General features: G+C 73.4%; 37 protein-coding genes. 17 read left to right on the forward strand and 20 right to left on the reverse strand.

What is annotated here, in order from left to right; genetic code table 11:
- The first annotated feature begins 790 nt into the window (after positions 1-790).
- Positions 791-1,366 carry an FxLYD domain-containing protein gene (locus ACFV9Q_RS20760; RefSeq protein ID WP_377235965.1) on the forward strand — a complete coding sequence of 192 codons (576 nt, stop codon included), beginning with the start codon at positions 791-793 and terminating at the stop codon, positions 1,364-1,366.
- Positions 1,367-1,423: 57 nt separating this feature from the next.
- Here ACFV9Q_RS20760 and holA read toward each other — a convergent pair whose 3' ends face one another.
- The 6 genes from holA to ACFV9Q_RS20790 all read right to left on the reverse strand — a co-directional run bounded on the left by holA (position 1,424) and on the right by ACFV9Q_RS20790 (position 8,745).
- Complete coding sequence (gene holA / locus ACFV9Q_RS20765; RefSeq protein ID WP_377227911.1) at positions 1,424-2,431, reverse strand: DNA polymerase III subunit delta; 1,008 nt, start codon at positions 2,429-2,431, stop codon at positions 1,424-1,426.
- Positions 2,432-2,476: 45 nt separating this feature from the next.
- On the reverse strand, positions 2,477-3,316 hold the full coding sequence (locus ACFV9Q_RS20770; protein ID WP_377235966.1) for a neocarzinostatin apoprotein domain-containing protein: 840 nt from the start codon (positions 3,314-3,316) through the stop codon (positions 2,477-2,479).
- Entirely contained in the window at positions 3,316-4,005 is a 690-nt protein-coding gene (locus tag ACFV9Q_RS20775) for a hypothetical protein (RefSeq protein ID WP_377235967.1), read from the reverse strand. Before ACFV9Q_RS20775 ends, ACFV9Q_RS20770 begins: the two co-directional genes overlap by 1 nt.
- Before the next feature lie 10 nt (positions 4,006-4,015).
- Complete coding sequence (locus ACFV9Q_RS20780) at positions 4,016-4,810, reverse strand: hypothetical protein (protein WP_377235968.1); 795 nt, start codon at positions 4,808-4,810, stop codon at positions 4,016-4,018.
- A gap of 228 nt (positions 4,811-5,038) precedes the next feature.
- The gene (locus ACFV9Q_RS20785; RefSeq protein WP_377235969.1) at positions 5,039-7,699 is read right to left on the reverse strand and encodes a ComEC/Rec2 family competence protein; all 2,661 of its coding nucleotides are present in this window, start codon (positions 7,697-7,699) and stop codon (positions 5,039-5,041) included.
- Positions 7,696-8,745 (reverse strand): helix-hairpin-helix domain-containing protein, encoded by a 1,050-nt coding sequence (locus tag ACFV9Q_RS20790; RefSeq protein ID WP_377235970.1) that lies wholly within the window; start codon positions 8,743-8,745, stop codon positions 7,696-7,698. The genes ACFV9Q_RS20785 and ACFV9Q_RS20790 overlap by 4 nt, the downstream gene beginning before the upstream one ends.
- A gap of 260 nt (positions 8,746-9,005) precedes the next feature.
- Here ACFV9Q_RS20790 and ACFV9Q_RS20795 point away from each other — a divergent pair, with 260 nt between their 5' ends.
- The gene (locus ACFV9Q_RS20795) at positions 9,006-9,875 is read left to right on the forward strand and encodes an alpha/beta fold hydrolase (RefSeq protein ID WP_377235971.1); all 870 of its coding nucleotides are present in this window, start codon (positions 9,006-9,008) and stop codon (positions 9,873-9,875) included.
- Positions 9,876-9,887: 12 nt separating this feature from the next.
- On the opposite strand, the gene ACFV9Q_RS20800 is transcribed toward ACFV9Q_RS20795, so the two are convergent.
- Positions 9,888-10,769 (reverse strand): DegV family protein, encoded by an 882-nt coding sequence (locus ACFV9Q_RS20800; protein ID WP_377235972.1) that lies wholly within the window; start codon positions 10,767-10,769, stop codon positions 9,888-9,890.
- Between the two features lie 94 nt (positions 10,770-10,863).
- Between ACFV9Q_RS20800 and ACFV9Q_RS20805 the strand changes: the two genes are divergently transcribed.
- Both ACFV9Q_RS20805 and ACFV9Q_RS20810 read left to right on the forward strand, forming a co-directional pair.
- Positions 10,864-12,627 carry a helicase HerA-like domain-containing protein gene (locus ACFV9Q_RS20805; RefSeq protein ID WP_377235973.1) on the forward strand — a complete coding sequence of 588 codons (1,764 nt, stop codon included), beginning with the start codon at positions 10,864-10,866 and terminating at the stop codon, positions 12,625-12,627.
- A gap of 132 nt (positions 12,628-12,759) precedes the next feature.
- Entirely contained in the window at positions 12,760-13,629 is an 870-nt protein-coding gene (locus tag ACFV9Q_RS20810) for an endonuclease domain-containing protein (RefSeq protein WP_377235974.1), read from the forward strand.
- 63 nt (positions 13,630-13,692) lie between these two features.
- Here ACFV9Q_RS20810 and leuS read toward each other — a convergent pair whose 3' ends face one another.
- On the reverse strand, positions 13,693-16,650 hold the full coding sequence (gene leuS / locus ACFV9Q_RS20815; protein ID WP_377236082.1) for a leucine--tRNA ligase: 2,958 nt from the start codon (positions 16,648-16,650) through the stop codon (positions 13,693-13,695).
- A gap of 139 nt (positions 16,651-16,789) precedes the next feature.
- On the opposite strand from leuS, the gene ACFV9Q_RS20820 reads away from it, so the two are divergent.
- Positions 16,790-18,103, forward strand: a complete 1,314-nt coding sequence (locus ACFV9Q_RS20820; protein WP_377235975.1) for an alkaline phosphatase family protein — start codon at positions 16,790-16,792, stop codon at positions 18,101-18,103.
- Here ACFV9Q_RS20820 and ACFV9Q_RS20825 read toward each other — a convergent pair.
- From ACFV9Q_RS20825 to ACFV9Q_RS20845, 5 genes are all read right to left on the reverse strand, one after another.
- Complete coding sequence (locus ACFV9Q_RS20825; protein WP_377235976.1) at positions 18,100-19,092, reverse strand: LysR family transcriptional regulator; 993 nt, start codon at positions 19,090-19,092, stop codon at positions 18,100-18,102. The genes ACFV9Q_RS20820 and ACFV9Q_RS20825 overlap by 4 nt on opposite strands.
- 20 nt (positions 19,093-19,112) lie before the next feature.
- Positions 19,113-19,784 carry a vitamin K epoxide reductase family protein gene (locus ACFV9Q_RS20830; RefSeq protein WP_377235977.1) on the reverse strand — a complete coding sequence of 224 codons (672 nt, stop codon included), beginning with the start codon at positions 19,782-19,784 and terminating at the stop codon, positions 19,113-19,115.
- 46 nt (positions 19,785-19,830) lie between these two features.
- Positions 19,831-21,060, reverse strand: coding sequence for an MFS transporter (locus ACFV9Q_RS20835; protein WP_377235978.1), 1,230 nt, complete (start codon positions 21,058-21,060; stop codon positions 19,831-19,833).
- Between the two features lie 78 nt (positions 21,061-21,138).
- Positions 21,139-21,879, reverse strand: coding sequence for a metal-dependent transcriptional regulator (locus ACFV9Q_RS20840; protein WP_377235979.1), 741 nt, complete (start codon positions 21,877-21,879; stop codon positions 21,139-21,141).
- Between the two features lie 9 nt (positions 21,880-21,888).
- Positions 21,889-23,553, reverse strand: a complete 1,665-nt coding sequence (locus ACFV9Q_RS20845) for a metallophosphoesterase (protein ID WP_377235980.1) — start codon at positions 23,551-23,553, stop codon at positions 21,889-21,891.
- 15 nt (positions 23,554-23,568) lie between these two features.
- Between ACFV9Q_RS20845 and ACFV9Q_RS20850 the strand changes: the two genes are divergently transcribed.
- Positions 23,569-24,186 (forward strand): hypothetical protein, encoded by a 618-nt coding sequence (locus tag ACFV9Q_RS20850; protein WP_377235981.1) that lies wholly within the window; start codon positions 23,569-23,571, stop codon positions 24,184-24,186.
- Positions 24,187-24,208: 22 nt separating this feature from the next.
- Here ACFV9Q_RS20850 and ACFV9Q_RS20855 read toward each other — a convergent pair whose 3' ends face one another.
- Entirely contained in the window at positions 24,209-25,015 is an 807-nt protein-coding gene (locus ACFV9Q_RS20855; RefSeq protein ID WP_377227895.1) for a Ku protein, read from the reverse strand.
- Positions 25,016-25,083: 68 nt separating this feature from the next.
- A complete protein-coding gene (locus tag ACFV9Q_RS20860) occupies positions 25,084-25,404 on the reverse strand; it encodes a glutaredoxin family protein (RefSeq protein ID WP_377227894.1) in 321 nt (106 codons plus the stop codon).
- A gap of 148 nt (positions 25,405-25,552) precedes the next feature.
- Here ACFV9Q_RS20860 and ACFV9Q_RS20865 point away from each other — a divergent pair, with 148 nt between their 5' ends.
- Together ACFV9Q_RS20865 and ACFV9Q_RS20870 are read left to right on the forward strand one after the other, a co-directional pair.
- The gene (locus ACFV9Q_RS20865; RefSeq protein WP_377235982.1) at positions 25,553-28,141 is read left to right on the forward strand and encodes an ATP-dependent DNA ligase; all 2,589 of its coding nucleotides are present in this window, start codon (positions 25,553-25,555) and stop codon (positions 28,139-28,141) included.
- Between the two features lie 219 nt (positions 28,142-28,360).
- On the forward strand, positions 28,361-29,284 hold the full coding sequence (locus ACFV9Q_RS20870) for an NADP-dependent oxidoreductase (protein WP_377235983.1): 924 nt from the start codon (positions 28,361-28,363) through the stop codon (positions 29,282-29,284).
- Positions 29,285-29,369: 85 nt separating this feature from the next.
- Here ACFV9Q_RS20870 and ACFV9Q_RS20875 read toward each other — a convergent pair whose 3' ends face one another.
- From ACFV9Q_RS20875 to ACFV9Q_RS20890, 4 genes are all read right to left on the reverse strand, one after another.
- Entirely contained in the window at positions 29,370-29,897 is a 528-nt protein-coding gene (locus tag ACFV9Q_RS20875) for a GNAT family N-acetyltransferase (RefSeq protein ID WP_377235984.1), read from the reverse strand.
- Positions 29,894-30,349 (reverse strand): VOC family protein, encoded by a 456-nt coding sequence (locus ACFV9Q_RS20880; protein WP_377235985.1) that lies wholly within the window; start codon positions 30,347-30,349, stop codon positions 29,894-29,896. Before ACFV9Q_RS20880 ends, ACFV9Q_RS20875 begins: the two co-directional genes overlap by 4 nt.
- A 247-nt stretch (positions 30,350-30,596) precedes the next feature.
- Positions 30,597-31,478 (reverse strand): siderophore-interacting protein, encoded by an 882-nt coding sequence (locus ACFV9Q_RS20885; RefSeq protein ID WP_377235986.1) that lies wholly within the window; start codon positions 31,476-31,478, stop codon positions 30,597-30,599.
- A 19-nt stretch (positions 31,479-31,497) separates the two neighbouring features.
- A complete protein-coding gene (locus tag ACFV9Q_RS20890; RefSeq protein ID WP_377235987.1) occupies positions 31,498-32,886 on the reverse strand; it encodes a DHA2 family efflux MFS transporter permease subunit in 1,389 nt (462 codons plus the stop codon).
- A gap of 115 nt (positions 32,887-33,001) precedes the next feature.
- Between ACFV9Q_RS20890 and ACFV9Q_RS20895 the strand changes: the two genes are divergently transcribed.
- The 7 genes from ACFV9Q_RS20895 (at position 33,002) to ACFV9Q_RS20925 (ending at position 37,966) form a co-directional block, all read left to right on the forward strand.
- On the forward strand, positions 33,002-33,541 hold the full coding sequence (locus ACFV9Q_RS20895; RefSeq protein WP_377235988.1) for a GNAT family N-acetyltransferase: 540 nt from the start codon (positions 33,002-33,004) through the stop codon (positions 33,539-33,541).
- Between the two features lie 76 nt (positions 33,542-33,617).
- Positions 33,618-34,253, forward strand: a complete 636-nt coding sequence (locus ACFV9Q_RS20900; protein ID WP_285108475.1) for a GNAT family N-acetyltransferase — start codon at positions 33,618-33,620, stop codon at positions 34,251-34,253.
- Between the two features lie 59 nt (positions 34,254-34,312).
- Positions 34,313-35,518 carry an enhanced intracellular survival protein Eis gene (gene eis / locus ACFV9Q_RS20905; RefSeq protein ID WP_377235989.1) on the forward strand — a complete coding sequence of 402 codons (1,206 nt, stop codon included), beginning with the start codon at positions 34,313-34,315 and terminating at the stop codon, positions 35,516-35,518.
- A 148-nt stretch (positions 35,519-35,666) separates the two neighbouring features.
- Positions 35,667-35,885, forward strand: a complete 219-nt coding sequence (locus tag ACFV9Q_RS20910; RefSeq protein ID WP_377227885.1) for an SCO4848 family membrane protein — start codon at positions 35,667-35,669, stop codon at positions 35,883-35,885.
- 70 nt (positions 35,886-35,955) lie between these two features.
- Positions 35,956-36,579, forward strand: a complete 624-nt coding sequence (locus ACFV9Q_RS20915) for a TetR/AcrR family transcriptional regulator (RefSeq protein ID WP_377235990.1) — start codon at positions 35,956-35,958, stop codon at positions 36,577-36,579.
- Complete coding sequence (locus ACFV9Q_RS20920) at positions 36,576-37,229, forward strand: pyridoxal 5'-phosphate synthase (RefSeq protein WP_377235991.1); 654 nt, start codon at positions 36,576-36,578, stop codon at positions 37,227-37,229. The genes ACFV9Q_RS20915 and ACFV9Q_RS20920 overlap by 4 nt, the downstream gene beginning before the upstream one ends.
- A 47-nt stretch (positions 37,230-37,276) precedes the next feature.
- Positions 37,277-37,966, forward strand: coding sequence for a maleylpyruvate isomerase family mycothiol-dependent enzyme (locus ACFV9Q_RS20925; protein WP_377235992.1), 690 nt, complete (start codon positions 37,277-37,279; stop codon positions 37,964-37,966).
- Between the two features lie 67 nt (positions 37,967-38,033).
- On the opposite strand, the gene ACFV9Q_RS20930 is transcribed toward ACFV9Q_RS20925, so the two are convergent.
- Positions 38,034-38,993, reverse strand: a complete 960-nt coding sequence (locus ACFV9Q_RS20930; RefSeq protein WP_377235993.1) for an SDR family oxidoreductase — start codon at positions 38,991-38,993, stop codon at positions 38,034-38,036.
- Between the two features lie 226 nt (positions 38,994-39,219).
- Between ACFV9Q_RS20930 and ACFV9Q_RS20935 the strand changes: the two genes are divergently transcribed.
- Positions 39,220-40,059, forward strand: a complete 840-nt coding sequence (locus tag ACFV9Q_RS20935) for a helix-turn-helix transcriptional regulator (RefSeq protein ID WP_377235994.1) — start codon at positions 39,220-39,222, stop codon at positions 40,057-40,059.
- Positions 40,060-40,189: 130 nt separating this feature from the next.
- A complete protein-coding gene (gene mqo / locus ACFV9Q_RS20940) occupies positions 40,190-41,683 on the forward strand; it encodes a malate dehydrogenase (quinone) (RefSeq protein WP_377235995.1) in 1,494 nt (497 codons plus the stop codon).
- Positions 41,684-41,787 lie beyond the last annotated feature (104 nt).

Below are 41,787 nucleotides of genomic sequence, written 5' to 3' on the forward strand. Positions count from 1 at the left end.
CCGCTGACCCGCTGGCCCGGCGGGCCGCTGACCCGCCCACCCGCAAGGTGCGCTTCTACCCCGTCATTGGGCCCGAAACAGGGCTGATTTCGGGCCCAATGACGGGGTAGAAGCGCACTTCCGGGCGAGCGGCACCTTGCCGTGTGGCCGGAAACTGCCGACCTGACGCGGGTGCGGGCGCGGGTCTCGCCCGGCGCCCGCGAACCGGCGCTCCGCTCCGCCGCCCCGCACCGCCGATGTGCGCTTCTACCCAGGCGCCGGGTCCGAAGCAAGCCTTGTTCCGGACCAATTGACTGGGTAGAAGCGCACTCGTGCCGGCGCACCCGCCGTCGGGCACGGCGGGAGCGGCGGGAGCTGACGCGATGGGTTACGCCCGGCGGGTTGGGTACGGCGGGGTCGGGCGGGGCGAGGTCGAGATATTGCAGCACAAGGGGGCACCGACCGATGTCGTTTGACCTGCGCTGCAAATATGAAACTTGCCAATTCGTGCAATTTCATATAGCCAGCAAAAGGTGTGCATGGGCCGCTCAGTCGCTAATCTTGATGAACGCATCTTGTGCCGGATCAAAAACCGGACACGCCGTCGCAATTCTTTGCCCCGGACACATTATTCGTCCCGTCAGGGAGCCCTCGAATGTCTGAGCCTCCTGCGCCGCCCAGCACTCCACCGGGTCCTACACCCCCACCTGGGCCGCCGCCGCAACAACCCATCTCGCCACCGATGCAGCAAAAAGGAAATGCGTCGGCAATCACGGGATTTATCCTCGCACTCGTCGCAGCCTTGCTCTGCGTGATACCCATCATCAACAACTTCGCCGCCATTCTTGCGGTCCTTGCACTGATATTCGGGATTGTCGGTCTCGTCAGGACGCGCCGGGGGCGAAGCCACTACCGCGGACTGGCAATCTCCGCGATCATCATCTCCGTCGTCGCAACTGGTGGCGTCTTCGCTTCGCAGGCCTTCTACGTCAGCACCATCGATGCGGTCTCCGAAGGCGTTGATGAGGCCGGAGCCGAGCTCGATAGCAACCTGGACAAGATGGATGGCAGCGCCACCGAGGAGATCCTCAAGAACGACCTCACGGTCGACATCGGTTCGTTCGAGGCCAAGACCGACGATGTGGGCCTCGTCGAGACCAGCCTGCCGGTGAAGATAACAAACAAGGCAGACGAGGCGTACACCTATGACGTCTCGGTCGAGGCCGTCGACGCGTCCGGGGACCGCATCGAAGAGGACTGGGCCAGCACCAACTCTCTCAAGCCTGGTCAGTCGCAATCGTTCGAACTCTTCGTGCTCGCCTCCGAAGAGAACCTGAAGGAGTTGAAGTCCGCCAAGTTCCAGGTCTTCGAGGTTTCTCAATACTGAATCGGGCACGGTCGACTGACCTGGGTCCGCTGTCGACCACAAAGTCGCCCGGCGGGGTCAGGCGCGGCGGGAGCGGGCTATCGTCATGACCGCGCGTTCGACGGCGAACACCGTGTCCCGCGCCTCGCCCTTCACGTCGGCATCGGCCTGCGCGACGGCGGAGATCGCCGCCGCGAGGCCCTCCGGCGTCCAGGCGCGCAGGTCCTTGCGGGCGCGGTCGACCTGCCAGGGGGCCATGCCCAGGTCTCGCGCCGACAGCCCGCCGCCGCGCATCGAGGCGACCTTGGCCAGGTTGCGCAGGCGCAGCGCCAGGGCCGCGACGATCGGCACCGGGTCCAGGCCCGTGTCCAGGGCGTGCCGCAGCAGGGCGACGGCGCCACCGGCGTCGCCCGCCACCGCGGCGTCGGCCACGCGGAAGCCCGTGGCCTCGACCCGGCCGCCGTAGTACCGGTCCACCGTGGCGGCCGTGATGGTGCCCGTGGTGTCCGCGACGAGCTGTGCGCACGCCGCCGCGAGCTCGCGCAGGTCGCTGCCCAGCGCGTCGACGAGGGCGCGCACGCCCTCGGCGTCCGCCCGGCGGCGGGCCGCCTTGAACTCCCCCACCACGAACGACGCCTTCTCCGCGTCCTTCGTCACGGGCTCGCACACCATGACCGGCGCGCCGGAGCCCGTGATCGTGTCGAGCATCTTCTTGCCGCGCTGCCCGCCGCCGTGCACCACGACGACCGTGGTCTCCGCGTCGGGCGCGCCGACGTACGCGATGAGGTCGGCCATGAGGTCCTCGGTGCCCGACTCCGTCGAGCGGACCACCACGACCTTGGCCTCGCCGAACAGGGACGGGCTCGCCGCGACCATGAGCTGGCCCGTGCCGTACGTCGCCCCCTCCAGCTCCACCTTCTCGACGTCGGGATCACGCTCGCGCACGAGCCGCACCACGCCGTCCACCGCGCGCTCGGTCAGGAGCGGCTCGGCACCACGGACCAGCACGATGGGAGCCAGGGTCGGCTCGTCCCAGCTCCGGCCGGCGGGAGCGGTGGCGGTACGGCGTCTGGTTGCGGGAGGCACGGACACAGCCTGCCACGCGCCACCCACAGCGGCCGGTCCCGCGCCCTACTCCCAGACGAGGTCGGCCAGGGCGATCCGCCCGCCGTCGGTCCACGCGTTCGCGATCACGCAGGCGCCGGCCTCGGCGCAGTCGGCGACTCCCCCGTCGACGAGCTCGATCTCCCGCACCACAGGCAGCTGCGTGACCAGCGTGCCCGCGCGGTCGGCGATCACGCGCTTCCCGTCGTCGTACAGGCAGTTGTCTCCGTCCACCGCACCGTCGGCGGTGGTGGCGCACTGCACGATCCGGACGGTCGCGCCCGCCGCGTAGCCCTTGCCCGTCACCGTGACGCGGCCGTTGTCGGCGTCGAACTCGCGCTCGGACAGCGTGAGCGTGGGCGCGTCCGGCGGCTCCGAGCCGCCCGGCAGCGGTGCCGGGGCGGCGGCGAGCACCCGGTCCGACAGGTCGGCGACGGCCAGCGCGCACGGGTCGCCCGTGCAGTCCACCTCGGAGACCGAGCCGACGTTGACGAACGCCCGCGCCTGGCGGGTCGCGGTGATCCGGCCGCCCTCGTCGGCGACGACCTGCTCGCTGGTCGACATGTCGCACTCGTCGAGCGCGCTCGCCCCCGCCGTCGTCCCGCCGACGCACTGGACCAGGTACTGGTTGCCGCCCGCGAAGCCCGTGCCCCGCACGAGCCAGGCGCCGCCGGCAGCCCGCACGGTGATCTCCGGTTCGTCCGAGCCGTCCGCATCGCCCGACGGCGTCGGGCTCTCCTCCGTCGTCGCGCCCGCCCCGCGCGACGGCCCCGACGTTCCCGGCCCCGTCGGGGCCGCGGTGCAGCCGGCCAGCAGGAGCAGGGCAGCGGCGATGGCGGCCACCGCGGTGGCCTGCCGGGCGCGCATCAGGGGTACCCCATGTACACGTCGACGGCCATGGCCAGGCGCCAGCTCCAGGAGTCGCGGTCGCGCATCCAGTTCACCCCTCGTTGCCAGACGTGGAAGTCCTGCTCCAGGTAGCACGCGACGGCGTTGGTCTGGTTCAGCTCGCCCAGGTCCGTCCGGTACTGCCGGGTGTCGTTGGTGCCGGGGCTGCTCGCGCCGACGCGCTGCACGATCTTCGCCGCGCACTCCTTGCCGGCGCTCGACACGTACATGGCGTGCGTGCCGTACCGCGACGCCGGTTTGCCGGACTCGCAGGACGCGCTGATGGCGTTGGAGTGCAGCGGGATGTGCAGGTCCGCCCCCACCCGGTTCGAGCTGGCGATGTTCTTCCGCGTGAGCCCGTTGCCCCGGACCACCTTGTAGCCCCGCTCCAGGAGGCTGAGGTGGTCCGTGCTGCCTCCGTTGATGGTCGACATCGCGACCTTGTAGGAGTTGATGTTCTCGCTGAAGCCGTCGCAGCCCGTGTTGTCGTGGCACACGGTGTCCCCGCGGTCGTGGCACGCCTGCGACAGGTAGACCACCTTGCCGTTCCAGTTGTCCGGCACGTAGGTCACGTCCGCGGACGCCGTGGGTGCCGTCACAAGGAAGCCGGCGGCCCCCACGAGGACGACGGTGAGCACCGACACGAGCCGGCGAAGAGTCTTCCGCATCGCCACCCCCTCAGCCGAGATCGATCGGCAGGTCGGTCGACGCGCACATGTCGCCGCCGGTCGCGTACGCGAAGGCGAGACAGTCCCCGTCGAGCGTGAACTTCACCGAGTCGACGTCCCCGTTGCTGTACGCCGTGAACAGGAGCGCCTGCCAGACGTCGCCCGGGTAGACCCCGGCGTCCGACAGCGCCTGCTCGAACCCGGCGCCGACGTCGACCGTGGCGTGCCCCTTGCTGAGCCGCACCTTCGTGGCCGGCAGGTCCGCGCCCGGGAGGTAGGACGCCAGGACGTCGTCGACGGCGGTCCCCAGCGTGCGGGACGGACCGCCCTGCGTCGCGCGCGCCGCCCCCGCGGTGAGCTGGACGTCCTTGCCGGTGCCGCAGCCCAGGACCGGCGTCGTGGAGCCGTCCTCCGACCGGGGACCCTCCGGGACCTCCGGGCACGAGGCGTCCGGAGGCGTGTCGCCCGCCGCCTGCTGCTCGTCCAGCGCCGCGCGCTCCTCGCCGGACCGCGGCTCCGCGCCGCCCACGACGACGGTCCAGCCGTCCAGCACCTCGGCCGACTCGTCCAGCCACTGCGCGGCAGCCTCCGGGTCCTGCGCGGTGTCGACGCGGACCACCTGGTCGGTCTCGGAGACCTCGGTGACGACCGACTGTTCCAGCAGCTCCTCGCGGAGCTGGAGCTGTGCGCTCGCCTGGTCCCTTCCCACGGCGCTGAGCGCCGCCGCCGGGACGAGGAGAGCCACTGCCGCTGTGACCGCGATGATCCGGCGGTGCCGCCGGGCGGTTCGGGTTGATTCGACCACGTTGCCCCCTGGTACGTGCTGACGGAACTTCACCCGTCCTCCCCCCACGTTAGGGCCGTGTTCAGGATCCGCAACGTTTCGCGAAGTGTCGCGCTCTCGTGTACCAGTGCCCGTGTGGCCTGCGGCGGGACCGGGGCGAGTCGTACCGGCCGCCGCTCGCCGGCGGGCCTCGTGCCGCCGCGGGGTCGGGACGCAGGGCACTCGGCGGCCGCCCCGTTGTCCGACCGCTCAGCAACCGGCCAGCGACACCTCCCCTGCGCGCACGACCAGCGCGACGGTTCCGCACTCGTCGGTGCGCACCACTGCCGCGCCGACACCCGCGTACAGGTCGAGCGCCTCGTCGGTCGGGTGCCCGTACTCGTTGCCCCGACCGGACGAGACGAGGGCGACCGCCGGACGCACCCGCTCCGCGAGCGCGCGGGACTGCACCGCCGACCCGTGGTGCGCGACCTTCACGACGTCGAAGCGACCCGCCTGCGGGACCAGCGCCTCCTGTCCGGCGTCCTCCAGGTCGCCGAGCAGCAGCACGTCCAGCCCGGCCACGCGGGCGGCGAGCACGACGCTCGAGTCGTTGGCACCCGTGCCGGCGCCCGCCTGGAGCACCCGCCAGGCAAGGCTCCCGACGGCTCCCCGGTCGCCGGTCCCCGCGACCCGGACCGGTACACCCGCGGCGCCCAGCGCGGCCTCGGTCGCCACGGCGTTCGCGGCGGGCTCCGGTACCGGGGACACGAGTGCCGCGACCACCTCGCGCCCGGCGAGCACGGGACGGAGACCGCCCACGTGGTCGGCGTGGAAGTGGCTGAGCACGAGCAGGTCCACCCGGGTGATCCCGAGCTGGTCGAGGCAGCGGTCGGCGGCGGGCCCGTCCGGGCCGACGTCCACGACCACGGCCGACGACGGACCGGTGCGCAGGGCGAGCGCGTCCCCCTGCCCGACGTCGCAGGCCGCCACCTGCCAGTCCTGCGGCATCCCCGAGCGGGCCGCGAGGCGGGGTACTGCGAGGGCGACGACCAGCGCCGCCGCCGAGGCGGCCGCGAGGAGCAGGAGAAAGCGCGCGCGTGTGAGCGGCCGCCGGAGCGTCCGGGCTTCGCGCGGGGCACCCCGCCGCGTGCCGGGCAGGGCGCTGCGCGGGCCGGGAACCGGAGCGTCGGGCGGGGCGCCACGCAGAACCTCGCGCACGACCTCGCGCAGGCCGGAGCGGGCCGTCGCGCGCCACGACTCGGGCCAGCCGCGGTCCGGTCCCCGGCGCAGCAGGGCCCACAACGCCAGTCCCGTGAGCGCGGCCAGCAGGACCGCACCGACCGGGCCGCCCGGCCACGGGACGGTCGCGCCGGGAAGAGCGGCGCACCGGTGCGCGACCGCGGCGATCCACCAGGTGGCCCCGCTCGCCGCCCAGGCCACGCACCCGGCGACGACCGGGAGCCAGGGCGCGAGCACCGTGGCGACCAGCCCGAACACAGTGGCCGGGACCAGGGCCGGCCCCGCCAGCAGGTTCGCGAGCACCGAGACCGTGGACACCGACGGGTCGAGCAGCACCAGCACCGGGCCGCACGCGGCCTGCGCGGCGAGCGGCACGGCCAGGGCGAACGCCAGGGCCTCCCCCGTCCAGGGGGCCAGCCGCGCGGCCAGCGGCGCCGCGAGCAGCACGAGCCCCGCCGTCGCCGCGGCCGACAGCGCGAACCCGAAGGAGCGGGCCAGCCACGGGTCGACCACGAGCAGCCCGACCACCGACGCAGCGAGCGCCGGGACGGCCTGGGAGGGCCGGCCGAGCGCCACCCCGGTCAGGGCGAACGCCGCCATGACCGCTGCCCGCAGCACGGCGGGTTCGGGCCGGACGAGCAGCACGAAGGCGAGGGACGCGAGCGCGATGACGAGCACCCTGACCGGTCTCGGCAGCCGGGCGACGGAGCAGAGCAGGGTCAGGACGGTCACGACGACGGCGAAATGACCCCCCGACACCGCCGTGATGTGGGACAACCCGGTGGTGCGCATCTCCTCGGACAGGTCGTCCGGGAGCCGCGTCGTGTCCCCGATCGCGGCGCCGGGCACCAGCCCGCGGGCCTGCGGGGACAGCGGGTCGGTCACGTCGAGGAGCGCGGCGCGATGGGTGTCGAGCACGCGGAGGACGGACGGCGGCGCCCGGATCTCGGCGGTGCTCTCGGCGTTCAGGCGGGCGGCCTCGGCCGCGCCGGGGTCGGCGGGGCGCAGCCCGCCCGAGACAGTCACGGTCGCCCCGTACCGGGGCACGGCATCGGACAGCACCTGGACGTGGGCCCGCGCCGCCGACCCGACGCCGCGAGCGTCCACCGCGCGTGCGGCGAGCACCCAGCGGTGCTGCCCGGCGCCCGGGGCGAAGGCGAACGGCTCAGGCTGGGAGACCACGACGCCGACCAGGGTCGCCGTCACGCGCTGCTCGGCCAGCCCGGCGAGGGGCGCGCGGCCCGCGAGCTGGACGTGCGCGGAGGCGGTGACCCCGAGGACGCAGGCCGCCGCGAGAGCGGCGTGCGCGACGAGGGCGGTCGGGGTCGGAGGCCGAGCTGTCCGGGCTGGCGGGCCTGTCCGGGCGTCTCGGCCCGGCTGCGGATGCCCTCCCGGCAGGACGAACGAGGCTCGCCGGGCGTGCCCCGGCCGGACGTGCCCCGCCAACCAGCCGGTCACCGCAGGACCACCGGTCACCCCGCGTCCGCCGGTCACCGCCCGTCGGGAACGAGATACCGGGAGGCCATCACGACCCGCGTCGCGCATGAGCACGATCGCAAGGCACGCCGCGCCGACGACGGCCGCCGCCAGCCCCGCGAGCAGGCCGCTCCAGCGCTCCCCGGGACCGGTCAGCACCCAGGCGACGACCCAGACCGCGAGGGCGGCGGGCACCATGCGCAGGTCGGTCATGGCCCCACCCGCGCGCTGTCGCGGAGCTCGTCGAGGGTGGCCGGACCGATACCCGGCACGTCGTCCAGCTCGTCCACGCTCGCAAACGCTCCGTTGGTCTCGCGCCACTCGACGATCGCCTGCGCGATCGACGGTCCTACACCGGGGAGCGCCTCCAGCCCGGCAGCGTCCGCCGCGTTGATGTCGACGGCGCCGGCCGTACCGCCCGCGCTCCCGGCACCGCCACCACCACTGCCCGAGGCCGGCGCGGCCGCTCCCGGCACCGGCTCCCCCGGCTTAGGCACGTACAGCTGCTCACCGTCGACCACCGCGCGCGCCAGGTTGACGGCTGTCAGGTCGGCCTTACGGGTCACGCCGCCGGCGGCCTCGACGGCGTCGGCCACGCGGGCGCCGTCGGGCAGGGTGACCAGGCCCGGCCGGGCCACCTCGCCGACCACGTGCACCAGCAGGTCGCCGCCAGCCTCTCGCGGAAGGCCTTCCGCGGCGCCGGGCGCATCTGGCTCCCCAGATCCACCCGAGCCGCCTGGTTCCGACGACGGGCCGGACCCGCTCACGGCCTCGTTCCCGCCCGCCCCGGGGCTCGCAGACGCGCCGTCCGGCCCCTCGTCGGCGGCGACCGGGGCCAGGGCCTCGACGTCGCCGCCCCGCAGCGAGAGCGCGGCCCCGCCCAGCCCGAGCAGCAGCACGGTCACGACGGCCACCACCGCCGTCGTGCCGGTCAGGGCCCACCGGCGGGCGCCCTGCTCGGCCCGCGGGTCGGCGGGATGGCCGTGCGCCGCCGCGTAGGCGGCGGCCACGCCCGAGGTGGATCGTCGGGCACGCAGCCGCGCCACCAGGTCGTCGGTCTCGGTTCGGGCATCGTCCTCACCCGCCGGCGACGCTGCCGGGGCTGCGGCCCACGGATCGTCCGGGGGCCGCGCCGGCGACGGCACGGGTGACTCCGCGGTCGGCTCCTCGCCGGGCAAGGATCCGGGGCCGTCCGACCCGCGCACCGGGCCGAACGGCCAGGGGTCTGGGCGGCGCTGCTGCGCGGTCTCTGGCTGCATGTCCCAGGACGCTAGGCGCGCGGCGCACGCCTCGGACGGACAGCGAGGCCCGCCTGTGCACAGACGTCGAAAAGAGCCCCCTGTGGTCGGGCTCGTCCCCGCACGACGCCGTCCCGAGGGTCCGTCCGGCCGGCCGACGAGTTTCGTCCAGGCGCACCGATGAGTTCGCCACGGCGCCGTCGTCGGACCTGACGACCGCATGCGGACCCGAGCGGAACCCGCAGACCCGGGACACGCGGAACAGACCAGGAGCGAGCACCATGACCGACAAGAAGACCCACACCCTCGAGGTACCGGGCGCCGTGCTGACCTATGACGTGCGCGAGGCTGCGACCCCCACCGACGAGCCGCCGCTGCTGCTGTTCGGCCTGCCGATGGGCGCCCAGGGCTTCACCACGCTGGCCGGCCACTTCACCGACCGCACCGTGGTGACCTACGACCCGCGCGGCGTCGAGCGCAGCACGCGCTCAGGCTCCGACATGCCCGTGATGTCGAACCACGCCGACGACGTGCACCGGGTCATCGAGGCCGTCGGCGGTGGCCCGGTGGACCTCTTCGCCTCCAGCGGCGGCGCCGCCGTGGCCCTCGACCTCGCCGCGACCCACCCGGAGGACGTGCGGACCGTCGTCGCGCACGAGCCGCCGCTGCCCAGCGTGCTCCCGGACCGTGCGGCCGTGGTCGCGGCCATGACGGACATCCACGACACCTACCAGGCGAAGGGTTTCGGCGCGGGGATGGCCAAGTTCATCGCGCTGGTCATGGCCGCGGGTGAGCTCACCGCGGACTACGCCGCCCAGCCCGACCCGGACCCGGCAATGTTCGGCCTGCCCACCGAGGACGACGGCGCACGCGACGACCTGCTGCTGGGCGTCAACATGCTGACCCTCCCCCCGTACGAGCCGGCCTGGGCGACCCTGAAGGCCGGCACGCCCGACGTCCTGATCGCCGTCGGGGAGGACACGGGCGAGGAGCTGACGGGCCGGTCGTCCCGCGCGACGGCTGCGCTGCTCGACGCCGAGCCGGTCGTCTTCCCCGGGGGCCACGGCGGGTTCGGAGGCGGGGAGTACGGCCAGCCGGCCGACAAGCCGGTCGAGTTCGCGGCGAGGTTGCGGGAGGTCCTGTCCCGCTGAGCACCGCAGGCGTCAGTGCGCGTGGTCGCCCAGGTCCGCGACGACGACGGCGAGCGTGCCCGGGCCGACGTGCACGCCGAGGACCGCGCTCAGCGGTGTGACCTCGACGTCCGCCCGCGTGCGCGTGTGGAGGCGGCCGGCCAGGGCGAGCGCCCGGTCGTGCGCGCCGAAGTGGTGGACGGCGACGACGGGGCGCTCCGCCTCGGCGACGAACGCGGCGGCCTGCTCCAGCAGCCGTTCGGCGCCGGCCGCGCGCGTGCGCACCCGCTGGGCCAGCTCGATCGCGCCGTCGGACAGCCGCAGGATGGGCTTGACGCCGAGGACGGTGCCCAGAGCGGCCGCCGGGCCGGACAGGCGGCCGCCACGCCGCAGGTGCTCCAGCGTGTCGACCACGAACACGGCGTGGGCCGTCGCGGCGACCTCCATGGCCCGCGCGGCGACGTGGGTGGCGTCGGCCCCGGCGGCGGCGCACTCGGCCGCGGCGCGGGCCGCGAAGCCGAGGCCCGCGGCCGCCGTCCGCGAGTCCACCGCACGCACCTGCAGGGGCGACCGCGCGGCCGCGGTGCCCGCCGAGCCGACGGTGCCCGACAGCGCACCCGACAGGTGCACCGAGACGACCGACCGGACGCCCTGCTCACCAAGCGTGCGATAGACGGCGGCGAACGCCTCGGGGGACGGCTGCGACGTCGTCACCTGCTCGCCCTCGGAGACGAGCTCGGCGAGCCGGTCGGGCGTGATGTCCTCACCCTCGGCGTAGGCCTCGTCGCCCACCAGGACGCGCAGCGGCACCACGACCGGGCCGCCCGTCGAACCAGCAGGGAGGCAGGCGGTCGAGTCGGTGACGACCCGCACCTCCTGGGGTGCCGGGCGGGAAGGACGACGACGGTTGCGCATGACCGCGACACTCTAACCGTGCGGGGAACCCGACGGCGAAACGCCCGGGAGCCTCCCCGCGCGCCGCACCAGGGGCCGACTTAGCATCCGAGACATGCCCGATGCATCGACGCCAGATCTCGCCGCTCTGCGCGAGGCCGCCGCGGCGGCCCAGAAGGCCCTCGAGGAGGCGGAACGGGCAGCCGCGCCCGCGGCCCCGGAGACGGGCGGGCCGGAGGAGGCAGCACCGGCGTCGTCCGCGGCGCACGAGGCCCCCGACGCCCCGCTCGACGGCTACGCGGCCGAGGTCGCCGCGGGCTACGCGGCGGAGGCCACGCTCCCGCTGGGCGCCCTCCTGGAGGGCGAGCCCGGGGGCGAGGCCATGCCGAACCCGCAGGTCCAGGTGGGTTTCGCACTGTCGATGCTGAACCGGCACGGCCTCGTGGCGGGCGCCACGGGAACGGGCAAGACCAAGACGCTGCAGGGCATGGCCGAGGGGCTGTCGCTGGCCGGTGTGCCGGTCTTCCTGGCGGACGTCAAGGGCGACCTGTCGGGGCTCGCGCTGCCCGGTCCGGACAACCCGAAGGTCGCGGAGCGCGCGGCCAGCATCGGGCAGGACTGGAGGCCGACCCAGTACCCGGTCGAGTTCTACTCGCTCGGCGGGATCGGCAAGGGCGTACCGATCCGCACGACGGTCACCGACTTCGGGCCGCTCCTGATGTCCAAGGTGCTGGGCCTGAACGCGACGCAGGAGTCGAGCCTCACGCTGATCTTCCACTGGGCCGACACGAAGGGCCTGGCGCTGCTGGACCTGAAGGACCTGCAGTCGGTGATCGCCTACCTGACCTCGGACGAGGGCAAGGGTGAGCTCAAGGGCATCGGCGGTGTCTCGGCGGCCACGGCGGGCGTCATCCTGCGCGAGATCGTGGGGCTGGAGGGGCAGGGCGCCGACGCGTTCTTCGGCGAGCCCGCGTTCGCGACGTCGGACCTGATCGCGACCAAGGGCGACCTCGGCGTGCTCAGCGTGCTGGAGCTGCCCGCGGTGCAGGACCGGCCGCAGCTCTTCTCGACGTTCCTCATGTGGCTGCTCGCGGACCTCTTCCAGGACCTGCCCGAGGTGGGCGACGCCGACAAGCCGAAGCTCGTGTTCTTCTTCGACGAGGCGCACCTGCTGTTCACCGGTGCCTCGAAGGACTTCCTGCAGCAGGTGGTCCAGACGGTGCGGCTGATCCGGTCCAAGGGGGTCGGCGTTTTCTTCGTGACGCAGTCACCCAAGGACGTGCCGTCCGACGTCCTGGCCCAGCTCGGCAACCGGGTGCAGCACGCGCTGCGCGCCTTCACGCCCGACGACGCCACCGCGCTGCGGGCCGCCGCCCGCACCTTCCCGACGTCGCCGTACGACCTGGAGCGTCTGCTGCAGTCGCTCGGCACGGGTGAGGCGGTGGTCACGGTACTGACCGAGAAGGGCGCGCCCTCCCCCGTCGCGTGGACCCGGGTGCGGGCGCCGCAGGCCTCGATGGACCCCGCCGGAGACGCGGCGATCGACCAGGTCGTCGCGGCCTCCCCCGGCCAGGCGAGGTACGGCACTCCGGTCGACGCGGAGTCCGCGTTCGAGCTGCTGCAGGCGAAGGCGCAGGAGCAGGCCGCCGGACGCGCCGCCGCCGAGGGCTCGGCGACTGCCGCCGAGGACGAGCGGGAGCTGGCCAAGGAGCGCGCCCGGCTCGAGAAGGAGGCGGCCACGCGCGAGAAGACGGAGGCCCGCCACAAGGAGCAGGCCGCCCGCGACCGCAACCGCGTGGTCACGTCGCTGGCGAAGACGGCGGGCACTGTCCTGGTCCGCGAGCTGACCCGCTCCCTGTTCGGCACCCGCAAGCGCTAACCCCTTCGTTGAGTGCTGGCTATTTGTTGTCCTGGCGCGGGAATCTCCGCAAATAGCCAGCACTCAACGAGCTGGGCGGGCGGGGGCTGTGGATAGGCAGCAGGGTCGGCTGGGAAGGTCCAGCCTGAACAGGTGGCAAAGCGCATCTTCACGGTGTCCGAAGCACCAGACCTTGATATCAGCCCACATCTGTTGCGGTCCGGGCGGTTCGCCGTCCCGACGTCCGGCGTCCGGATCGACGACGCCGACCCGTCGCTCATCGACCACTGCCGCGCGATCGCACGCGTGGTCCATCCGAACGCCGTCTTCGCACGCACGACGGCGCTGCGGCTGCTCGGCGTCGACCTCCCCTGGCAGCTCGCCGACGATCAGGCCATTCACGTCGTGACCCCGCGCAGGGGCGAGCGGGCGCAGCGGCACGCGATCACGGCGCACTTCTGCGGTCAGAAGCAGCTCGACGTCGTGGACCGGTTCGGCCTCCGCATCACGTCGGCACCGCAGACCTGGCTTCAGGTCGCGCACGGCCTGGACCGGGACAGCCTCGTCGGCCTAGGGGACGCGATGACACGCCGCAAGGGTCCGGCAACCACGGTGCCGGCGTTGGGCCACCTCATGCGCGAGACCTTCAAGATGAGAGGGCTCGCGCTCTGCCGGGAGGCTGTCGACCTGGTGAGGCCCGGGACGGACTCGCCGATGGAGACGCGGTTGCGGTTGATCATCGTGGACGCGGGGCTGCCCGAGCCCGCGGTCAACGTCCCTGCCCGCGATGCCGCGGGCCAGTTCCTCGCGCTCCCTGACCTCTCCTATCCGGAGCTCAAGATCGCCATCGAGTACGACGGCGACCACCACCGGACCGACGCGGAGACGTGGCGCCGCGACGTCGAGCGCCGGCAGCGCCTCGAGGACGCGGGGTGGCTGATCATCACGGCGACGGCTGACGACGTCATCCGGCACCCTGCCCGCTTGATCGCCCGCATCCGCGCAGCCCTGCGAAACCGTTGAGTGCTGGGTATTTGTTGGTTCCGGACCGGAAACTCAACAAATACCCAGCACTCAACGAGAGGGTCAGGCTGGGACGATGTTGACCAGCTTCGGGGCGCGGACGATCACCTTGCGCACGCCGCGGCCGTCCAGGAACTTGACCACGTTCGGCTCGGCCAGGGCCGTCGCCTCCAGGTCCTCCGCGGAGATGCCCGGGGCGACCTCGAACTTGGCGCGCACCTTGCCCTGCACCTGGACCACGCAGGTCACGGTGTCCTGGACCAGGTAGGCCGGGTCGGCCGCGGGGAACGGCGCGTGCGCCAGCGACTCCTCGTGGCCGAGCCGCGACCACAGCTCCTCCGCGATGTGCGGCGCGATGGGCGCCGTCATCAGGATCAGCGGCTCCACGGCCGAGCGCGGCACGGCCGACAGCCCCGTGAGGTGGTTGTTCAGCGTGATGAGCTTGGCGATCGCGGTGTTGGGCCGCATGTTCTCCATCTCGACGCCGACGTCGGCGATGGCGCGGTGCACGGCGCGCAGGGTCGCGGTATCGGGCTCGTCGTCCGTGACGGTGAGCTCGCCCGTCTCCTCCGAGACGACGTTGCGCCACAGCCGCTGCAGGAACCGCTGCGACCCGACGACGGCGCGGGTCTCCCACGGGCGCGACAGGTCCAGCGGGCCCATCGACATCTCGTAGACGCGGAACGTGTCGGCGCCGTACTGCTCGTACATCTCGTCGGGCGTCACCACGTTCTTCAGCGACTTGCCCATCTTCCCGTACTCACGGTTGACGGGCTGGCCCTGCCAGGTGAACCCGGTCTGCTCGTCGCCCTCGACCTCCTCGGCCGGCACGTACTGGCCGCGCGAGTCGGTGTAGGCGTAGGCCTGGATGTAGCCCTGGTTGAAGAGCTTGCCGAACGGCTCGACGGCCGTGACGTGGCCCAGGTCGAAGAGGACCTTGTGCCAGAAGCGCGCGTACAGCAGGTGCAGCACCGCGTGCTCCACGCCGCCCACGTAGAGGTCGACGCCGCCGGCGGGGCCGGACGTCGGGTTGTGCTGCGGCCCGAGCCAGTACTGCTCGAGCTCGGGCAGCGCGGCCGCCGAGGTCTCGGCGGGGTCGAGGTAGCGCAGGTAGTACCAGCACGACCCGGCCCAGTTGGGCATCGTGTTGGTGTCGCGGCGGTACTTCTTGGGCCCGTCGCCCAGGTCGAGGGTGACGTGCACCCAGTCGTCGTTGCGGCCCAGCGGTGCCTCGGGCTCGGAGTTCGCGTCCTCCGGGTCGAAGGTGCGCGGCGCGTAGTCGGGCACGTCCGGCAGGTCCACCGGCAGCATCGCGTCGGGGATCGCGACCGGGCGGTCGTCCTCGTCCCACACCACGGGGAACGGCTCGCCCCAGTAGCGCTGGCGGCTGAACAGCCAGTCGTTGAGGCGGTAGGTGGTGGTGCCCTCGCCGATGCCCTTGCTCTCCAGCCAGGCGATGATCTTCGCCTTGGCCTCGACGACGCCGAGGCCGTCCAGCGAGATCTCGTCGTTCGCGGACCGCACGGCGACGCCGTCGCCCGCGTACGCGCCGGTGTGGTCCTCCGGCAGGCCACCGGCCGGCTCGACCGTGTGGATCACCGGCAGGTCGTAGGCCTCGGCGAACGCGAAGTCACGCTCGTCGCCGCCCGGCACGGCCATGATGGCGCCGGTCCCGTAGCCCATGAGCACGTAGTCCGCGGTGAAGACCGGGACCTGCAGCCCGCTGACCGGGTTCACGGCCAGGTGGCCGGTGAACACGCCGGTCTTCTTGCCGGCGTCGGCCTGCCGCTCGACGGCGGTCTTCGCGGACGCCTCGCGCCGGTAGGCGGCGACGGCCTCGACCGGGGTGCCGTACCCGCCGGTCCACGCGGAGCGCGTGCCGTCAGGCCAGGCTGCGGGGACCTCGTCGAGCAGCGGGTGCTCCGGGGCGACCACCATGAACGTGGCGCCGAACAGCGTGTCGGGGCGGGTGGTGAAGACCTCCAGCGAGCCCGCCGCGCCGGCCGGGTCCTCCTCGGCGGTGCCGACGACGTCGAACCGGACGTTGGCGCCCGTGGACCGGCCGATCCAGTTGCGCTGCATCGACTTGACCTTCTCGGGCCAGTCGATGAGCTCCAGGTCGTCCGTGAGGCGGTCGGCGTAGGCGGTGATCCGCATCTTCCACTGGCGCAGGCTGCGCTGGAAGACGGGGAAGTTGCCGCGCTCGGACCGGCCGTCGGCCGTGACCTCCTCGTTCGCCAGCACGGTGCCCAGGCCCGGGCACCAGTTGACCGGCGAGGAGTCGACGTAGGCGAGCCGCTGCGCGTCGATGACGTCGCGCTGCTCCGACTCGCTCAGCGCGGCCCACACGGCGCCGCCGGCGTTGTCGCCGTCGTGCCCGGGGACGGGCCGCGTACCCGCGGCCAGCTCGGCGCGCAGCTCGGTGATGGGGCGCGCGCGGCCCTTGCCGTCGCCCGCCCCCGTCACGGGGCCGGGACGCTCGGCGTCGGCGTCGTACCAGGAGTCGAAGATCTGCAGGAAGATCCACTGCGTCCAGCGGACGTACTCGGGGTCGATGGTCGCGAACGTGCGGCGCGAGTCGTGGCCCAGGCCCAGGCGGCGCAGCTGCCTGCGCATGTTGCCGATGTTGGCCTCGGTGGTGGTCCGCGGGTGCTGGCCCGTCTGGACCGCGTACTGCTCGGCGGGCAGGCCGAACGCGTCGTAGCCCAGCGCGTGCAGCACGTTGTCGCCGCGCATGCGGCGGAAGCGCCCGGTCACGTCCGTGGCGATGTAGCCCAGCGGGTGGCCCACGTGCAGGCCCGCACCCGAGGGGTACGGGAACATGTCCATGATGAAGTACGGGTCGCCCGCCGCCGGGCTCCCGCCCGGCCCCGTAAGTCGCCCCTGCGGGTTCGCCGCGTGGAACGTGCCGCGCTCCTCCCAGATGTCCTGCCAGCGCAGCTCGATCTGCTGCGCGAGGGTCGGGGTGTAGCGGAAACGGGGCTCGTCGGGAGACGTGGTGCGCTCGGGTGCGTCGGGCATGGTCACCCGCCTGAGTCTACCGACCGCGCGGGTGCGCGGCCCTCGGTCGTCCACAGCCTCCAGGGTTCATCCGACATTCGCCCCCACCTCCCCCGAAGTTCGCCCCCCGGGTGCTCGAATTGCCCGCATGATGCCCTCGTTGCGAAAGATCCTCGCCACCAGCATCGCCGCCGTGACCGTGTGGACGGCGTCGACCGCCGCCGCCGCGCCGCTGCCCGACGACGACGCCCGGGGCGGCCCCGCCGCCCGTGCCGACCACGTGATCTTCCTCGCCCTGGACGGGTTCGACGTCGACTACCTCGACCTGGTGCGCGACGGCGCCGGCTCCTCCGGCACGGTCGAGATGCCGAACCTGCGCGCCCTCCTGCGCGCGGGCAGCGTCACGACCTCGACCGGCGTGATGACCTCGATCACCAACCCGTCGTGGTCCTCGGTCGCCACGGGCGCGTGGCCCGCGACCCACCGCAACACCGCCTACTGGTTCGACGCCGCGAGCAACACAGCACGTGGCCAGCAGCGCGACCTCGCCGTGCCGACCGTCGCGGAGTCGATCCGGGAGCAGGGCGGCACCGTCTTCTCGTCGCAGTGGTTCATCCTGCAGAACCACGGCGTCACCTTCGGCGACCCCGACGCCCTGTACACGCAGCCCGGCGGCGACTGCGCGCGCCGCACCGACGACGTCGTGTCCGTGCTGCGCGGCGAGCCCGTCAGCTCGAACGGCCAGCTCGTCACCACCAGCGGCATCCCCGACCTCATGGCGGTCTACTGCGACACGCTCGACGCGATCGGGCACGACGGCGGCGACACCGACCCCCGCATCCCCGGCGCCCTGGCGGACATCGACCGGCAGATCGGGCGCATCGTCGCCGCCACGAAGGAGGCGGGCGTGCACGACAGCACGGCGTTCGTCATCACGGGCGACCACGGCATGACCACCTTCGACAAGGGGTTCGCCGCCGAGGGCCTCGCGGCGATCGAGGCGGCCGGCTTCACCCCGCAGGTCCTCACCAGCGGGCAGTCGCCGGCGCCCGGCACCGACGTCGTGATCGTCGTGGGCGGGGTCGCCGACGTGCGCCTGATCGGCGAGCGCGCCGGCGACCGCGCCGCCGTCCGCCGCCTGGAGCGGGCGCTGACGGCGCTGCCGCAGGTGCGGAACGTGTTCGACAAGGCCGACCAGCGGCGGCTGCGCATGAGCCCGAACCACGGCGACCTGATCGTGGAGCCGGAGCCCGGCTGGTCGTTCGGGGCAACGCCCGCCGACCCGGCCGGCCGGCACGGCGCGACCACCGAGCTGCGGATCCCGCTCGTGCTCGCCGGTGCAGGCGTACGGCCGGGCGCGCACCCGCGCGACCCGCACCACGTCGACGTCGCGCCGACGATCTCCGCGCTGCTGGGCTACGCGCCGCCGTCGGGCAGCGAGGGCCGGGTGCTGCGCGAGGCCCTGCGCCGCTAGGTAGGGACGCCGCCGGCGGGGCCGCCACCCGCGACGCCGCCGGCGCCGCCACCCGCGACGCCGGCGGCGCCCCGGCCGGCAACACCGCCCTCACCGACCACACCGTCCGCGCCCGCGAGCTCCCGCAGCAGGTCGACGAACTCCGGCACGGGCGGGCCCTGCGTGTCGGAGTGCCACAGCACCGAGTAGTCCAGGGTCGGCCCACCGCTGAACGGCACGAACGCGATCCCGGGCCGGCCGTGGAACTCGGCGGCGCGCGCGGCCACGATGGAGGCCCCGAGGCCTGCGGCGACCAGCGCCGGGACCTCCGGCCAGAACGTGTAGGACGGCCCCCGGCGGACCGGCCGGCCCAGCGGCGTGTACCGCGGCAGGTGCTGGTCCGTCGCGGACCTCGGCAGCTCGAAGCCGAGGACGATCAGCGGGATCTCGGCCAGGTCCTCCAGCGTGACGCTCGCGCGGCGCGCCAGCAGATGGTCCGCAGGGACCATGAGGGCCCGGGGCTCCCGGAACAGCACCGGCCCCGCCACGATCGACCCGACGGCGGGGAACTCGACGACCTGCAGGTCCAGCTCCCCGCGCTGCAGCGGACCGTACGGGTCGTCGAACTGGATCTCCCGGATCTGCACGGTCCACCCGGGACGCAGCTCGCCGAACCGCTCCCCGGCCCGCAGCAGCAGGTCGGCGCACCACGGCGTGGTGAACCCGGCCCGGAGCGTTCCCGCCGTGCCGCACGCCCGGGCCGCTGCACGCTCGATCGCCTGCTGGATCTGCCGGTGCGCGGGCAGCAGGTCGTCCCGCAGCTGCTCCCCGAGCGGGGTGAGACGGACCACCCGCGACGTGCGCTCGAACAGCGGCGCGCCGATGCGCCGCTCCTGCCGCTTGATGGTGTGGCTGATCCGGGACGGCGTGACGTGCAGCCGCTCGGCGGTGCGCCCGAAGTGCAGCTCCTCCGCCAGCGCCAGGAAGATCTCGATGTCCCGCAGCTCCATCGCCGGATCGCGCCGGAGGCTCAGAAGGAGTCGATCAGGGGCCCGCCCACCGCGATCATCAGCCACGCCAGGGCCGCGACGTACCCGATGACCAGGATGATGTGCCGGTTGCCCACCATGACGCCGCGCAGTCCGGCGCTCGCGGGCAGGTCGCCCGACTGCACGCCGCGCACCAGCTGGTACCAGAGCAGCGGCCACATGATGGTCCACACGACCATGCAGTAGGGGCACAGCGCGACGATGACGTGGAAGCTCGTGTACATCAGGAAGAACACGAGCGCCTGGCCCAGCACGGTGCCCGCGAGGAGCGAGATCCAGTACCAGCGCGGCAGGCGGGCCCCGATCAGCAGCACCACGCCCGTCGTGATCACGACAGGGAAGGCCGCCACGCCCAGGTAGGGGTTCGGGAAGCCGAGCAGGGCGCCCTGCCACGACGACATCGCGGCGCCGCAGTCGACGAACAGGTTGATGCTGCAGGACGCCGTGTGGTTCGGGTCGATGAGCTTGAGGTACTTCTCCCAGGCCAGGGCGAAGGAGGCGGCGAAACCGACCGCGCCCAGCACCACCAGGAGCAGCGCCACGGCCCGGCCGCCCAGCGGCTTGGGTCCGTACGTGGCGACCTCGTCCCCGCCGTCCGGCGAGCTGTCCAACGAGCTGTCCGACGACGTCGTGGTCGCCCCGGTCTCAGTCACCCGCCCTACGCTACCGGCGCAGTCTGGGACATTGCTGAGACCCGGGTCACAGTGCGGTCTCCGTCGGCTGGTGCACGACTCGCTGCCGCCCGAACGCCACGATCAGCCCGAGGCCCAGCGCGGTGACGACGGCGCCGGCCCACGCGGGCGCCAGGTAGCCCCAGCCCGCGTCGATGACCACGCCGCCCAGGAACGCGCCCGCGCCGTTGGCCACGTTGAGCCCGGCGTGGCACAGCGCGGCGCCCAGCGACGGCGCGCCAGGGGCGAGGTCCATGAGCCGGGTCTGGAACGCGAGTCCCAGCATCTGCGAGGTGACGCCCAGCAGGAACAGGGAGACGAGCGCGGGCACCACCGAGGCGCCGGTCAGCGCGAACAGCACGAGGGACAGCGCGGTGGCCACGAAGCCGATCAGGACCGCCCGGAGCACGCCCCGGTCGGCGAGCCGCCCGCCGATCTGCGTGCCGACCGTCATGCCGACGCCGAACAGGGCGAGCACCCACGGCACGGCGCCGCCGGGCAGGCCGGTCACGCCCGTCATGGTGGGGGCCACGTAGGTGTAGACGGCGAACATGCCGCCGAACCCGATCGCGCCGGCCACGAACGCGAACCACAGCGGCCCGTTGCGCAGGGTCGCGAGCTCGGTGCGGACCGAGCGCCCCTCGCCGCCCGCACCGGCGGGGATCAGCCGCCAGAGCCCGAGGAGCGTGACGCTGCCCAGCACGCCGATCAGCACGTAGGAGACGCGCCAGCCGAACGCCTGGCCCACCCACGTGGACAGCGGCACGCCGACGACGTTCGCGATGGTCAGGCCGGTCATCATCGTCGCGACGGCCCGCCCGCGCTGGGCCGGGCCGGCCACGGCGGCACCGACCGCGGCGCCGACGCCGAAGAACGCGCCGTGCGGCAGCCCCGCGAAGAACCGCCCGACCACGAGCCAGCCGATGTCGGGCGCCGCGGCGGACAGCACGTTCGCCACCGTGTAGAACCCCATCAGCGCCAGCAGCAGGCGCTTGCGCGACATCCGCGCCGCGGCCACGGTCAGCAGCGGCGCCCCGACGACCACGCCGAGCGCGTACGCGGTGATCGTGTGCCCCACCTGGGGGTCGGTCGCGCCGAGGTCGAGGCCGACGTCGGGCAGCAGGCCCATCGCGGCGAACTCGGTGGTGCCGATGGTGAACCCGCCCACCGCCAGTGCGACCAGCGCGGGCGCGGCGCGGCGCATCGAGCCCGTGCCCGGCGCCTGGTCCGGGGCGTTCTGGGGTGCACTGCTCGCCATGGGGTCTCCGGAAGTGTCGTATCGATTCGGTCTACCGTCGACGACACCGGCGACGAGCAAGAGGGAACGGGGAGCAGACTACTCCTGCGCCACCCACACGCGGGAGGCCGCCAGCAGGCCGAGATCGGCCACGCGCTCGTCGGCGTCGGGCGCACCCGAACCGTCTGCCTCGGCGTCGGGCCCGGGAACGGGCGGGCACGTCCAGGCGACGGCGACCGTCCCCGCGAACTCGCGCCGCGTGGTGACCGCCACGCGGATGTCCAGGTCAAGGCCCAGCTCGGCGAGGTACCGCAGCGCCTCCGGGTCGGCGTCGGAGATCCGCACCACCGTGCCCGCGTCGCCCGCGTGCATCGTCGACAGCGGCACCGCGTCCGGCCGCACCACCGTGCCGTCGGCGGACGGGATCGGGTCGCCGTGCGGGTCGCGCGACGGGTTGCCGAGCCGCGCCGCCATCCGCTCCACGAAGACGTCCGAGACCGCGTGCTCCAGCACCTCGGCCTCGTCGTGCACCTCGTCCCACCCGTACCCGAGCTGTTCCACGAGGAACGTCTCCAGCAGCCGGTGGCGGCGCACCATCACGAGCGCCAGCCGGCGGCCCTCGTCCGTCAGCCGGATCGCGCCGTACCGCTCGTGCTCCAGCAGCCCCTGGCCGCTCAGCCGCCGCACCGTCTCGGACACCGTGGACGCGCCCACGCCCAGCCGGTCGGCCAGGTGCTTCGTGGTGACCTTCTCGTCCGACCACTCCTGGGCCGACCACACCGCCTTCAGGTAGTCCTGGGCGACGGGCGTCAGCTCGGCCGGGTCGGTTGTGATCTCCACGCCCCGAGCCTAGTTGCCCGAGGCCGACGACGACGCCGGACCGGCATCCGGTACGTCGCCCGGCGCGTCGTCGGGCACCTCGTCCGGCAGCGGGGCGGGCTGCGGTATGGCCTGCCGCTCGCTCACGGACGCCTCCCCCTCCGGTGTCACCTCGACGAGCTGCCAGTCCACGAACTGCCGCCGCTCCGGGTCGAACCGCAGCACCGTCATCTGGGAGGTGTCGCGCAGCGGCCCCACCGAGGCGTTCCCCTTCGTGGCCCCGCCCGTGCTCGCGTTCACGTACCGCACGCCGTGGCCCACGACGTCGGGGCCGATCCGCTTGTGCATGTGCCCCGAGATCTGGAACGGCACGCAGCCCGACTCCAGGGCCGCGTCGCCCACGGCGGGCTGGTGGATCATCAGCAGGTCCACCCGGTCCTCCGCGGTGAACCCGCCCAGCCCGGCCTCCCCGGCCGCCTCGCACGCGACGTCCCGCAGCCGCTCGCCGGCCTCCGCGGGCGTCTCCTCGCGCGCGATCACCGTGCCGCCGCCGATCCGCGTCTCCAGCGGGTCCCGGTCCCCCAGGATCCGCACCCCCTCCACCTCGACGACCTCCCCGTCGAGCACGATCTCCCGGTTGGCCAGCTCGGTGGCCGTCGTCAGGCGCGAGTCGTGGTTGCCGTCGGAGACGACGAACGGCACGCCGTCCGGCACCGCGGACGCGAACGAGTCCACGCAGACCGACTCCACGCTCGTCCCGTTGATCGTGGTGTCCCCTGCGTTGAGCATGACGTCGGGCGCCAGCCGGTCCGCGAGGTCCCGGATGAGCGGCGTCATCCCCGTGTTGCAGTGCAGGTCGGAGACCAGCAGGAACGTCACGTAGTCCGGCGTCGCCGGGCTGCCCGACGGCGTCGCGTCCTGCTCGGCCTCGGCCGCGTCCTGCTCCGCGACGCGAGCGTCCCACGCCGCCATCAGCTTCTCCCGGGCACCCGCGTAGAACACCTCGTTCGCCTGGTAGGTCTCCACGAGCTGGCTGCTGTACGTGTCGATCACGCCCGCCAGCCGGCCCGTGATCCGCGCGCCCTCCAGGGCCGTCCCCGCGAAGACCGGCGACGCCGGCAGCGCGGCCCGCTCCTCGGGCCCCGCGCTCGCCGTGGCGGTCGCGGCCACCAGCACGACGACGACGCCGGCCGCGGTGATCTCCCAGGTGCGGGACGCGAAGGTGCGGGCGAGCTCCCGCCGTCGGGCGGCGCCGAGCAGGGCCCGCAGGCCGAACGCGACGCCCACCAGCACCACCGCGGCGACGGCCGCGCCGCGCAGCGCGTCCCAGACCAGCGCCCACGCCACGGTGCGCACCGTGCGCTGCGGGGTGTCGAAGAACTGCAGGTACCCGTCGAGGTCGCCCGCGAGCGCGTCGAAGCTGGCCGCGTCCACGGCCGAGAGGTCCGTGGGGATCTCGTGCACCGTGATCCGCACCCCGAGCGTCAGCGGCAGCGGGGAGTCGGTGACGACGGTGCCGAGCGGGCCGAGGTCGGCGACGATCTGGTCGTCCGCCGTGACCGCGTAGGTGGCCTCGTGCGGGCCGAGACTGAGGTCGGCTCTCGCCGTCGTGATCCCGAACATCAGGCAGAACAGGGCGGCTGCCCCTCCGGCAAGGGTCCAGCGCAGCCAGCGGGGCGGGTTGGGACGACTCATCTCCTCTACCTTTTCATGCGTCCGCCGCGCTCACCCGCCGCCCGGGCGGACGTCGGCGCGGCGTCCGCCGGCGGGCCGGCCGCGGACGGCACGATGGGGGCCGTGTTCGTCCTCGAGTCCGTCTGGCGTCCGGCCGCACCGACCGCCCGGGTCTGGTCGGTGCTCGCCGACCCCCGGTTCACCTGGCCCGACTGGTGGCCCGGGCTGACCGCGGGGGCGAGCCACGGCGTCGTCGGGCCGGACGGGCTGGCCGCGCCCGGGACGTGGGCGCACCTGCGGGTGCGCAGCCCGCTCGGTTACGCCCTGCGGTTCCGGCTGGACCTGAGGGAGACGACGGCGCCGTCCGACGGCGGGCCCGGCCGCGCCCGGCTGGACGTCACGGGCGACCTGGAGGGCCGGGCGGACGTGACCGTCTCGGACGGGCCCGCGGACGCGCCGGCCGGAACGGCGTCGGCGGCCGGAACGACGTCGGCGGCGGAGGTGCGGCTCCTGTGGCAGGTGTCCCCCGGACCGCCCTGGTTCCGGGCGGCGGCGACCCTCGCCCCGGCGCCGCTGTCCTGGGCGCACGCCCACGTGATGCGGGCGGGCGAACGCGGCCTGACGACCCACCTCGCCCCGTCCACGGCCCGCTGATGCCGCCGACAGGACCAGGAGGTCAGCCGGTCTTGCGGGACTTCTTCGCGTCCGCGACGCTGCGCTTGAGGGCCTCCATGAGGTCCACGACCTCGGCGCCCTCGCCCTCCTCCTCGGCCGCCTCGCCGAACGTCGCCGCCGTGTCGACGGTCTCGCCCGCCTCCAGCTTCGCGTCCACGAGCTTGCGCAGCTGCACCTGGTAGTCGTCCTCGTAGTCCTCGGGCGTGAAGTCCGCCTCGAAGCTGCCGACGAGCTGGGCCGACATCGTCAGCTCCTTGGCGCTCACCTTCGCGGGCTCGTCGAGGGACGGGAACGCGGCCTCGCGGATCTCGTCGGCCCACAGCAGGGTCTGCAGCACCAGGATCTCCTCCCGGACCCGCAGCGCCGCGAGCCGGGTGCGCTGCCGCAGCGCGAACTTCACGATCGCCGTGCGGTCGGTCTCCTCCAGCGTGCGCCGCAGCAGCACGTACGCCTTCGTGGACTTGGAGTCCGGCTCCAGGTAATAGGTCCGGTCGAACATGATCGGATCGATCTGCTCGCTGGGCACGAACTCGACCACCGAGATCTCCCGGTCCCGCTCGGCGGGCAGGTCGGCAAGGTCCTGCTTGGTGAGCACCACGGTGCGCTCGCCGTCGTCGTAGGCCCGGTCGATGTGCTCGTACGGCACCACCTCGCCGTCGATCTCGCACACACGCTTGTACCTGATGCGTCCGCCGTCGGCGTCATGCACCTGGTGCAACGGCACGTCGTGGTCCTCGGTCGCGCTGTACAGCTTCACCGGGACGTTGACGAGACCGAAGGTCACGGCACCCTTCCAGATCGCCCTCATCCATCTATGGTGCGCCCCAAGCGCACGACATGCCCAGGTTTAGTCCCGGGCGCGGTTCCCTGAGGGCGTCAGAGGCCGCAGCGGTCCAGCTTCGCCGCGAGCTCCGCGTTGGTGGGCTCCACCAGGTGCTCGCCGTCGGGGAACACCAGCACGGGGATGGACTTGCGGCCGGTCAGCGCCTCGGCCTCGTCGGCCCGGGTGGGGTGGGCGGCGAGGTCCACGTAGACGTAGTCCACGCGCCGGACGTCGAGCACCGCCTTGCTGCGGCGGCAGTCGCGGCACCACTCGGCGCCGTAGACGGTGAGCCGCTCGGGCCGGCCGATCGAAGGAGCGTCGGCGGCAGCCGACAGGGGCGCCACGGACACGTCGATCGAGATGTCAGAAATCACTCGGCGGAGCCTAGCGGAGTTCTTCACCCGCCCTCTACACCGTTCGAGTGATCTCGCCGACTCCGCGCACGACTCCTGCGCGCGACTCCTGCGCACGACTCCGGGCGCGACTCCTGCGCCCGCGGCCGACCGGCGGCACGATGGTGGGATGGCGACGACGCAGACGGTCACGGTGGACGGCCACCGCCTGCGCCTGAGCAACCTCGACAAGGTGCTCTACCCGGCGTCGGGCACCACCAAGGGCGAGGTGCTGCACTACCTGGCGGAGGTGGCCTCGGTGCTGCTGCCGCACGCGGCCAACCGTCCCGCGACCCGCAAGCGCTGGCCCGACGGCACGGGCGGGCAGATGTTCTTCCAGAAGAACCTCGACGCCTCGACTCCCGACTGGGTCAAGCGCCGGTCGATCCAGCACAAGAGGTCGGCCAACGACTACGTGCTGGTCAACGACCTGGCGACACTGACCTGGCTGGGTCAGACGGCGACGCTGGAGCTGCACACCCCGCAGTGGCAGTTCGGCCGCACGGGCGCGCGCCTCGACCCGGACCGCCTCGTGCTGGACCTCGACCCCGGGCCCGGCGCCGGGCTCGCCGAGTGCGCCGAGGTCGCGCGCTGGGCCCGCGACATCCTGCGCGGCATGGACCTGGAGCCGTACCCCGTCACGTCCGGGTCCAAGGGCATCCACCTGTACGCGGCCCTCGGCAAGGCGGCCGACACCCGGCTCGACTCCGACGCCGTGTCCGCCGTCGCGCACGAGCTCGCCCGGTACCTGGAGGCCGAGCACCCCGACCTGGTGGTCAGCGACATGAGCAAGGCCCTGCGGTCGGGCAAGGTGCTGGTCGACTGGTCGCAGAACAACGGGAACAAGACCACGATCGCGCCCTACTCCCTGCGCGGGCTCGACCGGCCCTGGGTCGCCGCGCCCCGCACCTGGGCGGAGCTGGAGGACCCGGACCTCGCCCAGCTCACGCCCGACGAGGTGGTCGCGCGCCTCGCGGCCGACGGCGACCTGCTCGCGCCCCTGCTGGAGGGTCACCTCGCCGCCCTCGAGCCGACGTCGGAGCGCCTGGCCACCTTCCAGAAGCTGGAGACCTACCGCGCCAAGCGGGACCCGGCGAAGACCCCGGAGCCGTTCGGGCCCGGGACCTCCACCGACGGGCCGCCTTCGGGCGCGGACGGCGCAGCCTCCGCGGACGGCGCAGCCTCCGCGGACGGCGCGGCCGGGCCGCCGCCCGAGGAGGGCGACCCCACCTTCGTGATCCAGGAGCACCACGCCCGCCGCCTGCACTGGGACTTCCGGCTGGAGCACGACGGCGTGCTGGTGAGCTGGGCCCTCCCCCGCGGCGAGCCCACCGACCCCGGCCGCAACCACCTCGCCGTGCAGACCGAGGACCACCCCCTGGAGTACGGCGCGTTCGAGGGCAGCATCCCGGGCGGCGAGTACGGCGCGGGCGAGGTCACGATCTGGGACTCCGGCACCTACGAGCTGGAGAAGTGGCGCGACGACGAGGTGATCGTGACCCTGCACTCGACGGAGCGCGGGGCCCGCCGCCTCGCCCTCATCCGCACCGGCGGGCGCGACGGCGACGCCGAGAACAACTGGCTGATCCACCTCACCAAGGCCCAGCCGGGCACCGCCCCCGTGAGTGCTGGACATTTGCGGCCTTCCACGGCCCCGATCCCGCAGATACCCAGCACTCAGCTGGCCGGCACTCAACGAGACGCGGGGGTGGGCGGGCGGCGTCGGCCCATGCTCGCCACCGCCGCCGCGCCCGGCGACCTCAACCGGCCCGACGACTGGGCCTTCGAGATGAAGTGGGACGGATTCCGCGCGATCGCGCACGTCCAGGACCCCGAGTCCGTGCGCCTGGTCAGCCGCTCCGGGCAGGACCTCACCGTCACGTTCCCCGAGCTCGCGGCGCTCGCGGGCCAGGTCGACGCCGCCCGCCTGCCCGTCGTGCTCGACGGCGAGATCGTCGCCCTCGACCGCGCCGGCCGCCCCGACTTCCGCCGCCTCCAGCACCGCGCCAACCTGCACAAGGAGCGCGACGTCAACCGCGCCAAGGCCCAGGTCCAGGTCGACCTCATGCTGTTCGACGTGCTGGTCGCCGACGGCGACGACGTCACCGCCCGCCCGTACACCGAGCGGCGCGAGCTCCTGGAGTCCCTGGTCACGCCGAGCGCGCCCATCCACCTCCCGCCCGCGTTCGACGGCGACCTGGAGGCCGCGCTCCGCACGTCCCGCACCCTCCGGCTGGAGGGCGTGGTCGCCAAGCGCCGCACCTCCACCTACGCCGGACGGCGCTCGCGCGAGTGGCTCAAGATCAAGCACCAGGTCATGCAGGAGGTGGTGATCGTGGGCTGGCGGCCGGGCCGCGCGGACCCGTCGGTGATGGGTTCGCTGCTGATGGCGGTGCCGGACACGAACGGCGACGACTCCGGTCTGCGGTACGTGGGCCGGGTGGGCACGGGCTTCTCCGAGCGGGAGCGCCGCGAGATCACCGCGCGGCTGCGGGGCATGGAGCGCAAGACGCCGGGCGTGTCCGGCGTGCCCGCGGAGGACGCGTCGGACGCCCGCTGGGTCACGCCCAGCCTGGTGGGCGAGGTGACGTACGCGGACTGGGCCGAGGGTCCGGACGGCGCCTCGGGCGAGCGGCGCATGCGGCACTCGGTGTGGCGGGGCTGGCGCCCGGAGAAGTCGCCGGCGGACGTGGTTGTCGAGGCCGCCGACCATGCGTGACGCCGCAGCCGAACGAGTGCCGGTGTCGCGAAGTGCGCATCTACCCAGCCATCGGGCCCGAAACCAGGCCGTTTCCGGGCGCAATGGCTGGGTAGAAGCGCACCTTGGTCGGGCGGCGCGGCGCTTGGCACACTATTACTGTCGGGCGGATGCCGAGTGTGCCCCGGCCCACTCGGCGTGCGCGGAATACCCGCGTCCGCCAGGCCCGTTGTCGCCTGCATGCGAGCCATCACCTATGCACAGTTCGGCGGCGCGGACGTCCTGGAGCTCACCGAGCAGCCCGACCCGCACATCGGCCCCGACACCGTCGTCGTGCGCGTGCGGGCGGCGTCGGTCAACCCCGTCGACTGGAAGATCCGCCAGGGGTACCTGCAGGGCCTGATCGACACCGATCTGCCGGCGATCCCGGGCTGGGACGTCGCCGGCGTCGTCGAGCAGGTCGGCCTCGACACCCCGGAGTACCAGGTGGGCGACGAGGTGTACGGCTACGTGCGCAAGGACACCGTGCACGGCGGCACGTTCGCCGAGCTGGTCGCCGCACCCGTGCGCACCCTGGCGCGCAAGCCGGCGTCGCTGAGCTTCGAGGAGGCGGCCGCCGTGCCGCTCGCGGGCCTCACCGCCTACCAGGCGATCCAGCGGGCCGAGGTCAAGGACGGCCAGACCGTGCTGGTGCACGCCGCGGCCGGCGGCGTCGGCGCGTTCGCGGTGCAGATCGCGCGGGCCCTGGGTGCCCGCGTCATCGGCACGGCGAGCGAGCGGAACCACGAGTTCCTGCGCGGCCTGGGCGCCGAGCCCGTCACCTACGGCGACGGCCTGGCCGACCGCGTGCGCGCGCTGGCGCCCGAGGGCGTCGACGTCGTCCTGGACTTCGTGGGTGGAGGCACGGTCGCCGCCAGCACCGAGCTCCTGACCGACGGCGGCACCATCGCCTCGATCACGGACGCCACCGCCCGCTCCGAGCACGGCGGGCACTACGTATGGGTTCGCCCGTCGACCGCCGACCTCGACGCGCTCACCGAGCTGTTCGACGCCGGCAAGCTGACCGTCGAGGTGGCGCAGGTCTTCGACCTCGCCGACGCCGCGGACGCGCACCGGCTCAACGAGTCCGGCCACACCCGTGGCAAGGTCGTGGTCCGGGTCTGACGCCGCGGCTGCCGCGCGGGCCGGGCTGAGCTGGGCTGGGCGTGGCGCCGCGTCCAGCCGTGGCCGGCGTCGGCGCGCGCGGGGCTCAGCCGTAGACCGGTGGGTAGCTGATCGCGCCGCGCAGCGTCACGTCGGCCGGGTCGTGCGCCGGAAGCAGGTGGACCTGGCCCGCCTCGGGCGGGGCCCAGTCCGGCAGCTGCATCTCGATCCCGTGGTCGCGGGACGCGACGAACCCGAGCGGGCCGTAGTACACCGGGCTGCCCTCCAGCACGACGAACGGCTCGCCCGCCTGCTCGGCACCCGCGAGCGCGGCCCGGACCAGCGCCGATCCGATGCCGCGCCGCTGGTGCCCCGGCAGGACGCCGAGCGGGGTGAGCATCGCGACCTCGCGCTCGCCGGCCTCGCTCGTGACGGTGCAGCCGGTGATCATGACGTGGCCGACCACCTCGCCGTCGGACACCGCCACCAGCGACGTCGCCGGGCGGTAGATCCAGGACTCGCGGATGCGGTCGACGCCGTCGGCGACCCGGTCCTCGTTGAACGCCGCGACCTGCACCGTCCGGATCGCGGGGAAGTCCTCCGGCGTCTCGGGCCGGATCAGCCAGTCGCTCATGCGTCGGCAGGCTCGGCCGCTGCGGCCTGCGCGGCCGCCTGTTCCGCCGCCTTCTCGCCCGCCGCGACCTCTTCCCGCGAGCGCAGCACGCAGAACTCGTTGCCCTCCGGGTCGGCGAAGGTCACCCAGCCAGAGCCAGGCCCGTAGATCCCGCGATGGTCGGCGACGACGGTCGCGCCGTGCGCCTTGACCCGCTCGATCTCGGCGTCCCGCAGGTCCGCGCGCGGGCGCAGGTCGAGGTGCACCCGGTTCTTGACCGACTTGGCCTCCGGCACCTCGATGAACAGGACGTCGACCCCCTTGCCGTCCGGGTCGACGATCACGCACTCCTCGTGACCGGGCAGGTTGGGGTCGCCGGGCACGTCCTGGTAGCCGAGCACCGGCTTCCACCACTCGGAGAGCGAGTAGGGGTCGGACGAGTCCACGGTCACGTGCGAGATGAAAGAAGCCATGCCCGGGACCCTGGCACACGAGCCCACCCTCGCCCAACGCAATAAGCCGGCTGCGGGTCGGCCGCGCTCCCCGCGGCCGACACCCTCACCGAGCTCACCCCGCACCGCCAATCTGCGTGCCGAGTCAGGAAGGTGGTCCGACCGAGCGACTGACTCGGCGTTCCTGGTGGGGCGAGTCAGGGAGGTGGTCCGACCGAGCGACTGACTCGGCGCCCCTGGAGGGGCGAGTCAGGGAGGTGGTCCGCCGTCAGCTCGGGGACGAGCGGCCGTGGCGCCAGTAGCCCACGAAGTCGACGTGCGCCTTGGGCACTCCTCGCTCGCCCACCAGGTGGCGGCGCGCGCCCGTGGCCAGCGCCGACTCGCCGATCGTGAACGCGTACACGTCGCCGGTGTGCCCCAGGTCCAGGGCGCACAGCTCCGCGAGCGCCGCCTGCCCCGGGACGGCGTGCGGGTCGGCGTCGGACCGCACCACCCAGCGCACCTCGACGCCGGCCGGGGCGCGGAACTCCTGCGTGTCCGCGGCCGTGGGTACCTCGACGACGGCGAGGCCGCGCGCGTCGTCGGGCAGGGACTCGCAGATGCCCGCGACGGCGGGCAGGCCGGACTCGTCGGCGACCAGGAGCGTCCAGTCGTGGTCGTGCCGCGGGTTGTAGGCGACGCCCTGGTCGAGCAGGCCGACGCGCAGGCCCTGCTCGGCGGCCTGGGCGAAGCCGGCCCCCGGGCCGGCGGCGTGTCCGGCAGCGTGCCCGCCGACGTGCTCGCCGTCGTGCCCGGCGGAGCCGTCCGGGGCGTCGTCGCCCGCGTGCAGCACGAAGTCGACGTCGAGCTCGTTCAGGTCGGGGCGCGCCGCGCGGACGGTGTAGTTGCGCACCCACGGCCGGCGGGCCTTGGGCGTGGTGAGGTATTCGGCGTACCAGAGCCCGGAGGTGCGCGTGGGCAGGCGCAGCATGTCCTGGCCGGCGCGCGGCAGGAAGAGGCGGAACCACTGGTCGTAGCCGGCGGGCGTGAACCGGTCGAGCTCGTCGCCGCCGAGGGTCACGCGCATCATGTTCGGCGAGACCTGCTTGGTGCTGACGACCTCGGCCATCACGACGTGCGGGTCGACGGCCTTGCGCCCCTTGAATGCCATGTACTGAGGTTAGGCATACCTAACTGGTTTTGACCAGGTTTGCGTCGGGATCTACTCCACGCACGTTCCGGATCCCGACGAAGGACAGCAGTCCGCCCAGCACGAGCAGGCCCGCCGTCACCAGCAGCGCCCGGTGGAACGACGCGACGTCGAGCACGCCGCCCGTGATGATCCCCGCGAAGGCGACGGTCACCAGGCCCGCGACCCGCGCCACGGCGTTGTTCACGGCGGAGCCGATGCCGGCGTCATGCGTCGGCACGGCGCCGAGGATCGCGGCCGTGAGCGGCGCCACCGTGATCGAGAGGCCCAGCCCGAACACGAGCTGTCCTGGGAGGACCTGTGTGAGGTAGTCGGCGGACTCGTCCATCGAGAGCATCAGCAGGTAGCCGACGCCGGCCACGATCGGGCCCACGGTCATGAACAGCCGCGGCCCGTACCGGCCGGCGAGCGTGCCGAACCAGGCCGACAGCGCGATCATCGCGAGCGTCGTCGGCAGCTGCGCCACCCCGGACGCGGTGGCGGAGTACCCCGCGACCTGCTGCAGGAACAGGGTGAGCACGAAGCCGCCCAGCGACAGCGCGCCGTAGATCGCCGTGGTGGCCAGGTTGCCCCAGGCGAAGTTGCGCGCCTGGAACAGGCGCAGCGGCAGCATCGGGTCCGCCGCCCGCCGCTGGTAGAGCACGAACGCCACCAGCATCACGGCGCCCCCGATGATCGAGACGAGGATGACGGCCGACGTCCAGCCGAGCCGCGCCCCCTCGATCAGCCCGAACACCACGCCCGCGAGGCCGAGCGCCGCCAGCACCGCACCGGGCACGTCGATGTGCCGGCCGGGCTCGCCCTCCGCGGCGGGGACGCCGCGCAGGAGCCAGAGCGTCACGGCGATGACGGGCACGTTGATCCAGAACACCCAGCGCCAGGACGCGAAGTCCACGAGCATGCCGCCCACGAACGGGCCGACGATCATCGCGCCCGTGGTCAGCGCGGTCCACCGGCCGATCGCGCGGGACTGCGCCTCGCCGCTGAACGTCGCGATGATCAGCGCCAGGGAGCTCGGCACCAGCAGGGCGCCGGCCACCCCCTGCAGGGCGCGCGCGAGCACGAGGAAGGGCCCGGTCGGCGCGACGGCGCACAGGATGGACGCGAGGGCGAACCCCACGAGCCCGGCCGCGAGCACGCGGCGCCGGCCGTAGACGTCGGATATCGAGCCGGCCACCAGCATCAGCGCACCGAGCGTGATCAGGTACGCGTCCACGACCCACTGCTGCAGCGGCAGCGCCTCCATGCCGGGACCCGCGAGCTCGTGCGCGATCGCCGGGAGGGCGACGCTCACCACCGTGCCGTCGAGGAACGACACGAAGGAGCCGAGGACGGCGACGACGAGGACTCGTCTCTGGAGGGTGGTCACGGGCTCACGCTATGCCCGGCCACCGACATCCGCCCCGACCGTCGCCAGGATTTCGCCCGGGGCAGCGACCACCGTCGTGTCCCGGGCACGCCCGAACATCCGGCACGATCGCCCCATGGACCTGACGATCCGCCCCGCGACCCCGGACGACGCCGCGGCGTGCGCCGACATCTACGCCTACTACGTGCGTGAGACCCACATCAGCTTCGAGTCCGAGCCGCCGGACGCCGAGGAGATGGCGCGCCGCATCGCGAGCTACTCGGCCGGCCACGCGTGGCTCGTCGCCCTGGGGGCGGGCACGTCCGACGTCGTCGGCTTCGCGTACGCCGCGCCCTACTCGCCGCGCGAGGCCTACCGCTGGTCGGCAGAGACCAGCGTCTACCTCCAGCAGGGCCGACGCCGGACGGGTGCGGGCCGCGCGCTGTACGAGGCGCTCTTCGACCGGCTCGCCGCGCGCGGCTTCCGCCGGCTGGTGGCGGGCCTGGCCCTGCCGAACGAGCCCAGCCTGGGCCTGCACACGGCTCTCGGGTTCGAGGTGGTCGGCACGTTCCACCAGATCGGCTGGAAGCACGGCCGGTGGCACGACGTCGTGCGGCTGCAGAAGGACCTGGCGCCCGCGCTGGGAGACGCGCCGCCCGCCGGCGAGCCCGGCTGATCTACCCGCTCGGCCGGTCGCCGTCAATTCAGTGTTGCGATCATCCTGCCCACGCGGAACACGAAAGGATCCGTGCATGGACAGCATCGTCCGCGTCGCGACTCCCGACGACGCCGCAGCCTGCGCCGCCATCTACGCCCCCTTTGTCGCCGACTCGGCGGCGACGTTCGAGACCCGCCCGCCGGACGCCCGCGAGATGACGCGCCGCATCGAGCGCTTCTTCGGCCGCGAGACGTGGCTGGTGCTGGAGTCGCACGGCACGGTCGTGGGCTTCGCCTACGCCAAGCCGTTCGCGGACCGCCCGACGTTCCGCTGGACGCTCGAGACCAACGTCTACGTCGCGACCGAGCACCAGCGCGTGGGCGGCGGCCGCGCCCTGTACGAGGCGCTCCTGGCGCGGCTCGCACGCCGCGGCTACCACCGCGTCGTCGCCAGCATCGTGCTGCCGAACGACCCCGCGATCGCGCTGCACGAGGCGGTCGGGTTCCAGCGCGCGGGCTCGTTCGAGAAGATCGGCTGGAAGCTCGGCGCCTGGCGCGACGCCGTCCTGTTCCAGCGCGACCTCGTGGCGGACGACGGCCTCGCGCCCGGCAACCGCACGGCCGACGCCGAGCTGCAGGGCCTGCTCACGCCGGAACCGCTGGAGGTCACGCGCACGCCGCTGCTGCGCCCGCACCCGGCGGAGGACCAGGTCGCCTACTTCGGCGACTAGGTCAATCGGGCCGACTTTTGGCTCGCCCCTTCCCTCACCCGTTGCCTAGGGTCGCCTGCATGACCCTCACCGTGCGCCGGATCGAGTTCGCCGACCAGCCCGACTACACCCGGCTGGGCGGCGAGGCGTTCGGTGCGCCCGCCGGGGGCCGCGCGGTCCCGACGGCCGAGGAGTGGGCGGCCTCGGGCTTCCGGGAGTGGGGCGCGTTCGACGGCGACGGGCTGGCCGCCCGCCTGCGGGTCTACGGGTTCACGTCGTGGTTCCACGGCGCCCGCGTGCCGACGGCGGGCGTGGCGGGGGTCGCCGTCGAGCCCGAGCGGCGCGGTTCGGGGCACCTCGCGCGCCTGTTCGGCGCCGCGCTCGACGAGGCCCGCGAGCAGGGCGACGTCCTGTCCACGCTCTTCCCGTCCGCGCCGGGCATCTACCGCGGCCTGGGCTACGAGGTGGTCGGCTCGTTCGACGACGTCGACGTGCCGCTGCAGAACCTGAACCGGGTGCCGGCGCCCGCCGGCGTGCTGACCCGCCGGGCGACGTCGGCCGACTTCGACGCCGTCGTCGCCGTGCACCGGCGCTGGGCCGCGGCGCAGAACGGGCCGGTCTCGCGGGCGGAGAGGCCGTTCTGGACGCCGCCGGAGAAGTTCTTCGCCGACTACACGGGTGTCACGCTGGCTCTCGACGCCGCGGGCGAGGTGGTCGGCTTCGCGAGCTGGACCCGCGGCGAGGGGTACACGCCGGCCACCACGGTGATGGAGATCGACGACCTCATCGCCCTGACGCCCGACGCCGCCCGTGCCCTGTGGCGCACCCTCGGCAGCTTCTCGACGGTCGTCGGCACGGTGCGTGTCGCGACGTCGGGCCTGGATCCCGCGTGGCTGGTGCTGCCCGACCTGGCCACGACCGTGCACTCCGCCCACCCCTACATGCTGCGTGTCCTGGACGTGGCCGGTGCGCTCGGCGGGCTCGCGACGCCGCTGGAGGGTGCACGGGTGCCGTTAGCCGTCCGGGGCGCGGAGGATCTCGCGGGGGCGTGGACGCTCACGGTGTCCGACGGCGTCACGCACGTGGAGCGCGACGCCGTCGCCCTCGACGACGCGCACCACCAGCGGCCAGTGCTCAGCCCGAACGGACTGGCGCTGCTGTACGCGGGGGCGCAGTCGGCGGCGAACCTGCGGATCGCGGGCCACCTCACCGGCCCGGCGGACCACGACGCCGTCCTCACGTCGCTGTTCGCCGGCCGCCAGCTCCACGTCCGCGACTACTTCTGACGGCGCCTGCCGTCGCCCCCGCCCCGGCCGGGCGGTGTTGACCACAGCAGTTGCTGCCAGAAGGGCGTCGGCCCTGGCAGCAACCGCTGTGCTCAACACCATCGACGGCGGCGTCGGGGGCCGCGTCAGGGCGGCGGATAATCGGCGGGTGGATATTCCTGTCGGCTGGTCCGTCGTACTCATCGTCACCGCGCTGTGGAACCTGCTCATCTGGCCGCGGTTCTGGCAGCGCATCGTCGCCGATCCCCGGTCGCGCGACGCCGACGGCCGGGCCACGAAGTTCCTCACCGTGCACAGCGTGCTGATCGGGGTCTCGCTGGCCCTGGCCCTGGCGGTCGGCGTCCTGGGCGTCCTCACCCTGTTCTGACAGCTGGTCTCGGCACCCTCACCGGCGGTATTCGGTTGGCACCATACCTGGAGGTAGGTATGGTGCAGCCATGAGCAGCAGCACATCCGCACGTGAGCGGCTCGTCGGTGCCGCGCAGGACCTCTTCGCCGCCCAGGGGGTCGGGCCCACGAGCCCGCGCGCCGTGCTGGCGGCGTCCGGCGTCGGGCAGGGCAGCCTGTACCACCACTTCCCCACCAAGCACGACCTCGCCGTGACCGCCGTCGGCGCCACCGTGGACGACGCACTGACGCGTGCGATGCAAACCCTCGGCGGCGACTCCCCCGCCGTCGAACGCCTCGTCGCCTACCTCGAACGGCCGCGCGAGGCGCTGGCCGGCTGCAAGATCGGCCGCCTCACCGCCGACCAGGCGGTGATGGACGACGACGGCCTGCACGACGTGGTGACCGCCTACTTCGTGCGGCTGCTCGGCGCCGTGACCCAGATCTTCCGCGAGACCGGGCTGCCCGACGACGTCGCCCGCGACCGCGCGCACGCCGCCCTCGCGATCATCCAGGGCGGGTACGTCCTGGCCCGCGCCACGCGGGATCCCGGCGCGCTCGACGCCGCGGTGCGCGGCTTCGTCGGCCTGCTGACGCAGGACCCGCCGAACCAGGAGCCCTCGAACCAGGACCGGACGAACCAGGACCCGCCCACCCCGAAGGAGAACCCGTGACGTTCCGCGAGCGCCTGCGCGCGCTGCCCACCTTTGCCCGGCCCGGGCTGCCGGTCTTCGACACCGCGGCCGCGCCGCCCACCCCGCACGAGCTGTTCGTGACGTGGGTCGAGCAGGCGATCGACGGCGGCCTGCTGGCCCCGCAGGCGGCGACGCTGTCGACGGCGGACGCCGCCGGGCGGGTGCACGCCCGCACGCTGGTGCTCAAGGACGTGACGGCGGACGGGTGGTGGTTCGCGTCGCAGTCCACGGGCCACAAGGGGCGCGACCTGGCGGCGAACCCGAACGCGGCGCTGACGTTCTTCTGGCCGGAGCTGGGCCGCCAGGTCAAGGTGACGGGCACGGCGGCGTCGGCCGGGGCGGAGGCGAGCCGGGCGGACTTCCTCGCGCGGCCGGACCTGTCGCGCGCCGCGGGGCTGGTGAACCGCCAGAGCGAGCCGCTCGGGTCCCAGGAGGAGTACGCGGACGCATTCGCCGAGGCGCTGCGCACCGTCACCGCCGACCCGGCACTGGCTGCGCCGGACTGGACCGCGTACGTGCTCGCGCCGACGGAGGTCGAGTTCTGGCAGGCGCCGGACGACGGCCCGCACACGCGGCTGCTGTACCGGGCGACGGCCGACGGCTGGTCGACCGGCCTGCTCTGGCCCTGACCACACCCCCATCCCCCGTGTCTGACACCCCCGACGAAGGGACACCCATGAGCACCACCTCGACCGCCGCGCCCACCACCGACCTCATCGCCCACGCCCGTGCCGACGCGGCAGCGGGGCTGGACGACCTCCTGTCCGCCGTCGGGCGGCTGACCGCCGACGACCTCGCCGGGCCGTCGACCCTGGACGGCTGGACCCGCGGACACGTGCTGGCGCACGTCGCGGGCCTGGCCACGGCGATGCTCGGGCAGGCGCGGGCCGCCGAGCGCGGCGAGGTCGTGCCCGTCTACGCCAGCCCGGAGGCCCGCGCCGCCGGCATCGAGGCGGGCGCCGGACGCACCGTCGCCGAGCACCTGACGGTCCTCGGCGAGCTGCGCGACGACCTGGCCGAGGCCTGGCCGCAGCCCGGCGCGCCGCTGTGGGACGCCCCGAGCGGGTACCGCGGCGGGCCGCTGTCGGGCTGCCTGCTCGCCTGGTGGCGCGAGGTGCGCATCCACTCGGTCGACGCCCTGGCCGGCACCGCGCAGGAGGTCGGGTACGAGACGTGGGACGACGCGCTGATCGCCCACCTCCGCGAGTTCCTCGCGGTCCGGCTGCCCGACGGCGTGTCCGTGGACGACGTCGCGGGCGACCCGCGCGACGTCACCGCCTGGCTGGCCGGACGTGTCCCGGCGACGCCGCTGCCGGGCGACCTGCCCGAGCTCGGCCCCTGGCCCTCGGCGATCCCCGCCCGCTGAGCGAGAGCGACGTGTCAGACGCTCAGGTCACGCCGGTGACCTGCGCGTCTGACCCGTGCGGAGGGGCTCACGAGTTGTCGCCCACCGCGGCCGCGAAGCTGACCCCCGTGAGCCGTTCGGACGCTTCCCAGACGCGCGCGGCCTCCTCCGCGCTGCGCAGCGGCGCGTACATCGCCTGCTCGGCGGGCCTGCCGCCGAGGTTGCCGGGGCCGCTCGGCCCGTAGAGGGCGCCGGGCTTGGCCGCGGGGTCGGTCGCGGCCAGGAGGGCCGGCAGCTTCGCGGTCTCGACGGTGCCGACCAGGATGCCGCGGGCCGAGAGCGCGCGGATCAGCCGGACGGCGGGTGTGTCGGTGCTCCGGCCGAGCTCGGGTCGCGCGGCCAGCAGGCTGGTGGGCGCGACGCCGGGGTGAGAGAGGTTGCTGGTGATGCCCCAGCCGTGGGCCCGGCTGCGGCGCTCCAGCTCCAGGCCGAAGAGCCCGAACGCGATCTTGGACTGGGCGTAGGCGCGCATGCCGTCGTACGAGCGCTCCCAGTTCAGGTCGTCCCAGTTGATGCTGCCGCGCCGGGCCGCGACGCTGACCTGCGAGGTGACGCGCGCGCCGCCGTCGCGCAGCAGCGGCAGCAGGTGGCCGACCAGCGCGAAGTGGCCCAGGTGGTTGGTGCCCGTCTGCAGCTCGAACCCGTCGGCGGTGGTCTGGCGGCTCGGCGGCCGCATGACGCCCGCGTTGTTGATCATCAGGTGGATCGGGCGGCCCTCCTCGCGCAGGGTGTCGCCCAGGGCCGCCACGGACTCCAGCGAGGACAGGTCGAGCGTGCGCAGCACGAGCCGCGCGTCGGGCACCGTGCGCCGGATCGTGGCGACCGCCGCCTCGCCCTTGCGCGGGTTGCGCACGGGCAGGACCACCTCGGCGCCGGCCGCGGCCAGCCGGGTCGCCATGCCCAGCCCCATCCCGTCGCTCGCTCCGGTGACCAGCGCGCGCTTCCCGGCCAGGCTCGGCACGGTGATGTCGATCGGTGTGCGTGACATGGGCACGTCTCCCTCGGGTTGGTCGAGATCAGCTCGTCGAGACCAGCTCGTCGAGATCGGTTCGTCGTCGGCCTCGATCCTGGGCGGACGACGCGGACCTATCCAGGGCCTGCCGATCACAGGCTCGCCAGGTCACGGGTCCCCCCGCGTACGGGGGGATCGGCGGGCCGTGGCTCCGCCGTCGGGCACGGGGTAGAAAGAAGCGGTACTCGAGACAGGGGGAGCCGTGATCGATCGCACCGGGCTGGCGGAGTTCCTGCGCCGACGCCGCGAGCTGCTGCAGCCGGAGGACGTCGGGATGCCGCGGGGGCAGCGCCGCCGCACGAGCGGGCTGCGGCGGGAGGAGGTCGCGGTGCTGTGCAACATGTCGACCGACTACTACTCCCGGCTGGAGCGCGAGCGCGGGCCCCACCCGTCCGAGCAGATGATCGCGTCGATCGCGCAGGGCCTGCACCTGTCGCTGGACGAGCGCGACCACCTGTTCCGGCTGGCCGGACACCACCCGCCGGTGCGCGGCACCACCAGCGAGCACATCAGCCCCGGGCTGCTGCGCATCCTCGACCGGCTCGACGACACCCCCGCAGAGATCGTCACCGAGCTCGGCGAGACCCTGCGGCAGACGCCGATGGGCGTGGCCCTGACCGGGGACACGACCGGTTACACCGGGCCGGAGCGCAGCATCGGCTTCCGCTGGTTCACCGACCCGGCCACCCGGGCGCTCTACGCGCCGCAGGAGCACCCGTTCCTGACGCGGATGTTCGCCTCGGGCCTGCGCGAGATCGCGACCGTCCGCGGGCCGGGCTCCCGGGCCGCGCGGTACGCCGAGATCCTCCTGGAGCGCAGCGCGGAGTTCCGCGAGGTCTGGGCGGCCCACGAGATCGGCGTCCGCCCGCACGAGGTGAAGCACTTCGTGCACCCGGAGGTCGGGGCGCTGGAGCTGACGTGCCAGTCCCTCCTCGACCCGGACCAGTCGCACCGGCTGCTCGTCTACACGGCCCTGCCCGGCAGCGAGAGCCACGAGAAGCTGCGGCTGCTGTCGGTGCTCGGGCCGCAGACGGTCCGCTGACGCGCGCCGAGCGGGCGGCGCCGTCCCCCGGCGCGCCGCGCCCATACCGTGAGCGAGGTCACGGTACACATCACGTGATTCATGCCACAGCGCTCGTTCCGCTTTTCACAAGCGCGCTATCTTTCTGAGCGTGACTTCTTACCTCCAGACAGCCCCGCGTCCCTCCGAAGAGGTCGACGTCGCGCTGATCGGCGGAGGGATCATGAGTGCCACCCTTGGCGCGCTGCTCACGATCCTTGAGCCGACCTGGCGTGTCGGGATCTACGAGCGCCTCGACGAGGTCGCGCTCGAGTCGTCGAACCCGTGGAACAACGCGGGCACCGGCCACTCCGCGCTCTGCGAGCTGAACTACACGCCGGAGCGCAAGGACGGCTCCGTCGACATCTCCAAGGCGGTGAAGATCAACGAGCAGTTCCACACCTCCCGCGAGTTCTGGAACCACCTGCTCACCGCCGGCCTGATGGAGGGCACCGACTTCATCAACGTCACGCCGCACATGACGTTCGTGCGCGGCGCCGACAACGTGGACTTCCTGCGCCGGCGCTACGAGGCGCTCAGCGTCCACCCGCTGTTCAGCGACATGGAGTTCAGCTCCGACCCCGCCGTGATCGGCTCGTGGGCCCCGCTGATGACCCTGGACCGCGACGCCGACGAGCCCATCGCGGCCACGCGCGCCGCCGCGGGCACCGACGTCGACTTCGGCTCCTTGACCAAGAAGCTGATCGGCTTCGCCACCGCGCACAACACCGAGCTGCACGTGAACCACGAGGTGCGCGGGCTCAAGAAGCTGCGGGACGGCCGTTGGCGCCTGACCCTGAACGACCGCTCCTGGAACGCCGGCACCCGGCGTCGCACCGTCACCGCGAAGTTCGTCTTCGTCGGCGCGGGCGGTGGCGCGCTGCCGCTGCTGCAGGCGTCGGGCATCAAGGAGGCGCGCGGTTACGGCGGCTTCCCGATCTCGGGCGAGTTCCTGCGCACCGCCAACCCCGAGCTCGTCGCCCAGCACAACGCCAAGGTCTACGGCAAGGCCGACGTCGGCGCCCCGCCGATGTCCGTGCCCCACCTGGACACGCGCATCGTGGACGGCAAGAGCTACCTCATGTTCGGCCCCTACGCCGGGTTCAGCCCCAAGTACCTCAAGAAGGGCAAGTACCTGGGCCTGATCACGTCGCTGCGCGTGCACAACGTGTTCTCGATGCTCGGGGCCGGCGTGAAGAACCTCGACCTCACCGGCTACCTCGTCGGCCAGGTCGCCGCCGCGCCGGAGACCAAGTTCCACGAGCTGCAGCGGTTCATGCCGACGGCGCAGCCCGCCGACTGGGAGAAGATCACCGCCGGTCAGCGCGTCCAGGTCATCAAGTGGGTCAAGGGCAAGGGCGGCGTGCTGGAGTTCGGCACCGAGGTCGTCGCGGCCCAGGACGGCACCATCGCCGGCCTGCTGGGCGCCTCCCCGGGCGCCTCGACCGCCGTCGCCGCCATGACCGGCCTGCTGGAGCGCTGCTTCCCGGCGAAGTACGCCGAGTGGAAGCCGCAGCTCACCTCGATGATGCCGAGCCTCGGCGGCGGCGTGGACTACGACGCCACCCAGCTCGCCCAGGCGGAAAAGGTCCCGGCAGGCGCCTGACGCCGCTCCGGCCGGGTTGGGCCGCACGTAGTTGAACGCGGGTGTGGGGGGGGGTTTGGGGCCCCCGCGTTAACCCAACACACCGGCGTTGTTGTGTGGTCCAC

Source organism: Promicromonospora sp. NPDC059942, from assembly GCF_042731755.1.
GTDB lineage: Bacteria > Actinomycetota > Actinomycetes > Actinomycetales > Cellulomonadaceae > Promicromonospora.

What these genes read in the sequence shown, in the direction of transcription:
- ACFV9Q_RS20770 (WP_377235966.1), bottom strand. Translation starts at nt 3,316, where the DNA reads ATGCGCGCCCGGCAGGCCACCGCGGTGGCCGCCATCGCCGCTGCCCTG.
- ACFV9Q_RS20775 (WP_377235967.1), bottom strand. Translation starts at nt 4,005, where the DNA reads ATGCGGAAGACTCTTCGCCGGCTCGTGTCGGTGCTCACCGTCGTCCTC.
- ACFV9Q_RS20785 (WP_377235969.1), bottom strand. Translation starts at nt 7,699, where the DNA reads ATGACCGACCTGCGCATGGTGCCCGCCGCCCTCGCGGTCTGGGTCGTC.
- ACFV9Q_RS20790 (WP_377235970.1), bottom strand. Translation starts at nt 8,745, where the DNA reads ATGCAGCCAGAGACCGCGCAGCAGCGCCGCCCAGACCCCTGGCCGTTC.
- ACFV9Q_RS20795 (WP_377235971.1), top strand. Translation starts at nt 9,006, where the DNA reads ATGACCGACAAGAAGACCCACACCCTCGAGGTACCGGGCGCCGTGCTG.
- ACFV9Q_RS20800 (WP_377235972.1), bottom strand. Translation starts at nt 10,769, where the DNA reads ATGCGCAACCGTCGTCGTCCTTCCCGCCCGGCACCCCAGGAGGTGCGG.
- ACFV9Q_RS20805 (WP_377235973.1), top strand. Translation starts at nt 10,864, where the DNA reads ATGCCCGATGCATCGACGCCAGATCTCGCCGCTCTGCGCGAGGCCGCC.
- leuS (WP_377236082.1), bottom strand. Translation starts at nt 16,650, where the DNA reads ATGCCCGACGCACCCGAGCGCACCACGTCTCCCGACGAGCCCCGTTTC.
- ACFV9Q_RS20825 (WP_377235976.1), bottom strand. Translation starts at nt 19,092, where the DNA reads ATGGAGCTGCGGGACATCGAGATCTTCCTGGCGCTGGCGGAGGAGCTG.
- ACFV9Q_RS20835 (WP_377235978.1), bottom strand. Translation starts at nt 21,060, where the DNA reads ATGGCGAGCAGTGCACCCCAGAACGCCCCGGACCAGGCGCCGGGCACG.
- ACFV9Q_RS20845 (WP_377235980.1), bottom strand. Translation starts at nt 23,553, where the DNA reads ATGAGTCGTCCCAACCCGCCCCGCTGGCTGCGCTGGACCCTTGCCGGA.
- ACFV9Q_RS20850 (WP_377235981.1), top strand. Translation starts at nt 23,569, where the DNA reads ATGCGTCCGCCGCGCTCACCCGCCGCCCGGGCGGACGTCGGCGCGGCG.
- ACFV9Q_RS20855 (WP_377227895.1), bottom strand. Translation starts at nt 25,015, where the DNA reads ATGAGGGCGATCTGGAAGGGTGCCGTGACCTTCGGTCTCGTCAACGTC.
- ACFV9Q_RS20865 (WP_377235982.1), top strand. Translation starts at nt 25,553, where the DNA reads ATGGCGACGACGCAGACGGTCACGGTGGACGGCCACCGCCTGCGCCTG.
- ACFV9Q_RS20870 (WP_377235983.1), top strand. Translation starts at nt 28,361, where the DNA reads ATGCGAGCCATCACCTATGCACAGTTCGGCGGCGCGGACGTCCTGGAG.
- ACFV9Q_RS20875 (WP_377235984.1), bottom strand. Translation starts at nt 29,897, where the DNA reads ATGAGCGACTGGCTGATCCGGCCCGAGACGCCGGAGGACTTCCCCGCG.
- ACFV9Q_RS20880 (WP_377235985.1), bottom strand. Translation starts at nt 30,349, where the DNA reads ATGGCTTCTTTCATCTCGCACGTGACCGTGGACTCGTCCGACCCCTAC.
- ACFV9Q_RS20885 (WP_377235986.1), bottom strand. Translation starts at nt 31,478, where the DNA reads ATGGCATTCAAGGGGCGCAAGGCCGTCGACCCGCACGTCGTGATGGCC.
- ACFV9Q_RS20895 (WP_377235988.1), top strand. Translation starts at nt 33,002, where the DNA reads ATGGACCTGACGATCCGCCCCGCGACCCCGGACGACGCCGCGGCGTGC.
- ACFV9Q_RS20900 (WP_285108475.1), top strand. Translation starts at nt 33,618, where the DNA reads ATGGACAGCATCGTCCGCGTCGCGACTCCCGACGACGCCGCAGCCTGC.
- eis (WP_377235989.1), top strand. Translation starts at nt 34,313, where the DNA reads ATGACCCTCACCGTGCGCCGGATCGAGTTCGCCGACCAGCCCGACTAC.
- ACFV9Q_RS20915 (WP_377235990.1), top strand. Translation starts at nt 35,956, where the DNA reads ATGAGCAGCAGCACATCCGCACGTGAGCGGCTCGTCGGTGCCGCGCAG.
- ACFV9Q_RS20925 (WP_377235992.1), top strand. Translation starts at nt 37,277, where the DNA reads ATGAGCACCACCTCGACCGCCGCGCCCACCACCGACCTCATCGCCCAC.
- ACFV9Q_RS20930 (WP_377235993.1), bottom strand. Translation starts at nt 38,993, where the DNA reads ATGTCACGCACACCGATCGACATCACCGTGCCGAGCCTGGCCGGGAAG.